This window comes from Variovorax sp. RO1 (assembly GCF_002849325.1).
Lineage (GTDB): Bacteria > Pseudomonadota > Gammaproteobacteria > Burkholderiales > Burkholderiaceae_C > Variovorax.
This window is the reverse complement of record NZ_PKMT01000001.1, coordinates 2,298,712-2,353,920: the sequence shown is the minus strand read 5'-3', so window position 1 is coordinate 2,353,920 and position 55,209 is coordinate 2,298,712. Positions and strand designations below refer to the sequence as shown.

Below are 55,209 nucleotides of genomic sequence, written 5' to 3'. Positions count from 1 at the left end.
TGCTTGAGCTCGTCCGCTTGGCGTAGCGCGGCTCTTCATCGCCGGCTCGCAGGTACTTCTTTACGGTGTTGCGAGACAGGCCTGTACGCCTGGCTATCTCGCGAATGGACATCTGCTCGCGCAGGGCCCAGCGTCTGATGACACTCAATGTCGCCACGTCTATCACTCCTAGGATCCCCTGCTTTAAAAATGAGCAGGGTAGGGTTTTACGTGGGTCAGTCTTAGACGGAAATTACTGCGTTTAGTGGGTCAATTTTCGGCAGCAATCAACAGAGTTTGGGTACGTCGAGTTGACGTGACAGACCGAATAATCGCCTCAAAAACACCGGGCGGCTGTACGCAGAATCACGCCTAGAAAAGCGCTGTGATAGAGTGGATTTTGAAGCGAGAAACAGCAATGTCCTCGCCCTCAACACACTGCAAATGGTCTCGCTTTCGAGATGATCTCAGTACCGAAACCGGCCCCTCCCCGCTCCCTTGCACGCCCCCTGCTACGATGGCTGCGGCTGTGCAACCAAACTGTAGAACCTAGTCGTAACTCACGACCCGTAAGTCATTGATTTTATTGACCATATGGGATTCGAGGGCGGCGGTAAGGCTCGTCAACCTAACATCAAGAAGCCGTGAGTTCCTTTCCAGAGAACTCACGCGCTGTGTCCAGAGGTTACCGACCCCGGACACCTCAACCTCCCAGAACTTCGCGCAGCCCGCCATGAACATGGACATCCGGCCCGCCCGCCTCAGCGACCTCGAAGCGCTGGTGCGCCTCGACACCGTGGTCGCGCACGATGCGCGCCGCGCCGTGCAGATCAAAGGCTGGATCGAGGATCGCTTCTGCCACGTGATCGAGGTGGATGGCAACATCGCCGCCTACGGCGTGCTGCACCACCACTTCTTCGACTGCGGCTTCATCGAGATGCTGATGGTCGGCGAGAAGTTTCGCCGCCGACGACTCGGCCTGGAGCTCGTCGATCACTTCCAGTCGATCTGCGAACGCCCCAAGCTTTTCACTTCCACGAACCGCTCCAACGGGGCGATGCAGTCGCTGCTGAAGGAAGCCGGGTTCAGGGAAAGCGGCCACATCGACAACCTCGATGCAGCCGACCCCGAGCAGGTGTTCTTCTGGCCTTGCGAGCGCTGAGCAGCGCCTGCTGCTACAGCCCCAGCCGCTGGATCGCGCCGCGCGCCGCGGCCGCCCCGCTGGCCATCGCCGCCGTGAGCAGGTAGCCGCCGGTTGGCGCCTCCCAATCGAGCATTTCCCCTGCCGCGAACACGCCGGGCAGCGCCGTCGCCATCAGCGCCGGATCGAGCGCGTCGAAGCGCACACCACCCGCCGTGCTGATCGCCTCGTCGACCGGGCGCGTCGCAACCAGTTTCAGCGGCACCGCCTTGATCGTGGCCGCGAGCTGCGCCGGGTCCTGCATCGCTTCCTTGCTGAGCGTTTCGTGCAGCACGCCGGCCTTGATGCCTTCAATGCCGAGGCGGCTCTTGAGGTGGCTGCTCAACGAGCGCGCGCCGCGCGGATGCTTCACCGCAGCTAGCACCTGCTCGGCGCTGCGGTCGGGCAGCAGGTCGAGCAGCAGCGTCGCGCTGCCGTGGGCAGCGATTTCGTCACGCAGCAACCCCGACGCCGCATAGACCAGACTGCCTTCGATGCCCGTGGCCGTCGCGACGAACTCGCCCTTGCGCGCAAAGTGGCGCCCCTGGCTGTCGGTGAAAGCGATCGCGACCGACTTGAAGGGCTGCCCCGCGAAGCGGGTTGAAAAATGTTCGCTCCAGCCTGCGCCGTCGAAGCCGCAATTGGCGGGCAGCAGCGGCGCGACCGCCACACCTTGTGCCTGCAGCCACGGTGCCCACGCGCCGTCGGAGCCCAGACGCGCCCAGCTCGCGCCGCCCAGGGCCAGCACCACAGCATCGGCCTTGGCCGTGACTTCGCCTGCCGGCGTCGCAAAGCGCAGTGCGTTCGCATCGAATGGCCCGTCACCCACCCAGCGATGGCGCATATGGAACTGCACGCCCGCGGCGCGCAAGCGATGCAACCAGGCGCGCAGCAAGGGCGCCGCCTTCATGTCGGTCGGAAACACGCGGCCCGATGTGCCGACGAAGGTCTCGATGCCCAGCCCGGCCGCCCATTCGCGCGCCTGCTGCGGACCGAAGGCCGCGAGCAGCGGCTCGAGCTGCGCACGGCGTTCGCCGAAGCGCGTCACGAACACGTCGAAGGGTTCGGAGTGCGTGAGGTTGAGGCCGCCGCGGCCGGCCAGCAGAAACTTGCGGCCCACCGAGGGCATCGCGTCGTACACGTGCACCTGCGCGCCGGACGCGCTCAGCACTTCGGCCGCCATCAGGCCGGCAGGTCCGCCGCCGATGACGGCGACGGTAGAAGAAACAGTCATTCGAGATTCACCAGTTCGCCCTGCCCGGTCAGGAACGCGGCGCGCACCGTGGCACCGGGGTAGGCATGTTGCACGGCAGCGCGGTAGCGCTGCATCTGTGCGATCAGGGCCGCGTCCCGTTCGGGGCGCGCGGCCGATTTGTAGTCGAGGATCCACCATGCGCCGGTGGCGCGTTCGCGCACCAGTCGATCGATGCGCAAGGTATCGCCCTCGTGGACCAGCGTGACTTCGTTGCCATGCCAGTCGATGCTGCGATCGTCCCACACCCAGGCTCCGGCGCCCGCGCGGATGCGCTGGGCCAGCGCCGCGGCGCCGCGCGCCTGCTGCGGATCGAGCATGAACTCGCGCGCAGCCGCCCGCACGTGGGCCGGTGGCAGCGCCTCGCCGGGCACTGCCCATTCGAGCAGCCGGTGCATGGCCTGGCCGAACGCGGCGGCGCGCGCGTCGACCGTGGCGTCTTGCGCCTTTTTCTTTTCGGGCACCGCACCGGTTGCAGCCACGAGCGGCGCGGGCAGGCGCTTCATCGCGAAGGTGGCCGATGCGGCCTCCGTGGCAGCGGACGCTTCGACCAGCGGCTCGTCGGCCTCGGTCGGCTCGCACAGCGGCTCCAGCCGCGTCCACCAGCTGCCCTCGTTGGCGCGCGAGGGCTTCACCGACGACAGCACCAGCCGCTCGCGCGCCCGCGTGGTCGCCACGTAGAGGCCGTTGAGCTCTTCGCGGTGGCGCGCGTGCTGCTCTTCTTCGAGCAGCGCGGCAGCGCAGGCCGGCGGCGTCTTCTCGCTGGCCAGGAACACGAAGCGCGTCGGCGCGCTGTCGCTGCCCTTCCATTCGACGAGCACGCCCATGGTCTGGGCGCGCGGCGGCGGCGCGTCGCAGTCGAGCATCAGCACGGTGTCGGCTTCGAGGCCCTTGGCGCCGTGCACGGTCAGCAGTTGCACGGCCTCGGGCGCGGCCACGGTGGGCGCGCGCACGCCGCCCGCGCGCAAGGCCCGCACCAGCGCATACGGCGTCGCGAAGCGCGCGCCGTCGATGTCGAGCGAGGCGGCGACCAGCCCACGCAGGTTGGCCAGCGCTCTCTGGCGCAAGGCCGCCGGCACCGCCGCACCGAACTTCGCGAGCAGGTCGCCGTCGCGAAAGATCGCGTCCAGCGCATCGTGCGGCGGCATCGCCATCAGCCAGCGCTGCCAGCGGCGCAGTTGCACGCCCGCCTCGATCAGCACGGGCGGCAGGCCCTCGCCTTTCTGGATCAGCGAGAACCAGCTGGCCACCGGCGTCTCGCGCTGGCAGCGGGCCAGCAGCACCAGCGTGTCGTCGTCGATGCCGAACAGCGGCGACTTGAGTGCGCGCGCCAGCGACAGGTCGTGCGCGGGCGATACCAGCGCGTCGAGCAGTGCGACCACGTCCTGCACTTCGGGCGCGTCGTTCAGGTCGTTCTTCTCGGGCTGCTGCACGGGAATGTGGCGGCGGCGCAGCGCGTCCTGCATGGCCGACAGCCGGCTGCGGCGGCGCGCCAGCACCATGATCTGGCGCGGCGGCGTGCCGTCGGCGATGCGTTGCGCGACCCAGCGTGCGGCCTGCTCGCACTCCTTCTGCAGCAGCTGTTCTTCGGGCAGCACGCGCGGCGTGACGAGGCTGTCGCGCCAGTGCAGCATGCCGTCGTCAGCCGGCGCGGCGGCCGCGGCGGTGTCCACTGCGTCGCGGTCGATGGCGGGCAGCTTCAGCAGTTCGCCGTCGTCGCCGCGCTCGGTGGTGTGGGCGCGGTAGCCGTCGAACTCGCCGGCGGCCTGCGCAGCCAGCATCGCGCTGTTGACGAGGCCGACCACGGCGCGCGCGTTGCGGTGCGTGTGATCGCAGTTGAGCAGTTCACCACCCAGCCCTTCGCGCACGAACTTCTTGGCCGCAATGAACACCTGCGGCTCGGCGCGGCGGAAGCGGTAGATGCTCTGCTTGGGGTCGCCCACGATGAACACGCGCGGCGCACTGCCGCCCGCACCGGTGTAGGCGCTGAGCCAGCCGTAGAGCGCCTGCCACTGCAGCGGGTTGGTGTCCTGGAATTCGTCGATCAGCAGGTGCGCGACGCGGGCGTCGAGCCGCTCCTGCACCCAGCCCGACAGCGCCGACTGGCCCAGCAGCAGCTGCGCGGCCTGCTCGACGTCGTTCATGTCGACCCAGCCATGGGCGCGCTTGACCTCGCCGAAGGCGGTGATCAGCAGGCGCGTGAGCCGCGTCATGCGCTGCTGGTACAGCCAGGCCGCGTGCTGGGCCTGCGCGGCGCACAGCAGCTGCAGCTCGGTTTCGGCCTCTTGTGCGGCGGGGAATTTCTGCAGGTTCTTGGTGAGCCGGTCTTCGCTGGCGACGAAGAAGGTCTTGCGCAGCACGGCGAGTGCGTCGGTCAGCGCCTCGGGCGCGGGCTCGCCCGTGCCGAACACGTCGATGATGGATTCGGCTGCTTTCTGCGGCGTCTTATTGGCCTCGCGGCCGAGGGCGGCGGCGCGGTCGAGCCAGCGACGGCGCACGGCCTCGCCGCGCAGCGCGTCGGTCGGCACCTCCAGCCCCTGCAGGGTCGGGTAGAGCACATCGAAAGGCGCCACCGCACTTTCTGGATCGGACAGCGAGAACTCGACCCGCTTCGACAGCGCCTCGCCCAGCGCCTTCGCCGTCTGCGAGCGCCCGTGCGTGGCAACGACAGCGTAGTAGTCGGCCAGCGCGCGCGCGTCGCCGGTCACAGATTCGAAGAACGGCCGCCACGTGTGGGTGCGCGCCTCGGCATCGTCTTCGAGCAATTCGTAGTTCGCCGGCAGCCCCAGTTCGCGCAGCACGGCGAGCGGCGCGTTGCGCAGCAGGCCCGCGAACCACGCATGGAAGGTGCGGAACTGCACCGGCCGCCCGCCTTCGAGCAGCCGCCGATAAAGCCCCTGCAGGCGCGGCACAGCCGCTTGCGCAGCCTCCGGCGTCATGCCGCGCATCACGAGTTCGCGTTGCGAAGCGGCAGGATCGAGTTCGGCAAACAGCGCGAGCCATTGGTCGAGCCGCTCGCGCATTTCGCCGGCAGCTTTCTTGGTGAAAGTGATGGCCAGGATCTCGTGCGGCTCGCAGGCCGACTCGCCTTCTTCGAGCAGCGCGCGCACGATGCGCGACACCAGCATCCAGGTCTTGCCCGCGCCTGCGCAGGCCTCGACCGCGACCGAGCGCCGCGGATCGCAGGCGACGGTGTAGAAGGCCTCGCGCGCGACGTGCCGGCCGTTGTGTTCGTAGGCAGCGCCGTTCATGGCGTGACCTCCCAGAAATCCTTGCGGCACAGGCCGCGTGCGGCGCAGAAATCGCAGACGCTGCCCTCGCCCAGCGGCGGCAACGGCGCGCCCTGCGCGATGCGCGCGAAGTCGTCGATGATGCCGGCGACCAGCGCGTCGCGCGCCTCAACCACCGCCGGCTGCTCGACGGTCTGCGTGCCGGACGACTTCTCGCCGACGTTGACGTACGCCGCATGCAAGGTGTCATCGGCGACCAGCGCTGCATAGAAGGCGAGCTGCGTGTCTTCGGTCGGGTCTTTCACGCGCTCCTTGGTGACGGAGGCGGTCTCGGTCTTGTAGTCGATCACGAAGGGCTGGCCGTCGGCGGTGCGGTCTACGCGGTCGAGCCGGCCGACCAGCCGCAAGGTGCCCAGGGGTTGTTCTTTCCAGGGCTCGGCCTCGACGAAGACCGCCCCACCCGCTTCATGCTTCGCGAGCCATTCGAGATACCCGTCGCGCACCGCCGGCCACGCGGCGGCGAACGGCAGGAACTCGGCGTCGGAATAGCCGAGCGTCCGCGTGACATCGCGCGCGGTGTCGGCAAGCAGCGCGGCGCGCGCCTGCGCATCGTTGGTCGGTGCGTCGCGCAAGGTCTCGTGGAACTGGCCGAGCACCGCGTGCAGCCAGTTGCCGAAGTCGCGCTTGTCGACCTCCGCATCGAGCTCGTCGGCAGTGCGCAGGCCCAGCTGGCGCAGCGCGAAGAAGCGATAGGGGCAGCGGCGCAGGTCTTCGTAGACGCTGGTCGACACGTTGGTGAGCGGCAGCAGCGCGCCCGAAGGCGTGGGCCGCAGGGTCGGCGTGACGACGACATCGCGCGGCGTGCGCGGATCAACGCCCGGCTGCAGTGCATGAGCGAGCTGCAGGGCCTGCACAAGCGGACTCGGCCGCACGGGCTCGCCGCTGGCGTCGGAATGGCGCCAGACGAGGTCGCAGCACGGGTTGCGCGTGGCCATGGCCCAGGCTGCACGCTGCGCGACCTCCAGCACGTCGCGCGACGCCAGGCCCAGGTCGAGGCGCTGCGCCGCGCTCCAGTTGCCGGGCGGCTCAGGCGACGCGGGCATGCGGCGGTCGTCGCAGCCGGGAATGACGACCGCGCCGAAAACGCGGCCCAGCAACTGGTTCATCGGCAGCACGGACACCTTGGGGGTCTCGTCGCCGGCGGGCGGCACGAAGCTGGCGTCTTCGAGCACGTCGCGCGCCCAGGCCGTGAACTCGGCCAGGCTGTGGCGTCCGCCGGGGAACTCGTCTTCTTCACCGTGCGCGTCGGCATCGAGCCAGAGGGCTCCGATGACCTTGGCGCCTGCGAAGTCGGCGGTGAGCGCGTCCCACTGCTCGCCGACCGTCAACAGCTCGCGCAGCGCGCGGTGCCAGTCGGCCAGGGAGCGCGCGCGCGCCATCGGGGCGCGACGGGCTTCGATGGTGAGGGTGAAGGCGCGCAGGCCTTCGTCCTGCGGCTTTTCGCTGCGCGCGATCAGTGCGCACCACGCCTGCCAGTCGCGCACGCCTTCGCGTCGCAGGCGCATTTCGAGCGACTGGACGGCGAGCACATCGACCTCGGCGCCGCTCTTGAGCCATTCGAGCACCTGGTCGGTGGCGGCGTCGTATGCACAGGCGCGCAGTGCGCTCATCAGCGTGGCGGCGGCGCGCGTGGTCGAAAGCTTCCAGCCAGTTTCGTCGTGCGTGACGATGCCTTGGGTGCTCAGCTGCGCACTGATGCGGCGGGTGAGCGCACGGTCGGTGGCGACGAGCGCGACGGGCGCGCGGCCCTCGGCCAGGTGCTGCAGCACGCAGGCAGCAGCCAGTTGGGCCTCGTCTTCGGGGTCGAGTGCCACGTGGGCGTGGGCAGCGGACGGGGGTGCGTCGGCGGGCAGCAGCGGAATGCGGATGGCGCGGTCGCCCCACAGCGCGCACAGCGCCTGCGTCAGCGGGTCGGTCTGGAAGCCCTCGAGCACGATCAGCGCATCGACCTGGGTGCGCGCCGCATCGCGCAGCAGCACGTCGGTCGCATAGCCCGAGTTCGCGACCCAGGCCACGGCGACGCGGATCAAGGCACTCTCGATGCGGAACCACTCCGACTCACTGCCTGCCTCGGCCACCTTGGCCGCGCTCTGTGCCCAGTCGCTGCTGCGCTGCTCCGGCGTCACGGCAGCGGCCAACGGCGCCAGTTGGTAGGCCAGCTCGACCACGCGCCCGGCAAGCGCGAAGCGTTCGGACTGGAAGCCCGATTGCGCGAGCAGGCCCTGGGCCGTGACCAGGTCGCGCGCCATGTCGAAGGCGATGTCGTAGCCGGACGGCAGAAAGCCGCCCGCGCTGCGCGCCCAGTTGTGCGTGGTTTCGAAGCGCGGCACGAAGCCCGGGCTGCCGCAGCGCGCCCACATGCCGCGCGCGACCGCCATCAGCTGCGCATACGGCACCAGCACCACGGTGCGCGCCGCATGCAGCTGGCGTTCGCCGAGCGTGCGGACGATCCGCGCGACGACGCCGTCGGCGGGATCGCACCACAGGGCCTGGACGGGGTGGCCTTCGTTCATGTTCTATCGAGGGGGTTGAGGGGGTCGGCGGCAGGGCCACAAAGGGCTTTGGCTATCGCCGCCATAGCCGGGCCGCGTGGCACGTCACCCCTTGGTTTCTGTCACAATGACCAGCACTTTAGCTGCACCGAAACTCTCTCTGCGCACAAGGACACATCACATGGCCAGCGAACTGATCAAACACATCTCCGATTCTTCCTTCGAGGCCGACGTGCTCAAGTCCAGCCAGCCGGTTCTGGTCGACTACTGGGCCGAATGGTGCGGTCCCTGCAAGATGATCGCCCCCATCCTGGACGAAGTCTCGGCCACCTACGAAGGCAAGCTGCAGATCGCCAAGCTCAACGTCGACGAAAACCGCGACATCCCCGCCAAGTTCGGCATCCGTGGCATCCCCACGCTGATGCTGTTCAAGGACGGCCAACTGGCCGCCACCAAGGTCGGCGCCATGAGCAAGGCGCAACTCACGGCCTTCATCGACCAGCAACTCGCCTGATGCATTTCATCCGGCCAGCGCGCAATGCGTTGGCCGGGGCGATTTTCCTGTCATAATCGTCAGCAGTTCACCGGGCCTTTCATCAGGCAACCGGTTCGAGTTCCCCGGTTCGTGAGGCAGTTCTTGCCCCACATCAAACCTCCCCCCGTTCCCGATTCGATTACCCCTCCAGGGGTCGTTCCATGCACTTAAACGAACTCAAGGCACTCCACGTGTCTGAAGTCTTCAAGCAGGCTGAGGCGCTTGAAATCGAAAACATCGGCCGTATGCGCAAGCAAGAGCTGATGTTCGCGATCATCAAGAAGCGCGCCAAGGCCGGCGAACAGGTCTTCGCCGACGGTGTGCTCGAAATCCTGCCCGACGGCTTCGGCTTCCTGCGCAGCCCCGACACCAGCTTCACGGCCAGCACCGACGACATCTACATCTCGCCCAGCCAGGTGCGGCGCTTCAACCTGCACACCGGCGACATGATCGAAGGTGAAGTGCGCACGCCCAAGGACGGCGAGCGCTACTTCGCACTGACCAAGCTCGACAAGGTCAACGACGGCGCACCCGAAGCCAACAAGCACAAGGTGATGTTCGAGAACCTGACGCCGCTGTTCCCCAAGGAACAGATGAAGCTGGAACGCGAAGGCGTCAAGGGCGAAGAGAACCTCACCGGCCGCATCATCGACATCATCGCCCCCATCGGCAAAGGCCAGCGCGCCCTGCTCGTGGCGCCGCCCAAGAGCGGCAAGACGGTGATGATGCAGCACATCGCCCACGCAATCAGCGCCAACTACCCCGACGTGCACATGATGGTGCTGCTCGTGGACGAGCGCCCTGAAGAAGTGACCGAAATGCAGCGCACCGTGAAGGGCGAAGTCATTGCTTCGACCTTCGACGAGCCCGCAGCGCGCCACGTGCACGTCGCCGAAATGGTGATCGAACGCGCCAAGCGCCTGGTCGAACTCAAGAAGGACGTGGTGATCCTGCTGGACTCGATCACGCGTCTGGCCCGCGCCTACAACAACGTCGTGCCCTCGTCGGGCAAGGTGCTGACCGGCGGTGTCGACTCCAACGCACTGCAGCGCCCCAAGCGCTTCCTGGGCGCCGCGCGCAACGTGGAAGAAGGCGGCTCGCTGACCATCATCGGCACCGCGCTGATCGACACCGGCAGCCGCATGGACGAAGTGATCTTCGAAGAGTTCAAGGGCACCGGCAACTCCGAAATCCATCTGGACCGCCGCCTGTACGAAAAGCGCGTGTTCCCGTCGATCCAGCTCAGCCGCAGCGGCACGCGCCGCGAAGAGTTGCTGCTGGCCCCCGAGATCCTGCAGAAGACGCGCATCCTGCGTCAGCTCATGTACAACATGGACGAGATCGAGTCGATGGAGCTGATGCTCAAGAACATGAAGGCGACCAAGACCAATGTCGAGTTCTTCGACATGATGCGTCGCGGCGGCTGAGCTTCAGGCTCTCCCGCAAAAGCGCGTCGGCCCCCACGGGCCGACGCGCTTTTTTCATGGACGCTCGATGCGGAGCGCGCGGCCTTCGGCAGCGCTCTGGCGGCCGATGTCGAGCAACTCCATCAATGCGACAGCCTGCTCGGGCGGCACGGGATTCGGCCCCTTGCCGAGGATCGCATCGCGAACCGCCGCGTAGTAGTCGGCGTAGTTGCCAGCCTGCGTCGGCACCGCGCGAAAGTGCGGCGCGCCGTCGTTGCCGATCAATGTGAGTTCGCCATCGAGCGGATCGGCGCCCCACCCTTCGGCCGGCGGTCGCTGGCCGGCACGCAGCGCGTCTTCCTGCGGATCGACGCCGTGCTTGACGTAGCTCCCCCGTGTGCCGTGCACGATGTAGCGCGGCGCCGCATGGGCCGCGAGCGTCGTGGCGTGCAGCACCACACGCAGGGGCGCGTGGGGGCCGTGCTCGTAGCGCAGCACGGCGTGGAAATAGTCTTCGACCAGTGCACCGTCGCGCAAGGCAGCCGTGTCGAGCTGCAGCGTGTCGGGCCGGCCGAAGAGCTGCACGGCCTGATCGACCAGATGCGCGCCCAGGTCCACCCACAAGCCCGAACCCGGCACAGGCTGCTCCCGCCAGCGCTCGCGCACCTGGGGCCTGAAGCGGTCGAAATGCGACTCCAGGTACACCGGGCGCCCCAGGTCGCCAGACGCCAGAACCTGCTGGAGCGTCAGGAAATCTGCGTCAAAGCGCCGGTTCTGGTAGACCGAGAGCACGCGATTGTTGCGCCTCGACAACAACTCAAGCTCCCGCGCTTCGGCCACATCGAGCGTGAACGGCTTGTCGACCACCACGTGCTTGCCGGCCTCCAGCGCCGCCTTGGCGACCGGATGGTGCTGGGCGTTAGGCGTTGCGACCACCACGAGGTCGATGTCCGCCCGGGCGACCAGCGCCGCCACATCGGGCACCACGGCCACGCCCGGCCAGTCGGCGTGCACCTTGTGCGGCTGCGAACTCGCCACGGCGGCCAGTTCGAGCCCCGGAACGGCCGAAAGCACCGGTGCATGGAAGGTCTGGCCGGCAAAACCGTAGCCGACGAGGCCCGCGCGAAGGGGTGTAGAAGTCATGGGAGGGCCCGGTTTGCTCGCAATTGGGGCAGTATGCGATAATCATGGGCTCCGCGAAAAGTGCGGCTGGGCACGTCGCCCGGCTTCCTTGGCCCTCACACTTCACGTCAAAGGCCTCAGGGCGGCGCGCCAGATTGCTGGCACGCTGGTGGCTCTCGCATCGACCGCGCATTGATTCCAACAGCGCAAAAGGAAACACCATGGCAAAAGAAGGCATCCACCCGAATTACCGCGAAATCCTGTTCGTCGACATGTCGAACGGTTTCAAGTTCGTGACCCGTTCGTGCGCAAGCACCAAGGAAATGGGCAAGACTGACGACGGCCGCGAGCTGCCCCTGTACAAGCTCGACACCACGAGCGAATCGCACCCCTTCTACACCGGCACGCAAAAGTCGGTGGACAACATGGGCGGTCGCGTCGAGAAGTTCCGCAACCGTTTCGGCAAGACCGCTGCCAAGTAATCAGGCACGCGCTCTGGCGTCGAGGGCAGCCCGGTTTACCGCGCTGCCCTTTTTCTTTCCAATCACCCGTCCGCCTCTTCCGCCTCGCCCTTGAACCAGCCGACCCCCGCGATCGTTGCCCAGAATGCCGTACGCCGGCTGCCGCGCGTCGCGTTGCTGCTGCTGTGCGCGGCCTACCTGCTGCCGGGCCTGCTCGGCCGGGGCCCCTGGAAGAGTGCCGACATCACGGCCTTCGGCTACATGGCCGAACTGGCCCGCAGCACCGAAGGCCTCGCCCGCTGGTTCGACCCGCTGCTGCTGGGCATGCGCCCCGAGACACCCGCGCTGATCCCCTACTGGATCGGCGCCTGGGCGATCCAGCTCGCCCCGTCGTGGGTCAACCCCGACCTGGCCGTGCGCTTCGTGTTCGCGCTGATGCTGTGGGGCACCTTCACCGCGACCTGGTACGCCGTCTACTACCTGGCCCGCACACCGCGCGCCCAGCCCGTGGCCTTTGCCTTCGGCGGCGAGGCGCGTCCGACCGACTACGCCCGCGCCATCGCCGACGGCGGCCTGCTGGCGCTGATCGCCTCGCTGGGCCTGGCCCAACTCGGGCATGAAACCACCCCCGCGCTGGCGCAGCTGTACTTCGCCTCGCACCTGTTCTACGGCGTGGCCGCACTGCCTTACCGCCGCGTCGGCCCGGTGATCGCGCTCGTGGTCGGCACCCTCGGCATGACGCTGAGCGGCGGCCCGACGGTCGGCCTCGCACTGGCGATCGGCAGCGCGGTATACATCGCCTACGAACGCCACCAACGCGCCAACCGCGTGGCACAAGGCCGCAGCGACGACGAAAGCCCCGGCTTCACCCTGCCCGCGCTGCTGACGATGGTCGGCATCACCGTGCTGGCCGCCGCACTGGTCTTCGGCCTGGGCCTGGCGCAATGGAAGATCACGCTCGGCAATTCGCTGCTGTCCGACGTGCGCAGCCAGGCCAAGCTGCTGCTGTGGTTCACCTGGCCCGTCTGGCCGCTCGCGCTCTGGACGCTCTGGCGCTGGCGCCGCCAGTGGCTCGAGCGCCACGTCGCGCTGCCGCTGTGGTTCGCGCTGGTGCCGCTGGCCGCCACCTGGACCACCGACTTCTCCGACCGCTCCCTGCTGCTCGCCCTGCCCGCCTTCGCGACGCTGGCGGCCTTCGCGCTGCCGACCTTCCGTCGCAGCGCAGCGGCGCTGATCGACTGGTTCAACGTGCTGTTCTTCAGCGGGCTGGCCGTGCTCGGCTGGATGTACTGGATCGCCATGCTGACTGGCGCGCCGCGCAAGGCCGCCGCCAGCGTTGCGCGGCTGGTGCCGGGCTTCGTGGCCGAGTTCTCGCCGGTCGCCTTCGTGCTCGCCCTGGCCGCCACGCTGGCCTGGTGCTGGCTGGTGCGCTGGCGCACCGGTCGCCACCGCGCCGCGCTCTGGAAGACGCTGGTGCTGCCGGCCGGCGGCACCGCCCTGTGCTGGATGCTGCTGATGACGCTCTGGCTGCCGCCCATCGACTACGCGCGCAGCTACATCCCGCAGGTGCGCGCCGTGACCGAGCGCATCGGCCACCCGCGCTGCGTCGCCGAACTGGCGCTGAGCCGGCCGCACATCGCGGCGCTGCGCCACCACGGCAGCCTGAACCTGCAGCCGATGCTGCTGGGCAACGACTGCCCGTGGCTGCTCGTGAGCCCCGACACCATCGAGCGGCTGCACACCATCATCCCGATGGACCAATGGCGCTTCAGCGGTACCCTGCGCCGCCCCAGCAGCCCCGCGGACGACCTGCTGCTCTACGAAAAGATCGTGCGCTGACCCGTGAGCAGCACGCACGGGAGCGAACGCGGACTCATCGCACGGCACGCCGGCACGGTGCTGATCGGCCAGCTGGCCGTGATGGCCTTCGGCGTGGCCGACACCATCATCGCGGGCCGCTATTCCGAAGGCGCACTGGCCGCACTGTCGGTGGGCGCCGCGATCTTCGTCAGCGTGTATGTCTCGCTGATGGGCGTGCTGCAGGCGCTGCTGCCGGTGTGGGCCGAACTGCACGGCGCCAACCGGGGCAGCGAAATCGGCCGCTCGGTACGCCAGTCGCTCTACCTCGCGGCCATCGCCGTCGTGGTCGGCATGACCGTGCTGCTGTTGCCCGGTGCGGCGCTGCGCTGGACCCAGGTGCCCGCCGACATGCGCGGCGAGGTCGAGGCCTACCTCGCGGTGCTGGCCTTTGCGCTGGCGCCCGCCCTGCTCTTTCGCCTCTTCAGCACGCTGAACCAGAGCCTGGGCAAGCCCAAGCTCGTGACCTGGCTGCAGCTGGCCTCGCTGCTCGTGAAGCTGCCGCTGTCGGTCTGGTTCACTTTCGGCGGTGCCGGCCTGCCGGCGATGGGGCTGGTGGGCTGCGCCTGGGCCACGCTGTGCGTGAACTGGGCCATGCTCGGCTGCGCAGTCTGGTTGCTGCGCCACGGCGCGTTCTACCGCGGTTACCAGCTGTGGGAGCGCATCGAGGCGCCCGACTGGCGCCAGATCCGCCTGTTCGCGCGGCTCGGCGTGCCCGGCGGCCTCGCGGTGCTGGTGGAAGTGACGTCCTTCACGCTGATGGCGCTCTTCATTGCGCGCCTGGGCACCGCTGCGGCGGCCGCGCACCAGATCGCCTCGAACCTGCTGGCCGTGGCCTACATGACGCCGCTGTCGCTCGCCATCGCGACCAGTGCGCGCGTGAGCTTCTGGCTCGGTGCCGGCGACACCGCCCGGGCGCGCCATGCCTGCCGGCTGGGCTTCGAGCTCACGGCGCTGTTCGCGCTGCTCTATGCCGGCGCCATGGCCGCGTTCCGCTCGCAGCTCGCCAACGTGTATTCCGACAACCCCGCCGTGATCGCGATGGCCTCGGCGCTGCTGGTCACGGTGGCGCTGTATCACATCGCCGATGCGTTCCAGACGCTGTGCGTCTTCGTGCTGCGCTGCTACCGCGTGACGCTGGCGCCGCTGGTCATCTACGGCGCGATGCTCTGGGGCATGGGCCTGGGCGGCAGTTACCTGCTGGCCTACCGCGGCCTGGGGCCGTGGCCGGCCATGCAATCGCCGCTGGCCTTCTGGCTCATGAGCGCCGCGGCGCTGGCGCTTACCGCATTGCTGTTCGTCGCGCTGCTGCGCTGGACGATGAAGGCGCGGGCCCGCTGAAGGCCGCGCGGCTTGCTGGCTACTTGACCATCACGCGTGCTTCGCGCACGCGCGTTGCCGGGAACAGCAGCGCAAAACGGCTGCCCTTGCCCACCGTGCTTTCGATGCGCAGCTCGGTCCCGTGGCGTTGCGCGATGTGCTTCACGATCGCCAGCCCAAGCCCCGTACCGCCGGTCTCGCGCGAGCGGCTGCGGTCGATGCGATAGAAGCGCTCGGTGAGCCGCGGAATGTGCTCGGCGGCAATGCCCGGGCCTGTGTCGCGCACAGCGTACTCACCGCGCCCGTCGGGCAGCACCCGCCACGTCACGGCCACCTCGCCGCCGCCGGGCGTGTAGCGGATGGCATTGGTCACGAGATTCGACATCGCGCTCTGCAGTTCGGTCGGCGCACCCGACAGCTCGGATTCGGCTTCCGACGTGAACGTGAGCCGGTGCCCCTGCGGCGTGAGCCGGCCCGACAGGCCGCGCCCTTCATCTTCGCACTGCGCCAGCAGCGCGCGCATGCGCACCCACTGGTTGCCTGAAGGCGCCGCGCTGCCTTCCAGCCGCGACAGCGTCAGCAGGTCGTTCACCAGCGTTTCCATGCGGTGCGACTGCTGCCCCATCAGCGACAAGTAGCGCGTGCGCTCGTCGGCATCGAGCGGCAGGTTCTGCAGCGTCTCGACAAAGCCCGCCAGCACCGTGAGTGGCGTGCGGATCTCGTGCGACACGTTGGCCACGAAGTCGCGCCGCATCGCCTCGGCCTGCTCCAGCGCCGTGATGTCGCGCGTGAGCAGCATGCGCCGGTTGCCGGCGTAGGGATGCACCTGCACCGACAGCCGCGCCGGATGGCCGCGATGCTGCGCATGCACGAGGCCGGGCGCGTCGATGACCACGTCGCGGCTGTAATTCCACGAGGCCAGGTAGGCCACGAACGCCGGATCGCGCACGAGGTTCGCCAGGTGCTGCAGCAGGTCGCGCTCGGCATCGATGCCGAACTGCCCCGCCGCCGTCTGGTTGCACCACTCGATGCGGCCCTGCTCGTCGAGCAGCACCACGCCATTGGGCGAGGCCTGGATCGCGGCCAGGAACTCCTGCAGCCGGTCTTCAGCCTGCCGGGTCTGTTGTTCGCGCTCGCGCAGCAGCTTGCGGATGCGCTCCGACAGCTCGCCCCACACCCCCGGCCCGCGCGATGGCAGCCCGGCCGCGTCGTTGCGCAGCACGCGCAGCAGGCGTTCGGCGCGCCAGGCATCGAAGCCCAGCCAGAGCACCGCGCCCAACCAGGCGCCCAGCCAGCCGTATTTCCAGCCGAAAAGGCCGACAGCGCCCGCCGCAATTGCGAGGGACGCTATAAAAAAGGTAGCAATACGAAAAGGCATGGCGGGCGATTATCCGCGCCCGCCGCCGAAGCTCACGGCGTTGCTCACACCGTGACTTGGGCCGTCAGCCGGTAACCCGCACCGCGCACGGTTTCCACCATGGGCGCGGCCGCACCCAGCGACTCGCGCAGGCGCTTGACGTGCACGTCGACCGTGCGTTCCTCGATGTAGACGTGGTCGCCCCACACCTTGTCGAGCAGCTGCGCACGGCTGTGCACACGCTCGGCATGCTGCATCAGGTAGGCCAGCAGCTTGAACTCGGTCGGACCGACCTTCAGCGCCCCGCCCTGCCACGTGACGCGGTGGGTGGAGGTGTCGAGGGCAAGCTCGCCGATCTCGACGCGCTCGGTCACCACCTCGGGCGCACGGCGGCGCAGCACGGCGCGGATGCGCGCCAGCATTTCCTGGGTGGAGAACGGCTTGGTGATGTAGTCGTCGGCACCGGCATCGAGGCCGGCGACCTTGTCGGGCTCATCGCCGCGCGCCGTGAGCATCAGGATCGGGATGGCCTTGGTGCGCGGGTCTTTGCGCCATTGGCGCGCGAGCTGCAGGCCGCTCTGGCCCGGCAGCATCCAGTCGAGCAGGATCAGGTCCGGCAGGAAAGCGTCGATTTCGCGCTGGGCAGCGGCGCCGTCTTCGGACCAGATCGGCTCGAAGCCGTTGTGGCGCAGGTTGACGGCGATCAGCTCGGCGATCGAGGATTCGTCTTCGACGATCAGGACTCTTGGTTTCTTCATGCGTTCTGGGGAGTCTTTGCGGCGACGGTCGTCACTGCAATGCCGACTCGATTTCCTCCATCGAAGTGTGCCGCACATCGGCGCCCTTGACGATGTAGATGATGAACTCGGCGATGTTCTTGGCGTGGTCGCCGATGCGTTCGATGGCCTTGGCCAGGAACAGCAGGTCCAGGCTGGCGGAGATGGTGCGCGGGTCTTCCATCATGTAGGTGACCAGCTTGCGCACGAAGCCGTCGAACTCCTTGTCGATGAGGTCGTCGTCCTTCAGGATCGACAGCGCGGCGGCCGTGTCCAGGCGCGCAAAGGCGTCCAGGGCGGTGCGCAACAGGTTCGAGGCCAGGTCGGCGGCAATGCGCAGCTCGGTGGTGGGCAGCTGGCGGGCCGATCCGCTTTCGATGATCGACTTGACCATGCGCGCAATCTTGTTGGCCTCGTCGCCGACGCGCTCCAGGTTGGCGGTGGTCTTGCTGATGGCGATGAGCAGGCGCAGGTCGCGTGCCGTGGGCTGGCGACGCGCAATGATCGACGACAGCTCGCGGTCGATCTCGATCTCCATCGCGTTGACGCGGTGCTCGGTCTCCATCACGCGGTCGGCGGCTTCGGGGTCGAACTGCAGCAGGGCGTACACGGCCTGGTGGATCTGCGACTCGACCATGCCGCCGAGCTCCATCACGCGCGACGAGACGCCGTTGAGTTCGCTGTCGAACTGGCTGGAAAGGTGTTTCTCGGTCATGGTGTTTCCTTTGACTTCAACTCAACCGAAGCGGCCGGTGATGTAGTCCTCGGTCTCCTTGCGCTGCGGCTTGAAGAACATCTGTTCGGTGGCTCCGAACTCGATCAGGTCGCCGAGGTACATGTAGGCGGTGTAGTCGCTGCAGCGGGCAGCTTGCTGCATGTTGTGGGTCACGATGACCACGGTGTACTCGTTTTTCAGCTCGGCAATCAACTCTTCGATTTTCGCGGTCGAAATCGGATCGAGTGCGGAGCAGGGTTCGTCGAGCAGCAGCACTTCAGGCTTGATCGCGATGCCGCGTGCAATGCACAGGCGTTGCTGCTGGCCGCCCGACAGGCCCGAGCCGCTTTGCTGCAGCTTGTCGCGCACTTCGGTCCACAGGGCCGCCTTCTTCAGGGCCCACTCCACGCGGTCGTCCATGTCGCTGGCCGAGAGGTTCTCGAACAGCTTCACGCCGAAGGCGATGTTGTCGTAGATCGACATCGGGAACGGCGTGGGCTTCTGGAAGACCATGCCGATCTTGGCGCGAATGAGCGCCACGTCTTGCTTCGACGTGAGCAGGTTCTCGCCGTCCAGCGCAATGGTGCCTTCGGCGCGCTGCTCGGGGTACAGCTCGAACATGCGGTTGAAGGTGCGCAGCAGGGTCGACTTGCCGCAGCCCGACGGGCCGATGAAGGCCGTGACCTTGTTCTCGGGAATCTCGAGGTTGATGCCCTTGAGCGCGTGGAACTTGCCGTAGTAGAAGTTCAGGTCCTTGACCGAGATCTTCGAGCGCGACGGTTGTTGTTGTGCGACGGTGTTTGGCATGTTGGCGCCTTCTTGATTTAGTGTTTGTTGCGCGTCAGCACGCGCGCCAGGATGTTGAGGGCAAGCACGGCGACGGTGATCAGGAACACGCCGGCCCAGGCCAGTTGTTGCCAGTTCTCGTACGGGCTCATGGCGAACTTGAAGATCGTGACCGGCAGGCTGGCCATGGGTTGGCTCACGTCGGCGGTCCAGAACTGGTTGTTCAGCGCGGTGAAGAGCAGCGGCGCGGTCTCGCCGGCGATGCGGGCCACGGCCAGCAGCACACCCGTGACCACACCGGCGCGCGCGGCGCGCAGCGTGATGCTCAGAATGACCTTCCACTTCGGCGTGCCCAGTGCGTAGGCCGCTTCGCGCAGGCCCGGCGGCACCAGCTGCAGCATGTTCTCGGTGGTGCGGATCACCACCGGAATCACGATGAGCGCCAGCGACAGTGCACCGGCCAGGCCCGAGAAGGTCTTGAAGTAGGCCACCACCACCGCGTAGACGAACAGGCCGATCACGATCGACGGCGCCGACAGCAGGATGTCGTTGACGAAGCGCGTGATCGAGGCCAGCAGGCCCTTGGGGTTGTATTCGGCCAGGTAGATGCCGGCCATGATGCCGATCGGCGTGCCCACGAAGGTGGCCAGCGACACCATCACGAACGAGCCGAAGATGGCGTTGGCGATGCCGCCCGCCTCGTTCGGCGGCGGCGTCATTTCGGTGAAGGTGGCGAGCGCCAGGCCGCCGATGCCCTGGCGCAGCGTTTCCCACAGGATCCACACCAGCCAGAACACGCCGAACGCCATCGCGGCGAGCGACAGCGTGAGTGCGATCTTGTTGACGCGGTTGCGCGCGGCGAACCTCGCCTGGCGCGTCTCGGCCAATGTCTTGGCGTTGATCAGGTTTTGCGCAGTGGTGCTCACGACTTGGTTCCTTCGCTCTTCTTCATCTGAGCCAGCAGCATCTTCGAGAGCGACAGCACAACGAAGGTGATGAAGAACAGCACGAGGCCGAGGTACATCAGCGCGGCCTGGTGCAGGCCCGCGCCGGCTTCGGCGAATTCATTGGCCAGTGCCGAGGTGATGCTGTTGGCAGCCTCGAACACCGACAGGGAGTTGAGCTGGTTCATGTTGCCGATCACGAACGTGACGGCCATGGTTTCGCCCAGTGCGCGGCCGAGGCCGAGCATGATGCCGCCGATCACGCCGGCCTTGGTGTAGGGCAGCACAACCTTGGAGACGACTTCCCAGGTGGTGGAGCCCAGGCCGTAGGCCGACTCCTTGAGCAGCGCGGGCGTCACTTCGAACACGTCGCGCATCACCGAGGCGATGAACGGAATGATCATGATCGCCAGGATGATGCCGGCCGACAGAATGCCGATGCCCACGGGCGGGCCCGACACCAGGGCGCCGAGGTACGGCACGCCGGCCAGCAGCTTCTGCAGCGGCTGCTGCACCCAGGTCGAAAGAATGGGGCCGAAGACCAGCAGGCCCCACATGCCGTACACGATGGACGGCACGGCAGCCAGCAGTTCAATGGCGGTGCCCAACGGGCGCTTGAGCCAGTTGGGCGAGAGTTCGGTCAGGAACAGCGCGATGCCGAAGCTCACCGGCACGGCAATCAGCAGTGCGATGAACGAGGTGGCCAGCGTGCCGTAGATCATCACGAGGCCGCCGTACTCGTCCTTCACCGGGTCCCACACGCTGCTCGTGAGGAAGCCGAGGCCGTACTTCGCAATGGCGGGCCAGGCGCCGACGACCAGCGACAACAGGATGCCGATGAGCATCGCAAGCGTCAGCAGCGCGGCGCCCTTGGCGGCCCAGCCGAAGATGCGGTCGGCCATGGGGCCGGAACGGGGCGCCTTCACGGGCGGAGGAGGAGCGGCAGAGGTGCGCGCGCGCTCGGCCGCGAGGTCGAGGGAGGCGGCAGCAGGGAGAGTGGATGACACGGGTCGCTCCGGCAAAGACGAAAGCGGCGCGTCCTGGAGCGAAGAGTTGCTCATGGGCGCGCCGTCCTGGAGGGTGGATGAAGGGTTGCTTCTTACTTGAACGCGACCGGCTTGCCCGATGCGTCCTTCACTTCACCCCATGCCTTGGCGATGGTGGCCTTCACGGCGTCGGGCATCGGCACGTAGTCGAGGTCGTCTGCGGTCTTGTCGCCGCCCTTGTAGGCCCAGTCGAAGAACTTCAGCACGGTGGTGGCGCTGGCGGGCTTGTCCTGCACCTTGTGCATCAGGATGAAGGTGGCGCCGGTGATGGGCCACGAATCCTTGCCGGCCTGGTTGGTCAGCACCTGGTAGAAGCTCTTGTTCCAGTCGGCACCGGCGGCGGCAGCCTTGAAGGCGGTGTCGTCGGGCGAGACGAACGTGCCGGCGGCGTTCTGCAGTTGGGCGTAGGTCATCTTGTTCTGCTTGACGTAGGCGTACTCGACGTAGCCGATCGAGTTGGGCAGGCGGTTCACGAAAGCGGCGACGCCTTCGTTGCCCTTGCCACCCGCGCCGGTGGGCCAGTTCACGGCCGTGCCTTCGCCGACCTTCGACTTCCACTCGGCGTTGACCTTGCTCAGGTAGTTGGTGAACAGGAAGCTGGTGCCCGAACCGTCGGCGCGGCGAACCGGGGCGATGGCGGCGTCAGGCAGGGCCAGCGAACCGTTCAGTGCCTTGATGGCGGGGTCGTTCCACTTGGTGATCTTGCCCAGGTAGATGTCGCCCAGCACCTGGCCGTTGAGCTTCAGCTCGCCCGGCTTGATGCCGGTGATGTTGACCACGGGAATCACGCCGCCGATGACGGTGGGGAACTGCATCAGGCCCTTGGCTTGCAGTTCGTCGTCCTTCAGGGGCGCGTCGGAGGCGCCGAAATCGACGGTCTTGGCTTCGATCTGCTTCAGGCCAGCGCCCGAGCCGACCGACTGGTAGTTGATCTTGACGCCGGTGGCCTTGTTGAAATCGGACGCCCACTTGGCGTACAGCGGTGCGGGGAAGCTGGCGCCGGCGCCGGTCACGTCTTGGGCAAGGGCGGGAAGGGAGAACAGCGCGGTCACGAGGCCGGCGGTTGCAAATTTGAACGTCGTTTTCATAAAGCTTCCTTGAGAAGTAAGAAGTAGTCCCTTTTGGGGCTCGAACGGACTCTAAAAAGCTTTTGTGACATCGCTGTGACACCCCCTCTGTCGAGGGAAAATGCCGCTGCGCCGGGCGGGTTGTGTGTGACGCTGTCACATAACCGTCATTCGCCCCGCCTAACCTCCAGCCCTCGCCGTGACGCGATTCGGGAGGCGGCGCCTGCTGTCACGGCGCTACGATCAGAGAACCGCCCTCTTCACTAGAACAATGCAAAACGGCACCCGCCTCGCAGCAGTCGATCTCGGCTCCAACAGCTTCAGGCTGGAAATCGGCCAGGTCGACCACGGACAGATCCACCGCACCGAGTACCTCAAGGAAACCGTGCGCCAGGGCAACGGCCTGGACAGCGCACGCAATCTCACGACCGAAGCCATGCAGCGCGGCTGGGACGCCCTCGCCCGCTTCGGCGAACGGCTGGCCGGCTTCAAGCGCTCGCAGGTGCGCGCCGTGGCCACGCAGACCTTGCGCGAAGCGCGCAACCGCGAAGAATTTCTGTTGCGTGCGCGCACCATCCTCGGCTTCGGCATCGACGTGATCCCGGGCCGGGAAGAAGCCCGCCTGATCTACCAGGGCGTGGCACACCACCTGCCGCACACCGACGCGTCCGACCAGGAACGCCGGCTCGTCATCGACATCGGCGGGCGCTCCACCGAAATGATCATCGGCCAGGCGCTCGAGGCCGAGCGCATGGAGTCGTACCGCGTGGGCAGCGTCGCCTGGTCGATGAAGCATTTCGGCGAAGGCCAGTTCACCGCCCCCGCCTTCCGCGCCGCCGAAGTCGCGGCCAAGGCCGTGCTGGACGATGCACTGTCGAGCTACACCCGCGACCAGTGGGACGTGGCCTATGGCGCCTCCGGCACCATCGGCGCCGTGGGCGACGTGCTCGCGGCAGCCGGCGGCGAAGCGGGCCTTGTCACGCGCGACGGCCTCGACTGGCTGCTCGATCGCCTGCTCAAGGCCGGCAGCATCGACAAGCTGCGCATCGACGGCATGCGCGAAGACCGCAAGGCCGTGATCGGCGGCGGCCTGAGCGTGCTGCGCGCGGTGTTCGATCTGCTCGACATCCAGGAAATGAAGGTCGCCCAGGGCGCCCTGCGCCACGGCGTGCTGTACGAATTGCTCGAACGCGACGACAGCGTGGCCGACATGCGCAGCGCCACGGTGGCCCGGCTTGCCACGCGCTTCGCGGTCGATACGGCCCAGGCCAAGCGCGTGAGCGACACCGCCGCCGCGCTGTTCGTGCAGCTCGCCCCCGCCGCGCGCGGCGGCAGCACATCGAGCCGCGCCGGCCGCGCGCTGCGCAAGCTCGGCTGGGCCGCGCAGCTGCACGAGATCGGCGCGCTGGTCTCGCACAGCGACTATCACAAGCACGGCGCCTACATCCTCGACAACGCCGACGCGCCGGGCTTTGCGGTGAACGAACTGCACGCGCTCGGCCAGCTGGTGCTGGGCCAGCGCGGCAAGCTGCGCAAGCTCGAAGCTGCGCTGGACGACGAGACCTTCGTGATGCAACTGCTGGCGCTGCGACTGGCCGTGATCCTGTGCCATGCGCGCCGCGACCCCGACCCGAAGGCGCTGAACCTCGCGGCACTCGGTGCCAGGGCCTTCACGATCGCCTGCGCGCCCGATTGGGCCGACGCCTATCCGCAGTCGGCACACCTGCTGCGCGAGGAAGTGTTGGCCTGGCAGAAAACCAGCAACTGGCGCGTGGAACTCAGCGGCGCCTGAGCCGTTTCACTTCGTGTCGATGCCGGCCGTCTGCGTGACGGCCGCAGCGCTGGCCTTGCGCGGCTCGTCTTCCCCGAACAGGCTGACATAGGCCGGCTGCACGATCTGGTCAAGCCCGCGCTTCAACCCTTCGCGAGCGCCTGCGGTGTCCTTGAGCAGGCCGTCGTACAGGAGATAGGTCGGCTCGCTCACGTCGGCGACCTGCAACGTCTGGCCCACGACGGACTGCTTCTCGTCCCTCAGCAACTGTTCCACCCAGACGTACGGCTTGAAGCTCGATGTCGCATCGGCCGCACCATAGGACGTCGTGATCCGCAAGATCAATGTGCTGTAGCCGGGCGTCGGCTGGAGTTCCTGCACCTGCATCTGCGCGTGCTCTCCGGTCGCACGCAAGAAAGGCGTCAGCTTCACCTCGCGGCCACTGTCCCGCAGGCGCACCGCCAGTCGCTCTGCGAACTGCCTGTTGAGCCCCATGGTCACTCCACTGTTCTTCACTGCGGCCGTGAACTCCTTGCTGCGCTGGTCGGTCCGGGCGGCCATCGTCAGTCGGCTGTTGGTATCGACGGAGATTGCCACCAGCGCAGCGATGGGTCCCAGAAACCCTGCGAAGCCCGTCAGCCCCGACCCGCCGCCATCCGTGACGATCAGTTGGTCTTCCTGGTTATAGATGAGCTCGATCTTCTCGATCGAACGGGCGACATCGTGACGGGTCGGCGGCACCGGCGCGGCGGTGTTCGTCGCGCACCCCGACAGCAGGGCTGCGGCAACAAGCAGAAAAATCAGCGCCTTCAACCGCATGTCCACGTCTGCACGCAGCATGTTCATGAAGCTTCCTGGCAGTGTGTTGAGCGGTTTCATGCGTCTTCCCCAGTGATGTGGTCGACCGGCACCGCTTCTTTCCCGCATCGGCGTCAAAAGCACGTGGCCGTGGAGTCACACTGTAGAAATTGCGCCGCACGCGCGCATGAGTCGTCCGCCCCTTTTTCCGGGAGACAAGCGCCCTGCCACCTCTGCCCGCGACCGTGACAAAGCGCCCGTCTGGAAGCGTCAGGCAGGGGTGTTCGCGGCGAAGGTCCGCGGGAGAAGCTAGAGAAGCTCGGGCGCCTGCACTGTCACCACGACGGTCTGCACATCGCCGTCGCGCTCGCGGGTGCGGATCCACCACACCGAGCCCTTGCGCACCGGGCAGCTGTCCTGCTTCAGGCCGAGCAGCAGCGAGATCGCCTGCCCCAGCGAAGGCTGGTGGCCAATCACCAGCACCACCGACTTGCCGTTGGGCCAACCGGTGGCAGCCAGCAGTTCGTCGGGCGTGGTGTCGGGCGACAGCTCGGAACGCAGCTTGTACTTGCGGCCCAGTGCCAGCGCGGTCTGCTCGCAGCGGCGCGCCGGGCTGCACACGATGCGCGTGCCGTCGGGCAGTTGCCGGTCGAGCCAGGAGGCCATGCGCTTGGCCTGTTTTTCGCCGCGCGGCGTGAGCGAGCGCTGCATGTCGTCACACCCTTCGGTCCAGTCCTCGGCTTCGGCGTGACGCCAGAAGATCAAGTCCATGCTCATCGTCTTTCGAACTTCTTCTTCAACTTCAATTGGAGGGCGCATCACGGTGGTTTCCTCGTGATGCATAGCGGCCCATCAAGGCGGCCTGGGCGCCATGCGCTTCGATCGCGGGGGACGCGCCCGCCTCGCCGGGGTGCGTGTCGTGGTCGACACGCCGGTAGACGCCGTCGCCGCCCAGGTCCCAGGCGTCGCGGCCATCGTGCAGGTAAGCCACCAGGCACTCGTCGATGAGGCGCTGGCGCAGGTTGGGGTCGGTCACGGGCCAGGCCAGTTCGATGCGCCGCATCATGTTGCGGTTCATCCAGTCGGCGCTCGACAGGTAGAGCGACTCGTCCTCGCCGTGGCGGAAATAGAACACCCGCGAATGCTCGAGGAAGCGCCCGATCACCGAGCGCACGCGGATGTTGTCGGTGAGCCCCGGCACCTGCGCCGGCAGCGTGCAGGCGCCACGCACGATGAGGTCGATCTTCACGCCCTTCTGCCCTGCGCGAATGAGCGCGCCGATGATGGCCTCGTCGGTCAGCGCGTTCATCTTGGCGACGATGCGCGTCGGCTCGCCGCTGGCGGCGGCCTGCCCCAGCGCATCGATGCGCGCGACCAGGTTTTTGTGCAGGTCGAAGGGCGCGAGCCACATGCGGTTGAGCTTGGGCAGGCGGCTCTGGCTGGCCAGGTGGACGAACACGGCTTCCATGTCCGCCGTGAGCGCCGGGTCGGCCGTGAGATGGCTGATGTCGGTGTACAGCCGCGCCGTGCGCGGGTTGTAGTTGCCGGTCGACAAGTGGCCGTAGCGGCGCAGCTGCTTGCCCTCGCGGCGCGTGACCAGCAGCATCTTGGCGTGGGTCTTCAGGCCCACCACGCCGTACACCACCTGTGCGCCGATCGACTCGAGCATCTCGGCCCAGTTGATGTTGGCCTCTTCGTCGAAGCGCGCCTTCAGCTCGACCACCACCGTGACCTCTTTGCCGCGGCGCACGGCTTCGCGCAGCAGGTCCATGAGCTCCGAGTCGGCACCGGTGCGGTAGATGGTCTGCTTGATGGCGAGCACCTGCGGGTCGAGCACCGCGTCGCGCAGGAAGGCCAGCACGCCGTCGAAACTCTCGAAGGGCTGGTGGATCAGCACGTCGCCGCGCTGCAGCCGGTCGAAGAACGACTGCGCCGGCGACAGCGTGACTGGGAACGACGCCACGTAGGGCGGAAAGCGCAGCTGCGGCTCGCCGATCAGGTCGATGAACTGCGTGAGCCGCGCCAGGTTCACCGGGCCGTGCACGCGGTACAGCGCCTGCGGCGGCAGGTTGAACTGGGCGAGCAGGAAGCTCGCGAGCGATTCGGCACAGCTCGCCGACACCTCGAGCCGCACGGCCTGCCCATAGTGGCGATGCTGCAGGCCCTGGCGCAACGCGGTGCGCAGGTTCTTGACGTCTTCCTCGTCGACCGCGAGGTCGGAGTGGCGCGTGACGCGGAACTGCGAGAAGTCGCCCACCTCGCGGCCCGGGAACATGCTCGACAGGTGCGCGCGCACCACGCTCGACAGCGCCACGAACAGCGTCTTGCCGTCCGACACCTTGGCCGGCATCTTGATGAGCCGCGGCAGCACGCGCGGCAGCTTGACGATCTGGATCGGGTTCTCGCGGCCGAAGGCGTCCTTGCCACCCAGGCGCACGATGAAGTTCAGCGACTTGTTCGCCACCTGCGGGAACGGGTGCGCCGGATCGAGCCCCACGGGGATCAGCAGCGGGCGCACCTCGCGCTCGAAATACTCGCTGACCCACTTGCGCTGCGCCGGGTTGCGGTCGCCGTGCGACACGATGTGGATGCCGTGCGTCGCAAACGCCGGCATCAGCTCGTCGTTGTAGAGCGCGTACTGGCGTGCGACCAGCGCATGAGCGGCCTCTGCCAGCCGCTCGAAGGACTCGACGGTGTAGGTGCCCTTGCTGTCACCGGCGCTGCCGGCGATCAGGTGCGGTGCGGCGCGGACTTCAAAGAACTCGTCGAGGTTCGACGACACGATGCACAGATAGCGCAGCCGCTCGATCAGCGGCACTTCGGGCCGGTGAGCCCAGTCGAGCACACGCTCGTTGAAGGAGAGGATGCTGTGGTCGCGGTCCAGCAACGCGAAGGGAGGCGCTTCACCGACGCGCGAAGGGTCAGCGGAGAGGGAGGGCATGGGCACTGATTCTGGAGCAAGTGGCACGGGAGAACACGACGGCTGAAATATGACAGTGTCAACGTCGTTCGTGACAGTTCCATGACATTCGCGTGACGCGCCCTGCCCCGCCGAGAGCGAACCTGACACATTCGACGACAGCGAAGCAGCGTGCGGCCCGGCGTCGGGCCGGATGGCCGCCGGCTTCATGCGCCGAGGAAGTGCTTGCGGTAGCGCGCCGGCAGGTCGTCGATGCGCATCAGCATCGGCAGGTCGGCGGTGTTGAAGTCCGGGTCCCAGGCCGGTGCGCCGAGCACCTTGGCGCCCAGGCGCAGGTAACCCTTGATGAGCGCGGGCGGTTCCACGTCGAGCGCGCTGTCGAGCCGTTCGACCGGCAGCGGCAGGCGCGGCTGCACCTGGTATTGAATCGGTGCGAGGTGGCTGGCCGAGAGCTGGCGCCAGATGCTGGCGGCTGCGTCGCCGCTGGTCACGCCGTTGTGCGACATCGGAATGCTCGCGCAGCCGATCATGGTGTCGAGCTTGTTGCGATGCATGAAGCCGGCCAGCGCGCCCCACAGCGCGAGGATCACGCCGCCCTGGCGGTGCTCGGCGTGCACGCAGCTGCGGCCCAGTTCGACCATGCGCTCGCGCAGGTCGCGCAGGCGGGTCAGGTCGAACTCGGTGTCGCTGTAGGTGCTGCCGACGCGGCGGGCCTGTGCGGGGGTCAGCACGCGGTAGGTGCCGATGACCTGGCCGGTGAGTTCGTCGCGCACCAGCAGGTGTTCGCAGAAGTCGTCGAACAGGTCGATGTCATGGCCGGCCAGCGGCGTGGTCAGGCGTGCGCCCATCTCGCCCACGAACACATCGTGGCGCAGGCGTTGCGCGGCGCGCACGTCGTCCAGATGACGCGCCCAGCTCACCGTGATGCCCGGCTTGCTGGCCTCGGCGGCCGGCGGCACGATGACGGCCAGCGGCGCGGCGGGGACCGACGTACGGGTGGCGACCAGTGCAGCTGCAGCGGCAACAACAGCGGGGGTTCCGGCGGCGGGTGCAGGCCACAAGGCTGCGCGCAGTCCGAGCTGCGAGAGCGGAAACGTCGGGTTCGGCAGTTCTTTCATGGGAAATCCCTTTCTGCTGACCGAGTCTGGACACGCGCAATGAAAGCGGCATGTCAGCGGCGTGGCAGACACATGACGTTGTTACAACGCGCACCCGGGTCGATTCGGCGCCGCTTCGGCGTCTAATGCGGGGCATTCGCGACACGGAGTTCGACCCCATGGCCACCGATGCACCAGGCGCCAACAGCCGCCTGCACCAGACTTTCCCTGTCCTCAGTGACGCCGAGATGGCACGCATCGCCAGCTTCGGCAGCGTGCAGCGCTTTGCGCGCGGCGAGCGACTGTTCACCGCCGGCGAGACCGGTGCCGGCATGTTCGTGCTGCTCAAGGGCGTGGTCGCCGTCACGCAGCGCGACGGCCTGGGCCATGTGGTGCCGATCGCGCGCCAGGGGCCGGGCGAATTCCTCGCCGAGGTCGGCCAGCTCAGCGGGCGCCCTGCCCTGGTCGACGGGCATGCCGACGAAGAGGTCGAGGCGCTCGTCGTGCCACCCGACCGCCTGCGCGCGCTGCTGGTGGCCGAGGCCGACCTGGGCGAGCGCATCACCCGCGCGCTGATCCTGCGGCGCGTGGCGCTGATCGAATCGGGCGCGGCGGGGCCGGTGCTGATCGGGCGGCCCGACTCGCCCGAGATGGCGCGGCTGGAAAACTTCCTGCGCCGCAACGGCCATCCTTATCACCTGGTCGATGCAGCCGCCGACGCCGATGCCGCCGCGCTGCTCGCGCAATATGGTTCCGACAAATTGCTGGCTGTCTGCCCCGACGGTTCGGTGCTGGTCAACCCGAGCGACGAGGGTCTGGCGCGCTGCCTCGGCATGGTCGACACCGCGGCGCGCGACGAGCTCTACGACGTGGCCGTGGTCGGCGCCGGCCCGGCCGGCCTTGCGACCGCGGTGTATGCCGCCTCCGAAGGGCTGCGCGTGATCGTGCTCGACTGCCGCGCCTTCGGCGGACAAGCCGGCGCCAGCGCGCGCATCGAGAACTACCTGGGCTTTCCGACCGGCATCTCGGGACAGGCGCTGGCAGGTCGCGCCTTTGTGCAGGCGCAGAAGTTCGGCGTCGAGATGCTGATTCCGGCGCAGGTGGAAGCGCTCGACTGCTCGCGCGAGAACGCGCGCGGCAGCCTCGCACTGAAGCTCACCGACGGTCGCACGATCAGCGCGCGCACGGTGGTCATTGCGAGCGGCGCGCGCTACCGCCGACCCGGCGTGCCGCGTCTGGCCGAATTCGAAGGCCGCGGCATCTGGTACTGGGCCTCGGCGATCGAAGCCAAGATCTGCGCACAGCAAGAGGTTGCGCTGGTGGGTGGCGGCAACTCGGCCGGCCAGGCGGCGGTGTTCCTGTCGCGCCACGCGGCCAAGGTCAACGTGCTGGTGCGCGGGCCGTCGCTGGCGGCCAGCATGTCGCGCTACCTCATCGACCGCATCGAGGCCACGCCCAACATCTCGCTGCAACCGCACACCGAACTCGTGCGGCTGCACGGCGCGCCCGAAGAAGGCCTTACCGGCGCCACGTGGCGCTGCCATACCTCGGGCCAGGAGCACGACTGCCCGGCTCGCAACATCTTCCTGTTCGTCGGCGCGGAGCCCGAGACGTCGTGGCTCGACGGCTGCGGCGTGTCGGTCGACCGCCACGGCTTCGTGCTGACCGGCCCGGCCGCGAGCAGCGGCTTTCCGGCGCGCCCCGCTGCGGCGCTCGAGTCGAGCGTGTCCGGCGTGTTCGCGGTGGGCGACGTGCGCTCGGGTTCGGTCAAGCGCGTGGGCGGCGCGATCGGCGAAGGCGCCGCGGTGGTGGCGCTGATTCACCAGCACCTGTCGTCGACCTCGGCCGTGGCCTGAGTTTTTTCCAGAGATACCCCATGCCCATCCAAGCCTGCGAACACGTTCCCGCCGACCTCGCGCAGCCGCATACGCCCCGTGGCTGCGAAGACTGCCTGAAGACCGGCGACACCTGGGTCCACCTGCGCCTGTGCGTGCACTGCGGCCATGTGGGCTGCTGCGATTCGTCGAAGAACCGCCACGCCACGAAGCACGCGCGTACCGAAGAACATCCCGTGATCCAGTCGATCGAGCCCGGCGAGCACTGGATGTGGTGCAACGCGCACGAACGACAGGTGGGGTGACCGGTCCACGGCACTGCAGGCAAATGCCCGCACCCGCACGCGTCCGGATGCGCGTGTATATGCTGCCGTTCTCCCGTCACAACCCTCTCAATCTGGAGCTCCGCGACATGCCCGCATCGCCCATCGAGGTCTATTCCTGGCCCACGCCGAACGGCCACAAGATTCACATCATGCTCGAGGAGTGCGGCCTGCCGTACCACGCGCATCCGGTGAACATCGGCACCGGCGACCAGTTCGCGCCCGAATTCCTGAAGATCAGCCCGAACAACAAGATCCCCGCCATCACCGACCCCGACGGACCGGACGGCCAGCCGATCTCGCTCTTTGAATCGGGCGCCATCCTCGTCTACCTCGCGGGCAAGACCGGCAAGTTCCTGCCCACCGGCGACCGCGAACGCTACGACGTGTTGCAGTGGCTCATGTTCCAGATGGGCGGCGTCGGTCCAATGCTCGGCCAGGCACATCACTTCCGCATCTACGCCCCCGAGAAGATCGCTTATGCCGTCGACCGCTACACCAACGAGGCCAAGCGCCTGTACGGCGTGATCGACCGGCAGCTGTCGAAGCACAAGTTCATCGCCGGCAACAGCTATTCGATTGCCGACATCGCCATCTTCCCGTGGCTGCGCAGTTGGGAAAACCAGGGCATCACCCTCACCGACTACCCGCACCTGAAGGCCTGGTTCGACGCCATCGCTGCGCGCCCTGCCGTGCAACGCGGCGTGAAAGTGCTGGCCGACCTGCGCCGCCCGATCACCGATGACAAGGCGCGCGAGATCCTTTTTGGCAAGACGCAGTACGAGAAGCGCTGAGCGGGCCTTTATTCGGGCTAGAATCGAAGGCTTGGCGGGGCGTAGCGCAGCCTGGTAGCGCATCTGGTTTGGGACCAGAGGGTCGAAGGTTCGAATCCTTTCGCCCCGACCAAAAGAAAAGTGAAAGCCTGCAACGATGAAAGTCGTTGCAGGCTTTTTTCTTTTCCGGGCCGCTCGCGATCACCGCGAATCTCGCGCCCCTTTAGACGTTTCGTAGCACGACCCACCGGTTTCCGTACATTGGGCAACGGGACTGCCTTGTTGTTACACCGCAATGGCAACCTTTTTCTTACGGGACTACCCGTGTGGCACTCGGCGCTCACGCAGAATCGAGTCAATCGTGATCATGTTTACAAAGTAAGCTGAATCGCGTTTACAAAGCCAAAGAGCTGAGTCAGGGATGGAAATTGAAGCAGACCCTCACCCCTGGACCCTTTTCCGATGCTGAACTACTTTTCCCGCTGTTCTTGCGGCCTCAGGCATCTCGCTCGCATCGAGCGCCGGCCATGGATGCGGCTCTTCTCGAGCCAACGCTTCTACCAATGCAGCGCCTGCGGAAAAAAGCAACTGGCGTCCGAACGCGCGGTGAACGAAGCGGTCTTCAAGTACCGCTCGGAGAACGTCTGACACCCCCTCGGCCACAGCGATCCAGGGAGGCATCGGACGGTCGAAACGCCCGCCCTTAGCAATCTGTTGCGCGTGCAGCCCTTTCGCTGCATGCCCTGCGCACCCACAGAATCGAACACGGGTGCTTCACGGTTGCATAGACCGCGAAGCAGCGTCGGGGAAAGAGTGTCGACACCTTCCCGGTTTGAACTCTTCTGTGATGCTGCTGAATCTGTTTCTCCGATGTTCCTGCGGCCTGGCCGGCCTTCGTCGCCTCGAGCGGCGAACCTGGATGAGGATGCTGCCGGCCCTCAGGTTCTACCGGTGCAGCACCTGCGGCCAGAAGCAGCTCGTGTCGAAGCAGGCCGCCGAGACCGCCAGGGTGTCGTCCCGCGCCAGCCACGCCCATTCGCCCTCTCAACGAGCACCCGCGAAGGCGTCGTGCATGGAGGGATGTAGGTAGAATCCGCGCTTCCCCGGTCAGAGGCAGAAGCGTCCAGACCGTTGATTTTTCGGGTCTGTAGTCGCACTGCGTGCGGCCCGAGCACCGAAGGCTCAGGCCCTCGCTTCTCAACCGGAATCTGCCCGTAGCTCAGTTGGATAGAGCACCTGCCTTCTAAGCAGGTTGTCGGGGGTTCGATCCCCTCCGGGCAGGCCATTTAGTGGCTCCATGTTCCCCCACAAAGAGCCGCGAACAGCCATTTCTCCTCTGTAGAAGCAGGGGATTTCGCTCCACGAGCAATCACGAGAAACCGCTGAGATTCCTCCAATTTGGGGGAACAGACGGGGGAACGGGTACAGTTTTAGCCCCAGCCGCCGAAATTGTTCCCCCATGCTCACCGACACCGCCTGCAAGAAGACCCTCTGCCCTGCCGACAAGCTGCGGCTGCGCCTCGCCGACTCCGGCGGCCTCTATCTGCAGATCGAGCCCAGCGGGTCGAGGCGCTGGTTCTGGAAGTACCGCTTCGACGGCAAGGAAAAGCGCCTGGCACTGGGCAGCTATCCCGAGGTGACGCTCAAGGCCGCGCGCACCGGCCGCGACGACGCCCGCAAGACTCAGCAGCAAGGCATCGACCCCGCGCAGCGCCGGCAGCTCGAAAAGCTCGAACGCAAGGTCGACACCGACGCCAGCTTCGAGGCGGTGGCGCGCGAGTATCACAAGACCAAGAGTTCGGCGTGGAGCTCGCGGTACGCGGAGCGCTGGCTCTCAATCATGGAGAAGGATGCGTTTCCCTGGCTCGGCAGCCTTCCCCTATCCAGCATCACGGCGCCGATGTTGCTGCAGGTCCTGCGTCGCGTCGAGGCCCGTGGCGCGCATGAGACGGCACACACGCTGCGCCAATGGTCAGGCCAGGTGTTCCGCCACGGCATCGCCACCGGCCGGTGTACCAGCAACCCAGCGCCCGACCTGCAAGGCGCGCTGGTACCGGTGCAGGTCAAGCACATGGCCGCGGTGCTGGAGCCAGTGAAGGCGGGCGAGCTCATGCGCGCCATCGCCGCATACGCTGGCCAGCCTGCGACGCGCGCAGCGCTGCACCTCTCTGCCCTGCTCTTTCAGCGGCCCGGCAACATCCGGCAAATGCGCTGGTCGGATCTCGATCTCGAGAAGGCGCTATGGACGATCCCGGCGGCGGACATGAAGCGTACGAAGACCGCCAAGATCAACGGACGCCCGCACTTGGTGCCGCTGCCACAGCAGGCCGTCGAGGTCCTTGTCGATCTCAAGCCGCTCACTGGCCACGGCCAGTACGTTTTCCCGAGCCTGCTGACCGGCGAGCGGCCCATGAGCGACAACACCGTGAACACAGCGCTGCGGCGCATGGGCTTCGACAACACCGAGATGACAGCCCACGGTTTCCGAGCGATGGCGCGGACGATCATGGTCGAGCAGATGGACGTCGAGCCCGAGGTCATTGAGGCGCAGCTCGCGCACGGAAAGAGCGGGCCGCTCGGTGCCGCCTACGACCGTGCGGAATTCGTGGTCAAGCGCCGCAAGATGATGCAGCTGTGGGCCGACCACCTCGACGAGCTGCGCCAAGGGGCAACGGTCTTGGCCTTCAGGGCTGCGTAGCGCTGAAAACAGCTCGACGGTCACCTCGACGAAGAGGTCGGTACGACGCGCACACCTCCTGAGCAGGTGTTGACCACCTACTCGAGCGCGAGGGCTTTTACGTCGCGCCCATGCCCAGCAAGAGCTACTAGGATGCCTGGCGCCCTCTATGACCAACACGTTTCAGGCTAGCATCCACAAAATAGGGAAGATGTATCGATTGGCTTCTACAGCCCGGCGGCTAGACCGTTGCCCCGAACCGAAAAGAATTCCCTTCGAGCGCGCCGCGATTCAACACTCCTCCGCCCCGCAACCCCATAAAGCAAACCAATGACGGATCCAAAGACGGCCAACACGATCGAAGATCTACAGAAGGCATTGGTAGACGTTCTAACAAAGCCGCAACTAGACTTTGCGCAATTGGTGGACATCAGTACAAGGCTTTCACGCCTCGATCCCGACTATGTGCGGTTCGCCAGCGATGGCGGCCTAATTGATCGTTTGGGCCAGGAACTGGTAGCTCGGCAAGAAACCGCGGTCTCGGAGCTCGTCAAGAATGCCTATGACGCCGACGCTCAGGAAGTTACGGTCACGTTCGTGAATGCCGAGACCGCTGGCGGCAGCCTGCATCTCGTGGACGATGGGCACGGCATGAACCGCGATCAACTTATCAACGGCTTCATGCGTCTGGCGAGCAACGAAAAACAGGCCTTCCCCGTTTCACCGCTTTACCGACGCGCGCGCGCAGGACGCAAGGGTATCGGAAGATTTTCAACACAACGCCTCGGTCGACGCCTCGAACTGGTCACCCAAACAGCAGATGCCGCTCACGCCTGGAAGCTTTCCATCGACTGGACCAAGTTTGCATCTGGGACCGATCTTCACCAAATCGCCACCCGGGTCGAAATGGTGCCCAAGGAGCGGGTGAAGGGCACAACGCTAAATATCCTGGGCTTACGGGACCGTTGGACGGACGCACAGATCAGCCGTGTTTTCCGATACGTTGAGGATCTGCTTGACCCTTTTCCTGCGGCTGGACCGACCTTGGGCTTCGCGCCTGACCGCGCGGACACTGATCCCGGCTTTAAAGCCATCTTTCTGCGCAGGACAAATAACGAAGAACGCTTGGTTGCTAGCGAAGACCGCATGGTTCTTGAGCATGCAATCGCAAAGATATACGCGGAAGTCGATGCAGATGGAAAGGCGTGGACCACATTAGTGAGTGGCAAGCTAGGCCTAAATGAAAAAGAGCCTTTGCGCCTCAACGACTCCGAATCACAGACTACATTCAGGTATCTTAGAAACGTCAAGCTTGATGCCCATTATTTCATCTACGACAACGAGCTCATGCCGTCACAACTTAAGGGACGGCTTCAACGGTTGGGTAACGAACAGGGTGGCTTTCGCCTGTATCGAAATGGTTTTCGTGTTCTTCCGTATGGGGAACGTAGAAACGACTGGCTAGGTCTCGACGAAGAGAGTCGACGTCGGGCGGTTCTTCCTGCGGTTGCCAATTTCAACTGGCTTGGAGCGATCTCTATCGTCGACCCAGACCACGACATCTTCTTCGAAGTCTCGAGCCGCGAAGGGCTAGCCATGAACGACGCGATGGCCGAACTGATCAAGTTTGGCCATGCCGTGGCTGTGAAGTGTGCCATGCGCATTGGCTCGATCCGAGGACGCAAAACAAAAGCAGGCGGGCCGGCCCGCACCCCTCCCCGAGCTCAACCGACAACGCCAGAAGTGCTCCGCGACGCCGCGGCCGATCTAAGACGCGATCCGCACGGATGGAACACGAATCCCTCGTCAGTTTTGGAGGGCACAGCGGCCCCCCACTCAACACCAGAGCAGTCGACTGGGCAACCGGGCAGCATGCCCACATCCCAAGCATCTAGCCGGGAGGTCACCTCCCAATTGCTTGTGGCTGCAGCGAATGAAATCGAGGAGCGAGACAAGGAAATCGAGATGCTGCGCGTGCTCTCGAGCCTAGGTTTGGTAGTCGCAACCTTCACTCACGAAGCAAGAAACCGAGTGATGTCTATGAGGGATCAGCTAGCGATCCTGCTCGCCGATACCACCCTACCGGAAGAGTCGTTGCGCAGGATTGTCGATTTACGTGCGGCCACTAACGATCTGAAGTCCTATCTAGGCTACTTCGAGCACTCGCTTTCCGAGGTGCAGAAAAGGGAGCTGGAACAGCAAGACGTCTCAGCCCTGATGTACGAATTCGTTCGAGCATTCGATCCCATATCCAAGCGCTGGAACATTTCCATTGAGACCTACATCGACGAGGGCCTAACCTCGAAGCCGATGTTAGCTTCGGAGTGGTCATCAATTTTGACCAATCTCTTTACGAATTCAGTCAAGGCCATTAAAAGAGCAGAGCGGGACCACGGCCAGATTCTAATTCGAGCAGTTCGAACACAAAATTGGATCCAAGTCGATTTTATGGACAACGGCGACGGAATTTCGCACGAGAATTGGGATCGAATTTTCGATCCCTTTTTTACCCTGTCGGCCACTTCGCTCGACGATGACTTAACCGGCATGGGCTTGGGACTTAAGATCGTGAGGGACACTGTTTCAAGTCGAAATGGTCAGGTTTTTGTGATCGATCCCCCCGAAAATTTTCAAGCTTGCATGCGAGTCAGGATCCCTGCAGATCAATCACCCTCCCTATGACCTATATCAATTACCTGTGTATTGACGATCAACCAACGGAAGTCGCGGGGAAGCTCGAGTTGCTTGGCCGGGCGTCAGATCGTTTACGACTGGGTTGCGTTGCTCCAACGAAATCAATCGATGACATCGTGAAGCAGATCGAGGCACGTAGAGACATCAGTGGCTTACTAGTCGATCTTCGTTTGGATCGCGTGGCCGGGCTGGAGGGGCGCGTCCAATACAATGCACCGACGATCGCACAGCACATTCGTAGCCTTATGGCACAGAAAAAGCTTCCGGCATTGCCGATTGTGCTTTGGACCCTACCAGCCCGGAAGAAATCACTCTATGACCCGGATCGGCCGAGTCACGATCTTTTCGACGAAGTAATCGATAAGGACGAGTTGGAGGGCGATGCTCAATTCACTGCTGCAGCCATTGCCCTTGTCGATCTCGCCCTAGGATACCAGCAACTGTCGGCAAACCTGACGCGCGCCAAGAAACTGTCATCCCTACTTGAAGCCCCCAAGACAGCCATCGATCCGCGAGCCGACGCAGCATTCGCCGCCGAACAGATGGACGGGCGCTCGGTTAGTGATGCTGCTCGATTTATCTTGTCAGACGTAGTACGCCGAGAAGGTCTGCTGGTTTCTGTGGATACCCTGTGCGCTCGCTTGGGCGTCAGTGTTGAAGCGTTCATTGGCTCCAAATTGGAGAACGCCTTGACGCCCTTTCAATACGAAGGTCCGTTTTCCAAACGTCGTCCGATGTGGTGGTGGAAAGCAGTGCAAGCCTGGTGGGCAATTAAATTTAAAGAGTACCCCGCCGTACTGTCATTGGAGGCGGCACTGCGAGTCCAGTTACTGCATGGAAAAGAATTAATCAGTGCCGAAGCAGAAGCCAAGCGAATAAAAGATGCGTATAGCAGTCGTTTCACCGGTGTTTGCGATGTTCTACGCAAACCCTTAGACCCGATTGATGGCTACTTGCTTGACGCTTCGCAGGCACGCCCTTGGTCAGATAGACAATATGTATCGCAGGAGGTTGCGCATGCGCCTGCGCGCTTCAGCTTCGACAAGAATCGTCTTGATCCATTGGTTCGGGCACGTCTGCGCTTCAATTAACTCCGTCAAACATGCAGATCGCAACCCCCACGGATGTTTCGCTCGAATTGAGTGAACTAGGCCATATTCTCAAAAATCTCGGGATCATTCTCGATGATAAGCCAATCCAAGACTCAGCCCAGCAGGTGTTAGGTAGCCGCTCTGGACTCTGGTACTACCAGATCGACCAGCTCCTCATAGAGGTTGGCGGAAAAGGACTCAAATATTTCCCGACACATGCCTCGGGAACGACCCAATGCCGATTGGACATGACGGTAGAGGGGTATGAGACACGGGTAAACGACGATGACGACCCGCTGAAGCACAACGGTGTGCAGATATTTCTGAGTAGCAGCGTAGGTGCAAAGAAATACAACGCCGCTTGGCACTTTGATGCGCAGGGCGCACGAGGCACCAGTCATTACTTGCATCCCCGCTACCATATGACTTTCGGAGGCCTGCAGCTCTTTCCACAGCTGTCCGTAGACAATGGGCAGCATCAAATGCGCAATTTGCTCCTGTTGGACTCGCCAAGGTTCTCGCATCCGCCCTTGGACTTGGTGCTGGCGGTCGACTTCATTCTGTCGCATTTCGCTGGACCAAAATGGGCATCAGCGCGACAAAGTGCCGACTATGTGCAGCATCTGAAGCGCTCGCAAGAGCGCCTTTGGAAGCCGTACTTCTCTTCCGCCGCGAAGATCTGCGCTGGCGCACCGCACGCCTGGGGCCCAAGCCCGTGGCCTCAGTTGGTATGAGACTGTGCCCGAGATTTTCCAAGCCGCATCTGCCGGAGTCCGTTGAGCTGCGCTCGAATCCGCTCACATTCTGCCGCACTGATTAGTTGCGGCTCGACCAGCAAACGTCTATCCGCCTCTTGTCCAGCCTCGTCAACAAGCCCTTGCCGTATGAGCTTGTCGACATCATCAGCATAGCGGCGTGCTCGGTCGAGGCTTAGGGTCTCGAGTGATACGGGTAGGCTCACACGTCTGACATCGGACGGTTCGAGCTTTAGCGCGCCTCCGCCTAACTTGCGGGAAAGAAGCTCAGCGGATAGTTGCGCAATAGACGTCATCGCAGCCAAACCGACCGCAAACTTGTTGACGTCCGTCTTGGCGGGCATCAGGCGATATATTGAGTTGGTGCAGGCAATTTCGGCGTCATTGATCATTAGCCTGAAGTAGCCGTTGTGCAAGCTAGGTACAAAACCAAGTGCAGTGGTGCAGCAGCTCACCCTCCACCATGGCTGCCGTTTTGCAAACGTCTTATTCCTTGACTGGAGCGCATCCGGATAGCCAGCAAGATAGCGGGCGACTTTCATATTAGGCTCCCCGGCGGAGGGGGTCAGCATGAAACGGTCGACCGCATCATCAGCACGAATGACTGCGCGCTGAGCGGTTCCGGAACCGTGGATGACAGCCGTCAGCTCGGTGCTCATTATTCCCAGCTCCGACCACTCTGTCGCCGATTTCACAAAAAATGGCACATCGCCCGTGACCTCGCCGATGAGTGGATGAAGGAAATGGCCAAGCGGCTTGAGTTTCGAGTTCGCGCCGAGTTCATCAAGCAAAGTCTGCGCTGCACTGCGTATGGCCTGTTGATCTGTCGTCAATTCAGCAGGATCGTCCCACAGATAATTCTCCTGAAGCGCCTCGCACGCCACATGAATTGCCTTGGTGGCAGTGGGCCAGCCTACCGGGCAATAATTATCGGCGAGCAAGAGACAGGTGCGCTCTTGGGCGCCCGAACTGAGAAAGAGCCGTTCATTCACCTCGACAACACGAATCGTGCGAAAGAGTTGTTCGAGGCGGGTTCGTACTGGCGCAGCATAATTACTGGCCAAGTACGAACTCGGGAGAACAAAGGCAATTCTTCCACCCTCTTGGAGAAATTGGAGGCTGTGAGCTAAGAAGTACAGCCACAGCGCCGCCTCCATCGAGAATCCGCCGCTGTATAGCCGCCTCCATTCTTGAATGGTATCCCGTTGATCCGACGACATCTGTCGGTACGCCACAAACGGCGGATTCGCCAAAATTACATTTGCAGTACGACGTTGCGGATGAACCTTCAAGAAATCTGCGAGTGTGAATTGGCGAAGGTCCTCATCATCGGGGAATAGCTCTCGAAGGTGAGAAAACGCTTGAGAATCGACGTCGTAGCCTTGAAGCTGCGCAGCCGGTGCATGGGAGCCGAGTTCACTCAGCCGGGCAACCGCGGATGACAAAAGTGCGCAGCCGCCAAAGCTAGGCTCCAACACAAAGTCCTTAACGTCTCGAATCGCCCACTTAGCGAGGATCGTGGCGGCATGCATCGGCGTGTAGTAGATGCCAAGATTGCGACGACGAAGAGCATCTGCCACCTGAGGCTTGACCTCGGCAGCCCCTTCTTTGGCCTCAATCAGCATGATCTTCAGATACCAACAAAGTACGGGTGCTCGCCTGTTGCTCATGCGCTTTTCTCAGCACAATCGCTTCGTTCTCCACGTCAAGTTCAACCGTCACACGATCCCCAACGCCGAGGCCAAGCGTGACCAACAGATGCTCATCCAAGGCCACTCGTCGCAGCTTTTGAATCTGAACAGCGCCGAAGGATACTTTTCGAATACTCATAATTGACTGATCGTACATGACTGCGTACTCATTTCCGGGGCGCTGAGAAGTCAACTTGAACCACCTCTTGGCCAGGCTTCTATCAGCTGCTCGAGCGCGAGGCATCCATGTCACACCGATGCCCGGCAAGGCCTACCAGTGGTGCTCTATCTTGGTGGGCCGAGCCGGTGGCCGGCGGCTGGAAGGTGGCGGCCCGTGGCAGGAGGGCCCGAATCTGAGGATTGCGGTCGGCCGGGCCATCGTGGCGGCGCGCTTTGGGACACAAACTCCCGAAGATTGAAGATTGGTGAGTGAGCGTCGAGCAGTCACTCTCACGCCACACGCAAACGCAGCGCTGCGGTCCGAGCGCGCAAAAGGCGACATTCTTCCACTGCGTTTTTCATGACCACCTACCGGCAAACGGCGCGCCTTGCGCGGCAGCCCGGTTAGCTTGAACAACCAGCCTCGAGTAACCCGCTACCGTCGTTTTCATGGCCTCCCAGCTTCTATCGGCGGTTCACCAGCGGCTGCACCAGAACGCAACCTCTGGTGTACGGCGTGCGCCGTAGTTGCCGCCGCCTCCCAATCTATCCCCCTCAAGAACTCCTCGCCATCGAACGACTTCTCAAGCTTCGCTAGAAAAGAGTCCAGCCAAGCGTGATAGTCCCAGCCTGATCGCGACAGTAGTGCCCACGGTTTGAACTCAACACTCGTTGTGAGGCCCACTTGGTAGACACTCAGGTCAGAGAAGGAACAACCTTCAAGGTAAAGCTCGGTGAAGCCCGAAGGCAGGTTTGCTCCGAATCCAGCAAAATCCACTGACACCGTAAGCATGAACTTTGGCGTCGAGATCAAGATAGAGCTCGGCGAGAGCCGCTGCACCTTCGCACCCAGCGGGAGCGTTAGATCGAATCGGGAGTAACGAACGCCATTGGGACCGTACGAAGATACCACTCGCCCCGGCGGCGGAGTTGCGCCAGAGTCTTTCATGAACACCGCCCGTTCACGCATCGGTCGGGAGAAGGTGTCCAGAAAGCGGTTCTTAAAAACGATGTCTGGAACATCCTCTCGGGATAGCTCCTTCAAATGAGCGGCTTCGAGACCAGATTGATTGAAGTAGTCGGTGAGGTGCGTTGACAGTGTCTCAAGGACAAAGTACTCAGTCGCTTCGACGATGAGCTGACCAGCTTCCGTTTGCCTGATGCGGCCTGTTCCGGCATTCACATCGATCTCAAAGGCGTTGTGCACAGGGTCTGAGTCCCAGAGGCGCTTTGGCGCTGCGTTCTCGGCAAATAGGCCCTCAACAAACGACTTGATCTCTTCGCTGTACTCGTAGCGCGGAACTTTCACTAGATTACTGGTCTTCGAACGAAAAACTACGAAGCCGGACATTTTTCGACACACCCGTCGAGAAGGGATGGTCTGCCGCACAACGATAAAGGTGCTGACAGCCAGAAGTCCCATGGAAAGGCCCCAAAGAGCAAGCTTGCTCGAAAGGGCCTCCGCAATTGCAGTAGAGAGTAAGTTGACGCCCAGGGCAAGAAGTACAGCGGCGGCTAGCAGCTGCAAAAGTGCGCCTCGGCTCTGCAGCAAAGTGGCGAGCGGGTTGGACTTATTCATTTTTCTATCGCCACAGTTGATGCAAACCGCACCCAAGCTCCATGAGCGAATTCGTTACAAACACTATAGCGTGCGCACCGAGTGCAGTGGGATTTGACGCTCGTCAACAGCGCGGTTTGCGACATCCGTGAGACATGGGCAGATGAAGTGTCGCGCTGCCGGGGCGGGGATTTCTAACGGGTCGGGAGGACGACACTACGGCGGCGCGAGTAGCGCGCGATCGTTCTTCACGGTGCCGAGCAGAAGCTGCACTTCGTTGTCTCGCCCTTCAACAACGAGTCGACCTCGTTCAAGAAGCTCTCGACTTCGCGCAGCCATGGCTGCGAGGACTGCGGATCGATCTGAGACACGCTGGCAGGCAGCGGGGCCGCTGACGGCCTGCGCGCGATCAATGGCGGCGAAGGTGCGGTATTGCTCGCGCACCCGGCCAAGCTCAGCAGCAACAGTGCGGCCACGGCTGGCCAGCACCGCGAGGCGCGCTTCGTATGCATCGACGTTCTCCTTCTGGGTCTTGGCGTGCGTCGCCATCAGCGCGGCGGTGCGCTGCAGGTCGGCCAGCGCGGCCAGCGCGCGGGCAGTGTTCTCTTCGGCTCGAGCGCGTTTCTCGGTGGCCAGGTCAGCGCGGGCGCCTGCCGCGCGCGTGCGCTCGACGCAGCCTGTGCCCCAGCCCGCGACGGCGAGGGTCAGCAGCAGCCAGATGGCGATGTTGCGCAGGTCAGGCATGGCCCTCTCCTATTGCGCCGCAAGGCATGCGCTGTGTCGGGCCTGCTGCCGCATCCATACGCCTTTGCACCCCTTGGGGCCCCAGTTCTGCGGCAGACGGCAATCGCGGCCAGCCTGGAAGCGCCAGGTCAGCAGCGCTTCGCACGCGCCGCGATAGTCGCCGCGAAGCAGCCACGTCCGCGGCGATTTGGGCTTCACCCAGTTGCCGATTCCGTACTGCCCCTCGAAGTCCATGTAGAGGTCGTATTCCTCCTGGAACAGCTCCACATCTGGCAAGGAGGCGGCGAAGCGTCGCTCTTCGGTGCGGTGCAGGTTGCGCGCGAGTTCAACGGCGCGCCGGCGCGTGATCGGGGGATCTGCAAGCGTCACCCGCTTGCCGTCCTCGTAGCGAGTCGAGCCGTGGCCGATGGTCGGCACATCGCCTTGTGTCGGGACGTAGGGATGCAGCACCTCGGTGCCATCTGCTTGCACCGTTACCGTCATTGCGCGTGCCGTTGAACACGATGCTGCAAGGACCGATCGCATCGGCGCTGTCGGGCGTCATGGTGAAGACCAGCTCGTCGCCGTCTTGCGAGGCGATGAGGATGCACCCGTCGATCACGGGAGCTACGTTTCCGTCCAGAGCACTGAAGCGCGGTGCGTCGTTGCCGCCGTAACCGCCCCCCATCCCCCAATTGGAATCGACTACGAGAGTCCCACCGACGTTCGCGATGGTGCCAATACCACCGTAGAAGGTGGCGAGGGTCCCGTCGATGTTCCCTGCCCCCTCCGATGCACGGAGTGCCCAGTCCGTCCCCGGGGGGATCGGCAAGCGAAGGACTTCGACCGGAGTGAGGCCAGCCAACATGAACGCCACAGCCTTGACGTTCGGAGAGCTTGCGCTGCCCTCACCGCCACCACCGCCGGTCGCGCTGATGACCGGGTGCGCGGGGTCTGTGTCGTCGATGGTGACGTTGGCGCCCGGCACGAGAGATTGCACGCCACCAGCGCCGTCCTCGCCCTTGGCTCCCTTCGGGCCTTGCTTGGCAAGCTCGATGATCTCGACGCGGTTGGAGCCCTCGACAATCGAGAATTCGCCCGGCGCTTCAACGACGATCTGTTCGACCGCCGAGACGACGACGACTTCGACGCTCATGGCGTCGCCCCTGCCCGCGTCACTTCCCGCGACACAGTCACAGCACCGGAGAACAGTCGGCGGACCGCGCCGTCGGGATAGACGATCTCCAGGTCGTAGACGCCTGAGCGCCACGTCAGCGCAGCGGTAAGGACGGGGTCAAGATTGAACGCGATCTCGCCTGTCACGCCACCCAGGATGATTCGCCCGTTTTCGGTCGTCAGTTCCAGCAAGGGCGTCGGCGAGTCGATCTTCTCCCGGATCTGCATGCGCGCCGTGCAGCCAGTCAGGTCAACGGGCTGCACCGTCGCCTTCGTCTCTCCTGCCTTCCAGACGGCGGAATCATCGAACGTTGCGCCCTGATAAATCGTCAGGTTTCGCTTGGCTGGTGGGTTGGATGCGGACATAGGCCGGCATGCTGCCGGCCCATCCCACACCCGTCGAACCCCACAGGGGGCTAAATCAATAGCTGCTGCAGCGTCCCACGCAAGCACTCAATAGTGACTACGCGGCAAGTGCCCGAAAGCCACGCATTTCGCGCAGAATCGAAAGACAACGAGGAGGCTTCCATGACCATCAGACACTGGGTTGCATGCAGGTGCCTTGCACTTGCGACAACATCCCTTTTAGCGCACCCTGCTTTTTCTCAGGACTTCGGCCGCTATGAAGGGACCGTTCAGACTGAATGGCTCGAAGACGGCAGGAAAATGCGCCTGCTCGCGCCTTTTACCTACTATGACCACAAAGGAAGGAAGTGGGACGCGCCAAAAGACTGGGTAGTTGATGGTGCGTCGATTCCCCAGGTTGCCTGGACCTTCTCAGGCGGGCCATATGAGGGAAAGTATCGAAACGCATCGGTCGTCCACGATGTGGGCTGCGACAGAAAGGCTCAGCCATGGGAGGACGTGCACGAGGTTTTCTACTACGGAATGCTGGCTTCCGGAGTCGAACCCTGGCGCGCAAAAATCATGTACGCAGCGGTCTATCACTTTGGCCCACGGTGGCCTCGATTCGTTGAGGTCCGAGACAAAACCTGGCGGCCGAGGGATGTCGTTCCTCCGCACACGGTCGGTGCGGTCAAGGGAAGTACCGCCATGGTTGTCGCATCGGGTTCGCGCGCCATATCCGGAAATGACGGGAATGGGTCGAAAACGGAAAAAGTCGCGGTTGTTGCGATTAACCCTCCGGAAAAGAAATTTACAGCCGCCGACTTCGAGGAACTGAAAGGTCGGATAGAGGCTTCGTCGGCGACTGACAGTGTTTCCTTGCAAGAAATACGAAACTTCGTCCCAACCAAGCAATAGGACTCGTCAGCCAAAACCTCTTCGGCTAATACGTGTACCTGCTGCTGGACAAAGTGAACGAGCGATACCGATCAAAACCGCCCGCAGCTACTGCTCGACGTGCACGCACTCACTCTGAGCCAAACGCTATGCGTGCCCTCGCTGCATCTTCACGCAGCTGGGCGCGCATTGCCCGCGGCGCGGTATCCGCGATCCGCTCGTCCTTGCTCTTGCGCATCTGGCGCACACGCTCCATCACGCTAGGAATGCTGATGCGCATCGGCTGCTCAGGGTTCTTCTCGTTCCACGATGCCACCTGGTCACGCGCGGCCTGCACCTTCTTCGGGTCGCTTTCGAAGATGCCTTGCGCCCACTGCGAGCGGATCTCCTGAGACCGCAGGTTGTAGAAGGCCTTCGCGCCCTGGCTGATGCGGTTCGCATCCTGGATCGTGGCGACGCTGCCAGGCTGAAAGCCGATGGCCTTCATGGCCGCTTCGAGCGCGTTGGTGTCGAGCACCTTGTAGCCCTTGGCGTCGCGGTACATGCCGGTGGCCGCCATGTCGGCGCCCTTCACAGCGTTGCGCACCGCCGCCGGCGACATCTCCAGCACGCCGGCGCCCACGTCACCCGTCAGCACACTGCGACCGCCGGACAGGATGCGGCTGGCGAAGTCGCCGGCCGGGCCCGCGATCTCCAACACGTCGCGCGCGTGGCTGGTCTTCTCCAGCAGCAGCCCGGTGCCGGGAATCAGGTTGCCCATGCCCAGTCGGCCCGACACGTCGAGCGGCGCGCCCGGTAGACCACTCACCCCCTTGTCGATGAACTGCGCGATGCCGCGCGGCAGCATGCTTTCCAGGAACTCTTGCCGTGCCTTCTTCGCCGAGAAGTTGTAGCCCAGCATCTGCGCGAGACCGTCGGCCGCATCCTCCAGGTCTTCGGCGAACGGCAAGCCGCCAGCGCCGCCCATCAGCATCAGCATGCCCAGCGCAAGCAGCGCGGCGCGCTTGCCCTCGGGCCCGCCCTGCGTGTACATGCGGTGCAGCAGCTCCAAGTAGGCGACCGAGTAGGTCTTGAAGGTCATCAGCGTGCCGCCGACGGCGCCGCGGCCCCACTCCATCTTGTTGGCCTTCGAGTACAGGAACTGCGTCTCGGTGATGGCCTGGCGCGCGAAGCCGGCGGGGTCGGCAATGCCCTGCGCCTTCGCGGTGCGGTAGGCAGCGATGAAGGTGATGCGGCGGTTCAGCTGCTCAGCCGCGCCGAACACCTTGCCCCATGCCAGCGACACGCGCGACAGCGCGTTCTGACCCAGCGCGCGCAGGTCGCCGCCCCGGGTGTCCGGCGCAGCACCAACAGGGCTTCGTGAGCCGTCATCTGCCATCCGAACATCACGTGCGGCTGCAACATCTTCACCTCCTTGGGGTTGCGTTTGGACCTGCGCATCGCGCGCATCGACGGCCGCGACGATCTGCGGCGTGCGCAGGCCGCCGGCGTCGATGCCCAGCGACTTCGCTACCTTGCGCGCCTGCAGCGCGTTCGTGCGCCAGGCGCTCGGCCGCGCGGCTACAGCGTCGGAGGGCACTGCGGCACCCTGCGCCGGCGCGGCGGCGGGCGCATGTGCCGTCCCTTTCGATGCGCCGCGGCGCGCGCGGGCCTGCTCAACACCTTCCTTCACGGTTGTGGGTGCGGGCGCCGATGCCGCCACCGCGGGCGCCAGCGCGTCCAGCTCTGCCTGCACTCGGTCACGTTCAGCAATGAGCCGCGCATCCCATCTGCGACGCTCTCGCGCGCCGCGCAACCGAAGCCAAGGCCGCGCACGCGCTGCGCCTGGCCGCCTGACCGCCCACCACCAGGAGCAACCATGCCAGTGACCACTTCCGCACCCGCCGCCCGCACCGACGAAGCCGAACTCATCGTGATCGCGATGAAGCCCGTGAAGTCTCAGCAGGTGGCCTCCATCGGCTACGACGCCGGCAGCAAGACCCTCGCCGTGACCTTCACCCGCGGGCCCGGCACCGTCTACCAGTACCCCGGCGTTGACGCCAAGGTGCACGCCGATTTCCTCGCGGCCGAATCCATCGGCACGTTCTTCGGCAAGCACATCAAGACGCGGCCATTCAAGAAGTTCGCACCGCCCAAGGCCGCTTGACCCGGCCATGAGCGAACGCACACCAGAAACAAGGCGCGCCCGGCACGTTGGGATGCTCCGCCTCCGACAAAACGCGACGATGCGATACCTTGGCTTGGATTTATTGCGCCGTAAAGCCGGTAATTTCGTACTCTTGAGTTCTTGTAGGCGATTTGAACTCGAGGGGAATCGCAAGAGCGTAGTCGATCAAGTAGACCGATTTCTTCTTGGAATCGAAGCCTCTGTCGTTTTTGGTAGTGCACGCCAACCACACGCCATTCCCAGAAAAATTCTTTTGCAAGCTGGCTGCAGGCGCTATTTTCTCAGCAATACATTCGGACTTTTCAGTAATGAAGTTAAAAGCTTGAGGGCGATTGCCCAGCTTTGTTTCGAAGACCAATTTATCCCCGACTTTCATATTTGCCGGGTCGAACTTAAATGGCGCCACCTCCTTGACTTCTTGGTACGGCACCGGAAAAGTGTCCCCACTGATGATTGTGTCGCTCCTCAACTGCAAGAGCCCCGCCCAAGTCAAATACACAAATCGCGCCGTGAGAAAGTCATTATTCCGAAGCTCACGGACCTCGCGATAAAAACCATTACCAAGATTCGTGAATCGAACATCGAAGGGACTGACCTTCGGGGTTTGCTCTCCAATACCGGCCTGGCTTAAATTCATTTTCATCGAAAACTCTTTAATTCCAGGTTTTGGCTTCAGATTAACCTCCGTCAATTTAGCTCGCAAAGCTGCAGACGGATACGAAATGCTGTATTCCGAATTCAGATAGCCACTGAAGTCAGCATTAATTTTCTCAACATTAGGATAAGCAACGCATCCTGAAAGGACTGTCACAGCGGTAAAAATGAATGTGCCTTTAGTAGCCGAACCAATTGAAATCTTCACGCTCTTCCTCCTGTTAAAAAATGTTTTCATCCCATCAGATGAAATTGAATGTGCTGTGTGAAAAATTCCCGGTTGCCGTCGCTTGAGATCACGAAGACCCCGAGCGACGCCTATGTCGCTGCCGCGCGCGCAGTGCAGCGATGGATCGCCGAACACCAAGAAGAAAAGACAAAATGACCAATCCGATTGAAACCAGCGAATCCGAAGCCTTGCCGTGGACGCCGCGCGGCTCCGCTGCGGCAGTGCCGGCTCAGCCCGCGCTCACGGTGGGTGAGCCAATCCTCGACGAGTTCAAGGGCGACGAGACCTACCTAGTCCGCGGCATCCAAGCATTGCTCGAGCACGCCCCCGTGCGCTTTGAAGTAATCGAGGTGTCCGCATGACGGGCCTTTTTCACGAACTACTGCAGTGCAAACACAGCGACCCGAGCCTACGGCGCGCTGGCGCCGGAAAGTGGGTCACTGTGAATGTGCCGGCTGAGCTGTGGGGAAAAATTCAAGCCGCCGCCGAGCAGGCCGAATCTCGATCCTCGGTCCCAACACATAAGCACCGAGCACCACCCGCCCAGACCCTCCAGGTGGCTCTGATACCTGACGCACTCTTGCGCATCGACGTTGTCGAACATCTCACCGGGCTGGGCGAATCGACGATCCGCCGGAAAATGGCCTCAGCCAACTTCCCCCAGCCAATCAAGAACGGTGCGCGATGCACGCGCTGGCGCGCCGGAGACGTGACGGCTTGGCTGCGCGAACAAGCAATTGCCGCGTAGCCGCCAACCATTCGTCGCAACAACGTCGCACGGGCAATTGGGTTCCCCCCGGCCAGATCACATTCGGCCTCGATGCCATCTCACAATGCGTTTTTCGCGCTGATGGCATCGAAAACCAGTACATTCAATCCGGGGGAACAGACGGGGGAACAATTCGAACGCCTACGAATGGAATCGAATACTGGTGCGGCCTACAGCTCACCCTTCAATCCCCTCCGGGCACCACTTCCCCCTGTCGTCCGCTTCCTGATCGAATGTCAGGAAGCACCGCTTCCCCATCAGCGGGACCAACAAGCGCCTCTCGTATCGCTCCTCCAACGACACGAACCACCGGTTCCCGTGGACTCCCACAAAAGCGGTATTTGGTTTGCAGATCGCTCCGTTAGATTCGGCCGATCACAGACCGAGGAGAACGTCATGACGATGGCGACCACCGCACGAGAACCAGCGCTCATTGCCACGCCCATGCGCCGAGGGCGCGAGCGCCCGAGGTCAGCGACCCGGTTCCCGCACCCTCCTCTCGGCCTGTGTGCTCGCAGCCCCCATGGAAGCCCGGGCCCAGGTCAATCCCGAGATCGCGAATTGCGTCGAGCTCAAGGACGAGGCCACGGTCACCCAGGCCGACCTTTGCTCGGCCCACATCGGTTGCCGCTTCGTGCTGAGCGCACAGAAGACCTGCGCGCGCGCCAAGGGCTACCTCGAGCGGCTGCAGGTGGCCATTGGCGAAGGCACGCGCACCTTCTTCGGCTACCACCGCAAGGAGGTCACGCCCGATGCGGTGTTCACCGCGGTGCTCAATGGCGATGACCGCGAGAACGAGCGCAAGCTCGGCGGCCTGGCACAGCCGCAACGCCTGTCGCAGGAGATCGGAGCGCGCGTGCGCGAGGTGGGCACTGGCGACACGCTGTCGGGCAAGGGCACCGGCGACACGAGCTGGGTCTACTACGGGCAGGTCAAGGACGGCAAGGCCGACGGCAGCGGCACACGCGTCTTTTCCGACGGCGAGATCCAACGCGGACAGTTCAGCGCCAATCGCGTGCATGGCGCTGCCGACATGCTGTACGCCCCCAACGGCAATCGCTACGTGGGAGAGGTGGCCAACGACAACCGCGAAGGACAAGGTCTGCAGGTCCTCAGGGACGGCGGGACGAAGTCAGGCAACTGGAGCAAGAACGCGTCCTTCCAGGGTACTTTTTTGCGCGCCGACGGCACACGCTTCGAGGGAAGCATGAGCACCAATTGGCGCACACAAGGACGCGAGTACCGCGCCGATGGCACGCTGGCCGAAGAAGGCCGCTACGAGAGCGGCAAGCTGTCGGTGGGCACGCAGCACGACGTGGCCGGCGTTCGCACCGAGGTCAACCTGCCAGGCGCGCGTGAGGCAGCCACCCGCGAGGCCGCCGAGAAGAGCAGGCTCGCAGCAGAGGCCGAAAAGCAACGCAAGCGCGAAGAGGTCGCACGCGCCGAGCAGCAGTTCCAGGCCGGCCTGCAAACCATGAACCCCGGACAGCTGTTCGCCCGCGCCGACGAGCTGAATGCACAGGGCGATCGCGCCCGTGCGCGTGAAGTGCAGCGTGCGTTGATGAGCCGCTTTCCCGACCACCCGCTGGCCGCCACGGCGGCGCGGCAGATGACGGGTGAGTCCGGTGGCAGCGCGGCGGCAAATGGAGGCTCAACGCCAGGGGGCGCGGCCAACCGCCCCGCAGGCACGCGCCTTTCCAGCCAGACCTGCGAGGCCATGAAGCAGTCGGTCATCGCGACCAAGGTCCCATCCAATGCCTCGATCACCGCCAGCCAGGAAACGGTGATGTTCATGACGAAGACGGTGCTGGACATGATCGCCGCCAACTGCCCCACCGAGCCCGGCGTGACACCCGCCCAGATCGCCGCGGAACGCCAGACGCGTCAACAGCAGTACACGGCCGCCGAGAACGCCTGCAATGCCGTGCAATCCGGCGGGCGCCGGTGCGTTGCGCAGAATCATTTCGGCCCCGGCGCAGCACCTCGCCCGACCGAAACCCGCGGCCCGATTTACGCCTGCGAGATGAACGAAAAGGTCGGTCCCGATGTCATCCAGTCGTACGACCCGGTGAAGGGGCGGACCACCTGCCAACGCATCTACCGTGCGGGGCAGTCGAGTGGGAGTGCGACGTCGTCGTCAACGGCCGGCGGCGGAACATCCCGCGTGTCCGAAGACAACCGCACGTGCAGAAACTGCACGGCCAACTAGCGTCCGCCTGCAGTCGCCCCCGGTGCGGCTGACCCAATGACACAGGCAGCGTAGCGGGCCGAATGCGCCACAAGCGCGGGCCTCACGGCCTCGTGCGAATCTGTTTGCTGATCCTCAGCACCGCGCCCTGAACTGCTGATCGCGCGCCTCCTTGCGCTGCTCCGCAATCCAGGATTGAGACGCGCCGCTTTGCGGCTGTCGCGCCAGACGGTCGTAGTACGCCACCCGTTCATTGAAGTGCGCACAGCGCGACGTGTCGCCACTCGCACCCGTCACGCCCGGCGAGCTCGCGCCGCGTTGCTGCGCAGCCTGTTGCTGCACCGCATAGCCTTGCCTGGTTTGCCGGTCGGCAATGTCCACCTGCTGCTCCCACGGCAGCCCGGCCGGAACCGGTTCGATGCGTTCGACCAGTGCGCCCCGCTCGCGGCAGTGATCCGGCGACCAGAAACGCCCACCGCTGTTGCTGACGCAGAGAAACACCTGGGACGCGCCTGCCGCATCGAGATTGCGCACCGGCGGCGACACGTCGACCACGCGGCCACCGCCGCTGCGGCACGGCTCACCGCTGTACTGGTTGCCGCATCGGTAGACCTGCTGGGCATGGGCCATGCCGCTGGCGATCAGGAGAAGGCTGGCGAGAAAGGTGAGGCGCATGGCGCGATGGTAGTAGCGATGCATGCATCACAGTTCACAGATCATCGACGCCGGCTGCGCCGATGCCCCCAGGGTCACGCACCGGCCTTGGCCCCCGTCGGCAGCAACGCCTCCCGCGCACGACCGGAGAGCGGCACGCTTTGCGGCAACAACGACAGCGCCTGCGTGCCGCGCGCCTTCGTGCCCACATTGGCCAGGAAGGTGCGCCGTGCGTCGTGGAACTCGAAGATCAGGTTGAAGGTGCCATGGGCCTCGCGCACATCGACCTGGCGGATGTCGGCAAAAGGCCGTTGGCGCTGGCGAAGCACGCGGTACACGAGCTGCCCGCTTTCGATGCGAAAGACAGGGTTCAGGCTGTTGGTCGCCAACGCCACCCACGGCAGTCCGCGCAGGCCGGTGAACGTGGCCACGACGGGAATCACACCGCCCTTGATCGCGAGGGGCGCAGCGCCCGCACGGGGTGCCTTGGGCGTGCGAAGCTTCTTCCAGAGCCAGTAGAGAAACCAGAACGACAGCCCTTGAAAGACGATCACTCCGACGGTCCCAAGGACGGTTATCCAATCCATCTGCACGTCGCTTTCTTCTGTGACACAAGCCTGGGCCCTCCCTGGCAAGGCGCCATTAAAGCAGAGGGTTCCAAGCGCCAGATGCACGCCGCCTGTCGTTGGAATTTTGGATTCAATACTGTACATTTAAACAGTATTCTCAAGGAATCCACATGCCGAAGAACGCCTCCCAGTCCAACGCGTGGGTGAGCCATGACCCAAGCTGAACTCTTCTTCCCCCGGCCGGCACCGCCGCCCTCGACCGTCTTCCACTTTCACGAGCCCGCCCCCATGGTCCTGCCTGACGCACCCGAAGAAGACGAGCCGCGCGAAGCTTTCTCCACGAAGCTGATCGACTATCCCCACTCGTCGGCCGACGCAGTCAGGGTCGCAGAACAACGCTTCCGGCGCGAGCTCGAGAAGCAGTTGGGCGCCGACGTGCTGCCGGTGATGCGCGCCTTCCAGAACGCCAGCGAATCGAGCGACACCGACCTCACCAAAACCGAGATCGCCCTGGCCGCGCGCTGGATCAAGGCCTACGACGCCGCACGCAAGGCGGGCTTTCGCGACCTGGGCGACACAGACGAGGCGTACTTCGAGGTCAAGGCGGTCTGAGCTGCGGCCCCTGTGCGTGTTCACCCGCGCATAAGGAAACACGAAAAGCGTATTTCCCAGTGAAGGCATGGCGCGGGCACAGTCCCACGCCTGTATCGCTCTTTTTCCGGCGCGCCCTCGGGGCCGCCCGGCTCGCCATGGCATCCCTTCACGACACGCCGACGCGCCCTGCCGCGCCCTCGGCTCCCACCCGTCCTTCCACGCTCGCACCTTCTTCGCAGCAACTCGCCGAGCGCTTCCGCCCTGTCTTCGACCGCATCGCCGAACACGCGGCGCAGCGCGAGCACGACCGCGAACTGGCCTACGCGCCAGTGGCCTGGCTCAAGGCCGCCCGCTTCGGTGCGCTGCGCGTGCCGCTCGAACACGGCGGCCTGGGCGCGTCGGTCGAGCAGCTGTACGACCTGCTCATCGAACTCGGCGAGGCCGACTCGAACCTGCCGCAGATTCTTCGCGCCCACTTCGGCTTCATCGAGCGCCTGTTCGCCGAGATCGATCCCGCGCTGCACGGCCCGTGGATGCGCCTCGCGGCCGACGGCGTGATCTTCGGCAACGCCACCACCGAGCTCGGCGAAGGCGCGCTCGGCGCCCTGCAGACCACGCTGACGCGTGACAAGAAAGACGGCACCGATGCGTGGCGGCTCGACGGCGACAAGTTCTACAGCACGGGCACGCTCTACGCCGACTGGATCTCGGTTGCGGCGCAGCGCCTGAACGACGACGGCAGCAGCGACCGCGTGATCGCCCTCGTGCCCGCGGAGGCGGCAGGCATCGAGCGTGTCGACGACTGGCGCGGCTTCGGTCAGCGCCTGAGTGCTTCGGGCACGACACGCTTTCGCCAGGTGCGCGTGAAGCCCGAGCACGTGCTGCTGTACGTGCGCGACCAGCCGACGCCGCTCACCGCGCACTTCCAGCTCACGCACCTGGCCACGCTGGCGGGCATTGCGCGCGCCATCGTGCGCGATGCGGTGGCCTTCGTGCAGCCGCGCAAGCGCGTCTACAGCCACGGCAGCGGCGCCACGCCGCGTGAAGACCCGCTGGTGCAACAGGTGATCGGCCAGCTCGCGAGCACGGCCTTCGTGGCCGCGTCGACCGTGCAGGCGGTGGCGCGCGGCCTCGGCGAGGTCGACCGCCATCTGCAGCGCGGCGAGCCCGTGCCCGAGCAGCTGCTGTTCGAGGTGGAACTGAACACCGCCAAGGCGCAGGCCGGCATCGTCGATGCGGTGCTGCAGGCCGGCACGCGGCTGTTCGACATCGGTGGCGCTTCAGCCTTGCAGGAAGACCGGCGGCTCGACCGGCACTGGCGCAACGCGCGCACGCTGGCGTCGCACAACCCGACGATCTACAAAGGGCGCGTGGTCGGCGACCACCTGCTCAATGGCGCGCGGCCGACCTTCTACTGGGCGGTCGGTGCCATCGCGAGCTGAGACGAGCAGCGAGGAAGGTGTTCAGACCCGCGGCAGCGCCGCGAGAAAGGTCGACACCACGATCGCCGCCGCGCGGTCGAGCTGCAGGATGTCGGCGACGTCGAAGGCATTCGGCGCCGTGTGGCCGCTGGTGCCGAGCGGCTTGCGGATTTCGATCAGCACTTCGGCAGCGAGTTCGCGATCGCTGCGCGGACGGCCGTCGGGGTGCATCACCCACTCATCGACCTGTTCGATGGGGATGCTGCGAAACACCCCCACGATCGGGACGTACTTGTAGCGGTCCTCGCCCACGAGGATGGGCACGCTGAGATTGCAGAAAAACGTATTCGTCGACATGCGGAACGCCGTCGCTAGCCAAAGCAAAAGTTGATTAATTGTTTTCGAGTGTGACTCCGATAGTCATTTTCCCGACCGAGGGCATACGGCAAGACGTGACCTTCTGCACACAAAGTGCGGTCAATTCCGCCGAATTACTCGGGAAAACAACTACTTAATTCTTACACAGAGACACAGGTAGCGCGCTTTGTGTACGATTTTTGGCATACGAAATGTTGCGACAACCCTTTCGGCAGGCCGAATCGGGTGCGCAAACAGGTGCGCCTCGCGTTGTTTTTGCAACGCGAGGCGCTTGAAGACAACGAGCGCAAGACGCTCAGGCCGGCGCGCTGAACTGCGGCGCGCGCCGCTCGATGTTGGCCTTCACGGCTTCGAGCTGGTTCGGGCTGCCGATGAGCGCCTGCTGCTCGACCGACTCGGCGATCAGCAGCTCGGCGGCGCTGTGTGCGAGCGATGCGTTCAGCAGCCGCTTGCCGGCGCGGATCGCGTCGGGGTTCTTGGCCGCAATCTCATGCGCCATCTGCAGCGCCTCGGCCAAGGGGTCGGCCGCCACGCGCGTGGCCAGGCCCAGGCGCACGGCCTCCTCGCCCGAGAAGATGCGGCCGGTGAACGTGAGTTCGCGCACGACGTCGGTGCGCGCCAGCTCGCGCATCAGCACCATGCCCGCCATGTCGGGCACGAGGCCCCACTTGATCTCCATCACCGACAGCTTGGTGTCGGCGGCCACGAGCCGAATGTC

General features: G+C 64.7%; 51 protein-coding genes and 2 tRNA genes (1 of these 53 only partly in view). 24 read left to right on the top strand and 29 right to left on the bottom strand.

Features of this window, described 5'->3' with window-relative positions:
- A partial coding sequence (locus CY658_RS11170; protein ID WP_143713662.1) for a helix-turn-helix domain-containing protein occupies positions 1 to 166 on the bottom strand: 166 nt, incomplete at its 3' end.
- Positions 167 to 712: 546 nt separating this feature from the next.
- Here CY658_RS11170 and CY658_RS11160 point away from each other — a divergent pair.
- Positions 713 to 1,141 (top strand): GNAT family N-acetyltransferase, encoded by a 429-nt coding sequence (locus CY658_RS11160; RefSeq protein WP_219589583.1) that lies wholly within the window; start codon positions 713 to 715, stop codon positions 1,139 to 1,141.
- 13 nt (positions 1,142 to 1,154) lie between these two features.
- Here the strand turns inward: CY658_RS11160 and CY658_RS11155 are convergent, their stop codons facing one another.
- From CY658_RS11155 to CY658_RS11145, 3 genes are read right to left on the bottom strand one after another with little or no spacing between them, the layout of a single operon-like run.
- Positions 1,155 to 2,393 (bottom strand): TIGR03862 family flavoprotein, encoded by a 1,239-nt coding sequence (locus CY658_RS11155; RefSeq protein ID WP_101490136.1) that lies wholly within the window; start codon positions 2,391 to 2,393, stop codon positions 1,155 to 1,157.
- The gene (locus CY658_RS11150; protein WP_101490135.1) at positions 2,390 to 5,662 is read right to left on the bottom strand and encodes a UvrD-helicase domain-containing protein; all 3,273 of its coding nucleotides are present in this window, start codon (positions 5,660 to 5,662) and stop codon (positions 2,390 to 2,392) included. Before CY658_RS11150 ends, CY658_RS11155 begins: the two co-directional genes overlap by 4 nt.
- Positions 5,659 to 8,214, bottom strand: a complete 2,556-nt coding sequence (locus CY658_RS11145) for a PD-(D/E)XK nuclease family protein (RefSeq protein ID WP_101490134.1) — start codon at positions 8,212 to 8,214, stop codon at positions 5,659 to 5,661. Before CY658_RS11145 ends, CY658_RS11150 begins: the two co-directional genes overlap by 4 nt.
- Positions 8,215 to 8,374: 160 nt before the next feature.
- Here CY658_RS11145 and trxA point away from each other — a divergent pair, with 160 nt between their 5' ends.
- Positions 8,375 to 8,707 carry a thioredoxin TrxA gene (trxA, locus tag CY658_RS11140; protein ID WP_042578306.1) on the top strand — a complete coding sequence of 111 codons (333 nt, stop codon included), beginning with the start codon at positions 8,375 to 8,377 and terminating at the stop codon, positions 8,705 to 8,707.
- A 182-nt stretch (positions 8,708 to 8,889) separates the two neighbouring features.
- Complete coding sequence (gene rho / locus CY658_RS11135; protein ID WP_056580151.1) at positions 8,890 to 10,155, top strand: transcription termination factor Rho; 1,266 nt, start codon at positions 8,890 to 8,892, stop codon at positions 10,153 to 10,155.
- 54 nt (positions 10,156 to 10,209) lie between these two features.
- Here rho and CY658_RS11130 read toward each other — a convergent pair whose 3' ends face one another.
- Positions 10,210 to 11,277, bottom strand: a complete 1,068-nt coding sequence (locus tag CY658_RS11130) for an oxidoreductase (protein WP_101490133.1) — start codon at positions 11,275 to 11,277, stop codon at positions 10,210 to 10,212.
- A gap of 200 nt (positions 11,278 to 11,477) precedes the next feature.
- On the opposite strand from CY658_RS11130, the gene CY658_RS11125 reads away from it, so the two are divergent.
- From CY658_RS11125 to CY658_RS11115, 3 genes are all read left to right on the top strand, one after another.
- Complete coding sequence (locus CY658_RS11125; protein ID WP_099789946.1) at positions 11,478 to 11,738, top strand: type B 50S ribosomal protein L31; 261 nt, start codon at positions 11,478 to 11,480, stop codon at positions 11,736 to 11,738.
- A gap of 90 nt (positions 11,739 to 11,828) precedes the next feature.
- Entirely contained in the window at positions 11,829 to 13,556 is a 1,728-nt protein-coding gene (locus tag CY658_RS11120) for a hypothetical protein (protein ID WP_101490132.1), read from the top strand.
- 3 nt (positions 13,557 to 13,559) lie between these two features.
- Entirely contained in the window at positions 13,560 to 14,915 is a 1,356-nt protein-coding gene (locus CY658_RS11115) for an MATE family efflux transporter (protein ID WP_257884820.1), read from the top strand.
- Between the two features lie 19 nt (positions 14,916 to 14,934).
- Here CY658_RS11115 and phoR read toward each other — a convergent pair whose 3' ends face one another.
- Genes phoR through pstS form a run of 7 tightly spaced genes read right to left on the bottom strand, consistent with a single transcriptional unit; the run spans position 14,935 to position 21,606 of the window.
- Complete coding sequence (gene phoR / locus CY658_RS11110; RefSeq protein WP_180838912.1) at positions 14,935 to 16,272, bottom strand: phosphate regulon sensor histidine kinase PhoR; 1,338 nt, start codon at positions 16,270 to 16,272, stop codon at positions 14,935 to 14,937.
- A gap of 44 nt (positions 16,273 to 16,316) precedes the next feature.
- Positions 16,317 to 17,009 (bottom strand): phosphate regulon transcriptional regulator PhoB, encoded by a 693-nt coding sequence (gene phoB / locus CY658_RS11105; protein ID WP_007836652.1) that lies wholly within the window; start codon positions 17,007 to 17,009, stop codon positions 16,317 to 16,319.
- A 31-nt stretch (positions 17,010 to 17,040) separates the two neighbouring features.
- Complete coding sequence (gene phoU / locus CY658_RS11100; protein WP_099797075.1) at positions 17,041 to 17,742, bottom strand: phosphate signaling complex protein PhoU; 702 nt, start codon at positions 17,740 to 17,742, stop codon at positions 17,041 to 17,043.
- Between the two features lie 21 nt (positions 17,743 to 17,763).
- On the bottom strand, positions 17,764 to 18,549 hold the full coding sequence (pstB, locus tag CY658_RS11095) for a phosphate ABC transporter ATP-binding protein PstB (RefSeq protein WP_101490131.1): 786 nt from the start codon (positions 18,547 to 18,549) through the stop codon (positions 17,764 to 17,766).
- Between the two features lie 17 nt (positions 18,550 to 18,566).
- Positions 18,567 to 19,454, bottom strand: a complete 888-nt coding sequence (gene pstA, locus CY658_RS11090; protein ID WP_101490130.1) for a phosphate ABC transporter permease PstA — start codon at positions 19,452 to 19,454, stop codon at positions 18,567 to 18,569.
- Complete coding sequence (gene pstC / locus CY658_RS11085) at positions 19,451 to 20,533, bottom strand: phosphate ABC transporter permease subunit PstC (RefSeq protein ID WP_099789954.1); 1,083 nt, start codon at positions 20,531 to 20,533, stop codon at positions 19,451 to 19,453. The genes pstA and pstC overlap by 4 nt, the downstream gene beginning before the upstream one ends.
- A gap of 38 nt (positions 20,534 to 20,571) precedes the next feature.
- A complete protein-coding gene (gene pstS / locus CY658_RS11080) occupies positions 20,572 to 21,606 on the bottom strand; it encodes a phosphate ABC transporter substrate-binding protein PstS (protein WP_101490129.1) in 1,035 nt (344 codons plus the stop codon).
- A 250-nt stretch (positions 21,607 to 21,856) separates the two neighbouring features.
- On the opposite strand from pstS, the gene CY658_RS11075 reads away from it, so the two are divergent.
- Positions 21,857 to 23,377 (top strand): Ppx/GppA phosphatase family protein, encoded by a 1,521-nt coding sequence (locus CY658_RS11075; protein ID WP_101490128.1) that lies wholly within the window; start codon positions 21,857 to 21,859, stop codon positions 23,375 to 23,377.
- Positions 23,378 to 23,383: 6 nt separating this feature from the next.
- On the opposite strand, the gene CY658_RS11070 is transcribed toward CY658_RS11075, so the two are convergent.
- The 4 genes from CY658_RS11070 to CY658_RS11055 form a co-directional block, all read right to left on the bottom strand.
- Positions 23,384 to 24,235, bottom strand: coding sequence for a hypothetical protein (locus tag CY658_RS11070; RefSeq protein ID WP_101490127.1), 852 nt, complete (start codon positions 24,233 to 24,235; stop codon positions 23,384 to 23,386).
- A gap of 228 nt (positions 24,236 to 24,463) precedes the next feature.
- Positions 24,464 to 24,925, bottom strand: a complete 462-nt coding sequence (locus tag CY658_RS11065; protein WP_180838933.1) for a SixA phosphatase family protein — start codon at positions 24,923 to 24,925, stop codon at positions 24,464 to 24,466.
- 31 nt (positions 24,926 to 24,956) lie between these two features.
- Positions 24,957 to 27,284, bottom strand: a complete 2,328-nt coding sequence (ppk1, locus tag CY658_RS11060) for a polyphosphate kinase 1 (RefSeq protein ID WP_101490125.1) — start codon at positions 27,282 to 27,284, stop codon at positions 24,957 to 24,959.
- Positions 27,281 to 28,192, bottom strand: a complete 912-nt coding sequence (locus tag CY658_RS11055; protein ID WP_101490124.1) for a GNAT family N-acetyltransferase — start codon at positions 28,190 to 28,192, stop codon at positions 27,281 to 27,283. The genes ppk1 and CY658_RS11055 overlap by 4 nt, the downstream gene beginning before the upstream one ends.
- A gap of 158 nt (positions 28,193 to 28,350) precedes the next feature.
- On the opposite strand from CY658_RS11055, the gene CY658_RS11050 reads away from it, so the two are divergent.
- From CY658_RS11050 to CY658_RS32460, 10 genes are all read left to right on the top strand, one after another.
- On the top strand, positions 28,351 to 30,027 hold the full coding sequence (locus tag CY658_RS11050) for an FAD-dependent oxidoreductase (RefSeq protein WP_101490326.1): 1,677 nt from the start codon (positions 28,351 to 28,353) through the stop codon (positions 30,025 to 30,027).
- A 20-nt stretch (positions 30,028 to 30,047) separates the two neighbouring features.
- A complete protein-coding gene (locus CY658_RS11045) occupies positions 30,048 to 30,311 on the top strand; it encodes a UBP-type zinc finger domain-containing protein (protein ID WP_101490123.1) in 264 nt (87 codons plus the stop codon).
- 107 nt (positions 30,312 to 30,418) lie between these two features.
- Positions 30,419 to 31,123, top strand: coding sequence for a glutathione binding-like protein (locus tag CY658_RS11040; RefSeq protein WP_101490122.1), 705 nt, complete (start codon positions 30,419 to 30,421; stop codon positions 31,121 to 31,123).
- Positions 31,124 to 31,158: 35 nt separating this feature from the next.
- Positions 31,159 to 31,235: transfer RNA gene (locus tag CY658_RS11035), tRNA-Pro, on the top strand.
- A gap of 329 nt (positions 31,236 to 31,564) precedes the next feature.
- On the top strand, positions 31,565 to 31,750 hold the full coding sequence (locus tag CY658_RS32470) for a hypothetical protein (protein ID WP_143605924.1): 186 nt from the start codon (positions 31,565 to 31,567) through the stop codon (positions 31,748 to 31,750).
- Between the two features lie 560 nt (positions 31,751 to 32,310).
- A tRNA-Arg gene (locus CY658_RS11025) sits at positions 32,311 to 32,387 on the top strand.
- Between the two features lie 174 nt (positions 32,388 to 32,561).
- Positions 32,562 to 33,800 (top strand): tyrosine-type recombinase/integrase, encoded by a 1,239-nt coding sequence (locus CY658_RS11020; RefSeq protein ID WP_101490120.1) that lies wholly within the window; start codon positions 32,562 to 32,564, stop codon positions 33,798 to 33,800.
- A gap of 309 nt (positions 33,801 to 34,109) precedes the next feature.
- Positions 34,110 to 36,461 (top strand): ATP-binding protein, encoded by a 2,352-nt coding sequence (locus CY658_RS11015; RefSeq protein ID WP_101490119.1) that lies wholly within the window; start codon positions 34,110 to 34,112, stop codon positions 36,459 to 36,461.
- Positions 36,458 to 37,564, top strand: a complete 1,107-nt coding sequence (locus tag CY658_RS32465; protein WP_143713660.1) for a hypothetical protein — start codon at positions 36,458 to 36,460, stop codon at positions 37,562 to 37,564. Before CY658_RS11015 ends, CY658_RS32465 begins: the two co-directional genes overlap by 4 nt.
- An 11-nt stretch (positions 37,565 to 37,575) precedes the next feature.
- On the top strand, positions 37,576 to 38,298 hold the full coding sequence (locus CY658_RS32460) for a hypothetical protein (RefSeq protein WP_143713658.1): 723 nt from the start codon (positions 37,576 to 37,578) through the stop codon (positions 38,296 to 38,298).
- Here CY658_RS32460 and CY658_RS11005 read toward each other — a convergent pair.
- The 7 genes from CY658_RS11005 to CY658_RS10985 all read right to left on the bottom strand — a co-directional run bounded on the left by CY658_RS11005 (position 38,286) and on the right by CY658_RS10985 (position 43,992).
- On the bottom strand, positions 38,286 to 39,944 hold the full coding sequence (locus tag CY658_RS11005) for an N-6 DNA methylase (protein WP_180838911.1): 1,659 nt from the start codon (positions 39,942 to 39,944) through the stop codon (positions 38,286 to 38,288). The two genes, CY658_RS32460 and CY658_RS11005, sit on opposite strands and share 13 nt — an antisense overlap.
- Positions 39,934 to 40,167, bottom strand: a complete 234-nt coding sequence (locus CY658_RS32455) for a hypothetical protein (protein WP_143713656.1) — start codon at positions 40,165 to 40,167, stop codon at positions 39,934 to 39,936. The genes CY658_RS11005 and CY658_RS32455 overlap by 11 nt, the downstream gene beginning before the upstream one ends.
- Positions 40,168 to 40,617: 450 nt before the next feature.
- The gene (locus CY658_RS11000) at positions 40,618 to 41,748 is read right to left on the bottom strand and encodes a hypothetical protein (protein ID WP_101490116.1); all 1,131 of its coding nucleotides are present in this window, start codon (positions 41,746 to 41,748) and stop codon (positions 40,618 to 40,620) included.
- A gap of 195 nt (positions 41,749 to 41,943) precedes the next feature.
- Positions 41,944 to 42,471, bottom strand: coding sequence for a hypothetical protein (locus CY658_RS10995; protein ID WP_101490115.1), 528 nt, complete (start codon positions 42,469 to 42,471; stop codon positions 41,944 to 41,946).
- Positions 42,472 to 42,480: 9 nt separating this feature from the next.
- Positions 42,481 to 42,888 (bottom strand): glycoside hydrolase family protein, encoded by a 408-nt coding sequence (locus CY658_RS10990; protein WP_374221098.1) that lies wholly within the window; start codon positions 42,886 to 42,888, stop codon positions 42,481 to 42,483.
- Positions 42,797 to 43,606, bottom strand: a complete 810-nt coding sequence (locus CY658_RS32885) for a hypothetical protein (RefSeq protein ID WP_219589582.1) — start codon at positions 43,604 to 43,606, stop codon at positions 42,797 to 42,799. The genes CY658_RS10990 and CY658_RS32885 overlap by 92 nt, the downstream gene beginning before the upstream one ends.
- The gene (locus CY658_RS10985; RefSeq protein ID WP_101490113.1) at positions 43,603 to 43,992 is read right to left on the bottom strand and encodes a hypothetical protein; all 390 of its coding nucleotides are present in this window, start codon (positions 43,990 to 43,992) and stop codon (positions 43,603 to 43,605) included. The genes CY658_RS32885 and CY658_RS10985 overlap by 4 nt, the downstream gene beginning before the upstream one ends.
- Positions 43,993 to 44,154: 162 nt before the next feature.
- On the opposite strand from CY658_RS10985, the gene CY658_RS10980 reads away from it, so the two are divergent.
- Positions 44,155 to 44,889, top strand: coding sequence for a DUF1353 domain-containing protein (locus CY658_RS10980; protein WP_101490112.1), 735 nt, complete (start codon positions 44,155 to 44,157; stop codon positions 44,887 to 44,889).
- A 109-nt stretch (positions 44,890 to 44,998) separates the two neighbouring features.
- Here the strand turns inward: CY658_RS10980 and CY658_RS10975 are convergent, their stop codons facing one another.
- A complete protein-coding gene (locus tag CY658_RS10975; protein WP_219589581.1) occupies positions 44,999 to 46,603 on the bottom strand; it encodes a PLxRFG domain-containing protein in 1,605 nt (534 codons plus the stop codon).
- A 123-nt stretch (positions 46,604 to 46,726) separates the two neighbouring features.
- On the opposite strand from CY658_RS10975, the gene CY658_RS10970 reads away from it, so the two are divergent.
- Positions 46,727 to 47,014 (top strand): KTSC domain-containing protein, encoded by a 288-nt coding sequence (locus CY658_RS10970; RefSeq protein ID WP_101490111.1) that lies wholly within the window; start codon positions 46,727 to 46,729, stop codon positions 47,012 to 47,014.
- A 100-nt stretch (positions 47,015 to 47,114) separates the two neighbouring features.
- Here CY658_RS10970 and CY658_RS10965 read toward each other — a convergent pair whose 3' ends face one another.
- A complete protein-coding gene (locus CY658_RS10965; protein ID WP_143713654.1) occupies positions 47,115 to 47,897 on the bottom strand; it encodes a hypothetical protein in 783 nt (260 codons plus the stop codon).
- Positions 47,898 to 48,070: 173 nt separating this feature from the next.
- On the opposite strand from CY658_RS10965, the gene CY658_RS10960 reads away from it, so the two are divergent.
- The 3 genes from CY658_RS10960 (at position 48,071) to CY658_RS10950 (ending at position 50,896) form a co-directional block, all read left to right on the top strand.
- The gene (locus tag CY658_RS10960) at positions 48,071 to 48,280 is read left to right on the top strand and encodes a hypothetical protein (protein ID WP_101490109.1); all 210 of its coding nucleotides are present in this window, start codon (positions 48,071 to 48,073) and stop codon (positions 48,278 to 48,280) included.
- 218 nt (positions 48,281 to 48,498) lie between these two features.
- On the top strand, positions 48,499 to 48,666 hold the full coding sequence (locus CY658_RS32985; protein WP_257884818.1) for a helix-turn-helix transcriptional regulator: 168 nt from the start codon (positions 48,499 to 48,501) through the stop codon (positions 48,664 to 48,666).
- A gap of 544 nt (positions 48,667 to 49,210) precedes the next feature.
- The gene (locus tag CY658_RS10950; protein ID WP_101490107.1) at positions 49,211 to 50,896 is read left to right on the top strand and encodes a hypothetical protein; all 1,686 of its coding nucleotides are present in this window, start codon (positions 49,211 to 49,213) and stop codon (positions 50,894 to 50,896) included.
- Positions 50,897 to 51,010: 114 nt separating this feature from the next.
- Here the strand turns inward: CY658_RS10950 and CY658_RS10945 are convergent, their stop codons facing one another.
- Positions 51,011 to 51,574 (bottom strand): hypothetical protein, encoded by a 564-nt coding sequence (locus tag CY658_RS10945; protein ID WP_101490106.1) that lies wholly within the window; start codon positions 51,572 to 51,574, stop codon positions 51,011 to 51,013.
- Between the two features lie 50 nt (positions 51,575 to 51,624).
- Positions 51,625 to 52,242: a hypothetical protein gene (locus tag CY658_RS10940; protein ID WP_143713652.1), complete on the bottom strand. Its 618-nt coding sequence runs from the start codon at positions 52,240 to 52,242 to the stop codon at positions 51,625 to 51,627.
- Between the two features lie 144 nt (positions 52,243 to 52,386).
- Here CY658_RS10940 and CY658_RS10935 point away from each other — a divergent pair, with 144 nt between their 5' ends.
- Entirely contained in the window at positions 52,387 to 52,710 is a 324-nt protein-coding gene (locus CY658_RS10935) for a hypothetical protein (RefSeq protein ID WP_257884817.1), read from the top strand.
- 137 nt (positions 52,711 to 52,847) lie between these two features.
- Complete coding sequence (locus CY658_RS10930) at positions 52,848 to 54,134, top strand: acyl-CoA dehydrogenase family protein (protein ID WP_101490103.1); 1,287 nt, start codon at positions 52,848 to 52,850, stop codon at positions 54,132 to 54,134.
- A gap of 21 nt (positions 54,135 to 54,155) precedes the next feature.
- On the opposite strand, the gene CY658_RS10925 is transcribed toward CY658_RS10930, so the two are convergent.
- Both CY658_RS10925 and CY658_RS10920 read right to left on the bottom strand, forming a co-directional pair.
- Positions 54,156 to 54,470 carry a hypothetical protein gene (locus CY658_RS10925; RefSeq protein WP_062481586.1) on the bottom strand — a complete coding sequence of 105 codons (315 nt, stop codon included), beginning with the start codon at positions 54,468 to 54,470 and terminating at the stop codon, positions 54,156 to 54,158.
- A gap of 316 nt (positions 54,471 to 54,786) precedes the next feature.
- Positions 54,787 to 55,209, bottom strand: partial view of a crotonase/enoyl-CoA hydratase family protein gene (locus CY658_RS10920; RefSeq protein WP_101490102.1) — the 3' portion only. 405 nt of this gene lie beyond the right edge of the window; 423 of the gene's 828 nt are visible here — the last part of the coding sequence; the start codon falls outside the window, past its right edge; the stop codon is at positions 54,787 to 54,789.

Coding starts and splice junctions, on each gene's coding strand:
- CY658_RS11045 (WP_101490123.1), top strand. CDS start 30,048: ATGCCCATCCAAGCCTGCGAACACGTTCCCGCCGACCTCGCGCAGCCG.
- CY658_RS11050 (WP_101490326.1), top strand. CDS start 28,351: ATGGCCACCGATGCACCAGGCGCCAACAGCCGCCTGCACCAGACTTTC.
- CY658_RS10940 (WP_143713652.1), bottom strand. CDS start 52,242: ATGTACAGTATTGAATCCAAAATTCCAACGACAGGCGGCGTGCATCTG.
- CY658_RS11055 (WP_101490124.1), bottom strand. CDS start 28,192: ATGAAAGAACTGCCGAACCCGACGTTTCCGCTCTCGCAGCTCGGACTG.
- CY658_RS32455 (WP_143713656.1), bottom strand. CDS start 40,167: ATGTACGATCAGTCAATTATGAGTATTCGAAAAGTATCCTTCGGCGCT.
- CY658_RS32470 (WP_143605924.1), top strand. CDS start 31,565: ATGCTGAACTACTTTTCCCGCTGTTCTTGCGGCCTCAGGCATCTCGCT.
- CY658_RS11070 (WP_101490127.1), bottom strand. CDS start 24,235: ATGAAACCGCTCAACACACTGCCAGGAAGCTTCATGAACATGCTGCGT.
- CY658_RS11145 (WP_101490134.1), bottom strand. CDS start 8,214: ATGAACGAAGGCCACCCCGTCCAGGCCCTGTGGTGCGATCCCGCCGAC.
- CY658_RS11015 (WP_101490119.1), top strand. CDS start 34,110: ATGACGGATCCAAAGACGGCCAACACGATCGAAGATCTACAGAAGGCA.
- CY658_RS11005 (WP_180838911.1), bottom strand. CDS start 39,944: ATGCTGATTGAGGCCAAAGAAGGGGCTGCCGAGGTCAAGCCTCAGGTG.
- CY658_RS11160 (WP_219589583.1), top strand. CDS start 713: ATGAACATGGACATCCGGCCCGCCCGCCTCAGCGACCTCGAAGCGCTG.
- CY658_RS10980 (WP_101490112.1), top strand. CDS start 44,155: ATGACCATCAGACACTGGGTTGCATGCAGGTGCCTTGCACTTGCGACA.
- CY658_RS11155 (WP_101490136.1), bottom strand. CDS start 2,393: ATGACTGTTTCTTCTACCGTCGCCGTCATCGGCGGCGGACCTGCCGGC.
- phoR (WP_180838912.1), bottom strand. CDS start 16,272: ATGCCTTTTCGTATTGCTACCTTTTTTATAGCGTCCCTCGCAATTGCG.
- CY658_RS10930 (WP_101490103.1), top strand. CDS start 52,848: ATGGCATCCCTTCACGACACGCCGACGCGCCCTGCCGCGCCCTCGGCT.
- CY658_RS32465 (WP_143713660.1), top strand. CDS start 36,458: ATGACCTATATCAATTACCTGTGTATTGACGATCAACCAACGGAAGTC.
- CY658_RS11020 (WP_101490120.1), top strand. CDS start 32,562: ATGCTCACCGACACCGCCTGCAAGAAGACCCTCTGCCCTGCCGACAAG.
- CY658_RS10945 (WP_101490106.1), bottom strand. CDS start 51,574: ATGCATCGCTACTACCATCGCGCCATGCGCCTCACCTTTCTCGCCAGC.
- CY658_RS10995 (WP_101490115.1), bottom strand. CDS start 42,471: ATGCCTGACCTGCGCAACATCGCCATCTGGCTGCTGCTGACCCTCGCC.
- CY658_RS32885 (WP_219589582.1), bottom strand. CDS start 43,606: ATGAGCGTCGAAGTCGTCGTCGTCTCGGCGGTCGAACAGATCGTCGTT.
- CY658_RS10935 (WP_257884817.1), top strand. CDS start 52,387: ATGGTCCTGCCTGACGCACCCGAAGAAGACGAGCCGCGCGAAGCTTTC.
- pstB (WP_101490131.1), bottom strand. CDS start 18,549: ATGCCAAACACCGTCGCACAACAACAACCGTCGCGCTCGAAGATCTCG.
- CY658_RS10925 (WP_062481586.1), bottom strand. CDS start 54,470: ATGTCGACGAATACGTTTTTCTGCAATCTCAGCGTGCCCATCCTCGTG.
- trxA (WP_042578306.1), top strand. CDS start 8,375: ATGGCCAGCGAACTGATCAAACACATCTCCGATTCTTCCTTCGAGGCC.
- CY658_RS11125 (WP_099789946.1), top strand. CDS start 11,478: ATGGCAAAAGAAGGCATCCACCCGAATTACCGCGAAATCCTGTTCGTC.
- ppk1 (WP_101490125.1), bottom strand. CDS start 27,284: ATGAAGCCGGCGGCCATCCGGCCCGACGCCGGGCCGCACGCTGCTTCG.
- CY658_RS32460 (WP_143713658.1), top strand. CDS start 37,576: ATGCAGATCGCAACCCCCACGGATGTTTCGCTCGAATTGAGTGAACTA.
- CY658_RS10950 (WP_101490107.1), top strand. CDS start 49,211: ATGGAAGCCCGGGCCCAGGTCAATCCCGAGATCGCGAATTGCGTCGAG.
- CY658_RS10985 (WP_101490113.1), bottom strand. CDS start 43,992: ATGTCCGCATCCAACCCACCAGCCAAGCGAAACCTGACGATTTATCAG.
- CY658_RS11150 (WP_101490135.1), bottom strand. CDS start 5,662: ATGAACGGCGCTGCCTACGAACACAACGGCCGGCACGTCGCGCGCGAG.
- CY658_RS10970 (WP_101490111.1), top strand. CDS start 46,727: ATGCCAGTGACCACTTCCGCACCCGCCGCCCGCACCGACGAAGCCGAA.
- CY658_RS10960 (WP_101490109.1), top strand. CDS start 48,071: ATGACCAATCCGATTGAAACCAGCGAATCCGAAGCCTTGCCGTGGACG.
- CY658_RS11040 (WP_101490122.1), top strand. CDS start 30,419: ATGCCCGCATCGCCCATCGAGGTCTATTCCTGGCCCACGCCGAACGGC.
- phoB (WP_007836652.1), bottom strand. CDS start 17,009: ATGAAGAAACCAAGAGTCCTGATCGTCGAAGACGAATCCTCGATCGCC.
- pstC (WP_099789954.1), bottom strand. CDS start 20,533: ATGAGCAACTCTTCGCTCCAGGACGCGCCGCTTTCGTCTTTGCCGGAG.
- pstS (WP_101490129.1), bottom strand. CDS start 21,606: ATGAAAACGACGTTCAAATTTGCAACCGCCGGCCTCGTGACCGCGCTG.
- CY658_RS11000 (WP_101490116.1), bottom strand. CDS start 41,748: ATGAATAAGTCCAACCCGCTCGCCACTTTGCTGCAGAGCCGAGGCGCA.
- rho (WP_056580151.1), top strand. CDS start 8,890: ATGCACTTAAACGAACTCAAGGCACTCCACGTGTCTGAAGTCTTCAAG.
- CY658_RS11130 (WP_101490133.1), bottom strand. CDS start 11,277: ATGACTTCTACACCCCTTCGCGCGGGCCTCGTCGGCTACGGTTTTGCC.
- phoU (WP_099797075.1), bottom strand. CDS start 17,742: ATGACCGAGAAACACCTTTCCAGCCAGTTCGACAGCGAACTCAACGGC.
- CY658_RS11065 (WP_180838933.1), bottom strand. CDS start 24,925: ATGGACTTGATCTTCTGGCGTCACGCCGAAGCCGAGGACTGGACCGAA.
- CY658_RS11075 (WP_101490128.1), top strand. CDS start 21,857: ATGCAAAACGGCACCCGCCTCGCAGCAGTCGATCTCGGCTCCAACAGC.